Consider the following 55989-nt stretch of genomic DNA (forward strand, 5'->3'; position numbering starts at 1 on the left):
CCACCACTCAGGGAAGGTCACTGTCAGATCATGCAGACCGATGGCATCGCCCAGCAGCAGGGCCGGGATCAGAACCAGCGTCGCCATCACGCCCGACACGGCTTGCAGCGAGATGGGATCGGTGTCTTTCGCCAATTGACGGGTCACCAGCATGAAAAAGGCAAAAATCACCGCGACAGCCAGTGGCCAGAGCGCGTTCCAGCCAACGGCAACAAAGCTGGGCTGAACCACCATCAGGGTCCCCGCAAACCCGACACTACAGGCAATCAGGCGCCGCCTGCCGACCTCCTCCTGCAGAAAGAGCTTTCCCAGCAGCAGCATGATGAAAGGCATCACAAAGGCGATGGCAACGGCGTCTGCCAGTGGCAGGAATTTCAGAGCGGTGAACATCGCGCTGATCCCCAGGATATGCAGCAGCGTGCGCAAGGCCGCCAGCATCCAGAAGAGCCTGCGCATGCGCCAGGGCCGCCGGGTCAGCCAGACGATTGGTACCAGAATGATTGCCTGAATGACAAAACGGACCAATACCAGCTGACTGATCGGAAGACTGTCCGACAACAGTTTCGCGATCGCGTCACCCATCGGGGCAATCACGCAAAAGGCAAGCATCAACGTAATGCCGAGAACCGGGCGATCCTGTGTCATGGCGCGACGCTAACCGGTCACCCGACACGGGGAAAGACGAAACCGCTGCGGGTCTGCCTGGGCAACCTTCAATGACGAGGTCCGCTGGGGCAACATTAATGTTGGCGCGGGCAAAGCCGGGATGAGTTCGCCAAGTTCCGCACCGGGCGTGCTGCGCACATGGCCATGCCCGCGCTGGTCCTGCCGATGAGGGTGGTAACCCGACGTTTAACAAGCTTTCACCGCGCGCGGAAATGGGCGCCCGCTCAGCAGTTCGGCACGTTCACGGCCAGACCGCCCAGCGAAGTTTCCTTGTATTTCTCATGCATGTCCTGCCCGGTCTGACGCATGGTTTCGATCACCGCATCCAGCGGCACCAGATGCTTGCCATCTCCGCGCAGCGCCAGCGAGGCGGCGCTGACCGCCTTGATCGCGCCCAGCCCGTTGCGTTCGATGCAGGGCACCTGCACCAGCCCTTTGATTGGATCACAGGTCATGCCCAGATGATGCTCCAGCGCGATCTCGGCGGCGTTTTCAACCTGCTCGGGCGTGCCGCCCATCACCGCGCACAGACCGGCAGCAGCCATGGCCGAGGCGCTGCCCACCTCGGCCTGACACCCGGCTTCGGCGCCCGAGATCGAGGCGTTGTATTTCACCAGCCCGCCAATGGCGGCGGCGGTCAGCAAGAAATCCTCGACATGGCTCGGGGCCGCGCCGGGCACGTGGTCGAGGTAATAGCGCAGCACTGCGGGCAGCACGCCCGCCGCGCCATTGGTGGGCGCGGTGACGACCTGACCGCCTGCGGCGTTTTCCTCGTTCACCGCCATTGCATAGACGCTCATCCAGTCGTTGATCGTGTGCGGCGCGCTCAGGTTCATGCCGCGTTCGGCCTGCAGGGCGTCATGGATGCCCTTGGCCCGGCGGCGCACGCTGAGACCGCCGGGCAGAATGCCATCAGTGTGCAGCCCGCGTTCGATACAGGCATTCATTACCTCCCAGATCCGCGTGGTGCCGGTCTTCAACGACATTTCGCAACCGCGCGCGATCTCGTTGCCGCGCTTCATCGCGGCGATGCTTTTGCCCGATGCGCTTGCCATCTCCAGCATCTCGGCGGCGGATTTGAACGGGTAGGGGACGGGGGCGCCCTCTTCGGTGGCCTTGCCGCTGGCCAGTTCCTCTTCGGTCAACACGAACCCCCCACCGATCGAGTAATAGACCTGCCGCAGGATCACGTCGCCCTGTGCGTCCGTTGCCATCAGCACCATGCCATTGGCGTGGCCGGGGAGGGTCTGGTCATAGTCGAAGAGCAGATCCTGCTTCGGATCAAAGCGCAGCTTGGGCAGGCTGTCGGGCTGCACGGTCTTGTCTGCGTTGATCCGTGCCAGCTCCGCCTCGGCCTTGTCATGGTCATAGCTATCGGGGCTGAACCCGGCCAAGCCCAGGATGGTGGCGCGATCAGTGGCATGACCCACGCCGGTGAAGGCCAGCGAACCGTGCAGCGATCCGCGCACCCCGTGAAACTCGAACGGAGAGGCTCGCATCAGGTCCAGAAACCGCGCGGCTGCCACCATCGGTCCCATCGTGTGGGACGAGGACGGGCCGACGCCCACTTTGAACATGTCGAAGATCGAAAGAAACATTCAGGTCGCGCTCCCTTGCGGCGGCGTGGGATGGGTTGGTGAGGAGAAGGGCGTTGCCCCCAGCCCTTCGGCGCTGATTGCCGCGCGTGTGGCGTCACGCGTCTCAAGCCTGTTGAGGATGCGTTGTAGATATGGCGTGTCGGACAGTTCGAACCAGCCGCAGTCACTGCCAGCGGGATAGAGCGCCATCCAGCGCATCATGCAGGCGAGGTAATAGGTCAGAACCGAAGGCTGCTCGGTACAGAGCCAGCTTGGCGCTGCCGCCGCCTGATTGTCCAGCAACTGCAGATGACGGCGCAGGCGGGGCCGGATACCGGCGCGCAGCACCTCGGCCTGTGTGGGGTCGATATAGACATGTGGATAGAACAGGACGCGCATATCGGCATGCAGGGTGTTGGAGGCAAAGAAGAGCCATTTCAGGAATGGCCCCCGCTCAGGGTCATCCACCGCAGGTGCCATCTGACCATATGTGTCCGCGAGCCAGAGCAGGATCGCCGCAGTCTCAAAGATCGGCCCCTGCGGCGTCTCCAGCACCGGGATCAGCCCGTTGGGGTTGAGCTTGCGATAGCTGGCGCTGTCCTGTTCGCGGACTGACCGGTCGATCAGCACCGTTTCATAGGGCAAGCCCATCTCTTCCAGAACCAGCCGGATCACCAGCGAGGCGTTGTCGGGGGCGTAATGGAGGCGCAGTGGTTCGGTCATGATCGGTTTCTACGGGCTGTGGATGATTCCCCATACACCGTTTCCGACGTTTCCGATAGGAAACGCGCAAAGTTTTTCGGCCACGCGCTGACCTGCCATACTCCACCCCGGTCAAGACGGTATTTAAGCCCCGGTTTACCTTCTTTCCCCATCCTTGTGGCAGGCAGAATCAGAGAGGACGGACCATGCATTTGTTCAGGTATCTTACAACAGGTCTGATGCTCTGGATGGGCATGATCCGGGCCGCTGTGGCGCAGATCTGGAGAGCTTTGTCGAAGAAGAGCTGTTGAACCTGCTCGGCAGTGAGCCGGATCGCTTCTACACATTGGTCAGCGATACGATCATCGGATACGGGCAGGGCGGGCGTATCGACGGGGCAGGCATTGAGGGGATGATCGCCGTGCAGCTGGCGGCGCTGCGGGCGGGGCATTTCCGCCGCCTGAACCTTGCTGATCTCGACAATGATGGCATCATCACCCGCCCCGAGGTGGGGATGGTATTGCCGACACTTTCGGCGCGACTGCGCGCCCGGCTGGTCCGGCTGCACCGGGCCGCGGACGTTGACGCGGATGGAATGGTCACGACGGATGAGCTGCGCGGCTTTGCCGAGGCCGAGGCAGTACAGGCGATGGGCGCTGCGAAAATCGAGGAATTGCGCCGGATCATGCTGATCGATCTCGATCGCGATGGCTGGGCTACGCTGGACGAGTTGAACAGGTTGCAGCGGATCGTGGGCTAGCGCCGCCGAATCCCTCTCGCAAGCGGTGGGGGACTTGCCTATAAATCCCTTGGGATCACTCAGGGGATGCAACCATGTTCGGAGAATTGTCACCCATCGAAAGAGCCAAGTTTGTTGCCGCCAAGCGCGCCGCTGATCTGGTCGAGGACGGGATGCGTGTGGGTCTGGGCACTGGCTCGACCGCCGCATGGCTGGTGCGTTGCCTGGGCGAGAAGGTGCGCGATCAGGGCTTGAAATTTCGAGGTGTCCCTACCTCGACCCGCACAGCGGAACTTGCCCAAGAGGTCGGTATCGAGGTCACCTCGCTGGATCAGGCGCGCTGGCTGGATTTGACCATTGATGGGGCAGACGAATTTGATGGCGAGCAGAACCTGATCAAGGGCGGCGGCGGCGCGCTGCTGCAGGAGAAAATCGTGGCGACCGCCTCGGACCAGATGGTGGTGATCGCCGATGTCGGTAAAGAGGTCGAGGCGCTGGGCGCTTTTCCGCTTCCCGTCGAGGTGATCCCCTTTGGCTGGCAGACCACGCAAGGCCTGATCGAAGAGATGCTGGTCTCGATGGATGTTCTGGGCCGCAAGTCCAGCCTGCGGATGAATGGCAGCGCGCCGTTTGTGACCGATGAAGGCAATCACATCCTCGACCTGCATCTGGGCCGCATCGGCAACGCGCGCCAGATGGCGCTGGCCCTCAACCAGGTGCCCGGCATCGTTGAAAACGGTTTGTTCATCGACATCTGCGACATCGTTGTCGTCGGTTATGGCGATGGCCGGGTCGAGCTGCGTGATATCAACGAAGGCACGGTGGAACATGACCGGCTGGACCTTGAGGAAAACGAGAACCTGTTCAGCGATCTCGCGGATTGAAGCTTGGGCGAGCCGACCCCATTCATTGTGAGGGAACGTCGAATGACGCGCGTATGGCGTTTCATCCGGCGTGCTCTGTCAATGTTTCTGATCGTTTTGATCTTCGCCTTCTTTGCCTATGTTGATTATCAGGATGGAGGGTCTTTTTCAGTCATGAGCGTATTTTTCGTTCTCGTGAGCGTAGGAGCGATTCACCATCTTTATAGAACGTTTAAGCAACCTGATCTGTTTGCTTCAGTTAGCAATTCAGGCGTGGCGCTTACTCGACACTATGGTGGTACGCTTACTAACTCACCGGTCTTTCCCTGGAACAAGTTGAACGCTATTGAAATCCGGGAAGGGCATCGCAAATGGTGGCCTGGACGCCGATACCGGGTGCTGCGCCTCATAGTCGGGAACATATATTTTGAATTTCCTTTGAAACGGATGTCACCAATCTTATCTGACCAATTCGTTGAGGCATTGCGTCAGCACTGGCCCGACTTGGACCAACCTTGGCAAGAGCAGGCCAAAGCCCGGAACAGGCTGGACAGTGGCGCGGGATAAGATACACCCCTTGCGGGACCAAGGATGAGGCAGGACCATGAGCTTTGATTACGACCTCTTTGTCATCGGCGGCGGCTCGGGCGGCGTGCGGGCGGCGCGGGTGGCGGCGGGTGAGACCGGGGCCAAGGTGGCGCTGGCCGAAGAGGATCGCTATGGCGGCACCTGCGTGATCCGGGGCTGCGTGCCCAAAAAGCTGATGGTTTTTGCCAGCGAATACCCCGAGATGATCGACGAGGCCCGCGCCTATGGCTGGGATGTCAGCCAGGGCGGTTTCGACTGGGAGATGTTCCACGGCAAGCTGGCCGCTGAACTGGACCGGCTGGAAGGCATCTATCGCAACATCCTCAAGAACAACGGTGTCGAAAGTTTTGATCAACGGGCGCGACTGGTCGATCCGCATACAGTGGAACTGGCCGATGGCACCCGCAAGACCGCCAAACACATCCTGATCGCCACCGGCGGCCGTCCCGTGGTGCCGGACTTTCCCGGCTCGGAGCTGGCCATCACTTCGAATGAGGTGTTCCACCTGCCCAAACTGCCCGGCAAGATGCTGATTGTTGGCGGCGGCTATATCGCCTGCGAGTTCGCGGGCATCATGAACGGGCTGGGCGTTGATGTGACGCAGTATTACCGCGGCGCGCAGATCCTGCGTGGTTTCGATGACGAGGCGCGCGGGCTGGTCAGCGAAGAGATGTGTCAGAACGGGATCGGTCTGCATCTGGGCACCAACGTGCTGGAGATGCACAAGGAAGGCGATCAGATCCGGGTCAAGGCCACCAATGGCGACGAAAACCTCTTTGACGTGGTCATGTATGCCACCGGTCGCGCGCCCAACACCGATGATCTGGGGCTGGAAAGCTTGGGCGTCGAACTGGGCCGCAAGGGTCAGATCGTTGTGGATGAATACAGCCAGACCGGTGTGCCGTCGATCTATGCGATCGGCGATGTGACCGACCGGGTCAACCTGACCCCGGTGGCGATCCGCGAGGGGATGGCCTTTGTCGATACGGTGTTCCGGGGCAAACCCACACCGGTGGATCATGAGCTGATCCCGACGGCCATCTTCACCCAGCCGGAAATGGGCACAGTGGGCATGAGCGAGGAAGAGGCCGCCGAGCAGGAACCGGTCGATATCTACGCGACCTCGTTCAAGCCGATGCAGTCGGCCTTTGCGGGCCGCAGCGCCCGGGTGCTGATGAAGCTGATCGTGTCCAAGGCGACCCGCAAGGTGCTGGGATGCCATATTGTCGCGCCTGGCGCGGGCGAGATGATTCAGATGGCCGGTATCGCCGTGAAAATGGGTGCAACCAAGGAAGATTTCGACCGCACGGTTGCAGTGCACCCCGTTATGGCCGAAGAACTGGTGACAATGCGAACTCCTGTGCGCAGCGCTTGATTTGCACCGGCGCGCACACAGGTTAAGACTGACGCCGCAAGGATGCGGCACAACAGACGAGGATTGAACTCATATGGCGGGCAACAGCGGTGGCCCCTGGGGGGGCGGAGGCTCTTCCGGCGGCGGAGGAAACCGGGGAAACAATGGCAGCGGGCAGAAACCGCCCGAAGGCGATAGCCCGCAGATCCCCGAGATCGACGAGTTGATGAAGAAGGGCCAGGAGCAGCTGCGCGTCCTGATGGGCGGTCGCGGCGACAACCGGCGCGGCGGTGGCACCGGCGGAAACGGTGGCCCGGCTTTTTCGAAAGGCACGATCGGTATTGGCATCGTGGCCGCGATCATTGCTTGGGGGTTTGCCAGTCTCTACACTGTGAAGCCGGAAGAACAGTCAGTTGAACTGTTCCTGGGCGAGTTCTCGGGCATCGGCAATCCCGGCCTGAACTTCGCTCCTTGGCCGTTTGTGACGGCCGAGGTGATCCCGGTCACCAGCGAACGCACCGAAGCGATGGGTGGTGCCCGTGGCGGCAATGACGGCCTGATGCTGACCGGCGATGAGAACGTGGTCGATATCGACTACCAGGTCGTTTGGAACATCAGCGACCCGGCACAATACCTGTTCAACCTGCGCGACCCGCAGCAGACGATCCAGGCGGTGTCTGAATCTGCGATGCGCGAGATCATCGCGCAATCCGACCTGGCGCCGATCCTGAACCGCGACCGCGGTATCATTTCTGAACAGCTGCAGGATTTGATCCAGTTGACGCTCGACAGCTATGGCAGCGGCGTGAACATCATCCGCGTGAACTTTGACAAGGCCGACCCGCCGCCCTCTGTGATCGACGCCTTCCGCGACGTTCAGGCCGCCGCGCAAGAGCGTGACCGGCTGCAGAACGTGGCCGACGCCTATGCCAACAGGGTTCTGGCCGAGGCGCGTGGTGAAGCCGCCCAGCTTCTGGAAGAATCCGAAGGCTATCGCGCCCAGCAGATCAACGAAGCCCAGGGTGAGGCCAGCCGCTTCTCTGCGGTCCTCCAGGAATATCTCAAAGCGCCCGAAGTGACACGCAAGCGTCTGTATCTGGAGCGGATGGAGCAGGTCCTGGGCGATGTCGACAAGATCATCCTGGATGATCAGAGCACTGGTGGCGGGCAGGGGATTGTACCCTATCTGCCGCTCAATGAACTGCGTCGCAGCCAGACCGAGCAGGGGGCGAACTGATGCGTAAAACAACCTTTCTCATACCGATTCTGGTGATCGCAGCGGTTATCGGCCTCTCGTCTATGTTCATCGTGGACGAGCGTCAGAAGGCGCTGGTACTGCAATTTGGTCGCGTTGCTGCGGTGAAAGAAGAGCCGGGTCTGGCCTTCAAAATCCCGCTCATTCAGGAAGTCGTGCGCTATGATGACCGCATCCTGTCGATCGATGTGCAGCCGCTTGAGGTGACACCGCTCGATGATCGCCGTTTGGTGGTGGATGCCTTTTCGCGTTATCGGATCACCGATGTCGAACAATTCCGGCAAGCGGTTGGTGTGGGTGGCATTGCCACTGCCGAAAACCGTCTGGACAGCATCCTGCGCGCTGAAACGCGGGCCGTTCTGGGTTCGGTCAGCTCCAAGGACATCCTGAGTTCGGACCGTGCCGCACTGATGCTGCGAATCCGCAACGCGGCGATTGCCGAGGCGCGGGCGCTGGGTGTCGAGGTGATTGACGTGCGTCTGAAGGCCACCGACCTGCCGACCCAGAACCTTGAGGCCACCTTCGACCGGATGCGCGCCGAACGTGAGCGGGAAGCGACCGATGAACGCGCCCGTGGTAACGAGGCGGCGCAGCGCGTGCGCGCCCAGGCCGACCGGACCGTGGTCGAGCTGGTCTCGGACGCCAAGCGCGAAGCCGAGATCATCCGCGGTGAGGCGGATGCCGAACGCAACCTGATCTTTGCCGAAGCCTATGGTGCGGACCCGGAGTTTTTCGAGTTCTACCGATCGCTTACCGCCTATGGCCGCGCGATCCAGGGCGGCAACAGCTCGATGGTGCTCAGCCCGGATTCGGATTTCTTCAACTACCTGAAATCCCCCAACGGCGCCGGTCAGTGACCAGATTGCCGGAACAGAACGTCAAAGGGCCGACCCACGGGTTGGCCCTTTTTCTTTTGGATTGCGCTTACCGGCCGTTGACCGGCACAATTCAACCGTTTCTACCGGATGAGGTATGCGGATGACCATGATCCTGATGGCCCTCGGGCTGGTGCTGATCGTCGAGGGGCTGGTCTATGCTCTGGCCCCCTCACTTGTTGAGCGGATGCTGGAAATGCTGCGCACATTACCCGAAGCGGCGCGACGGCAAGTGGGTATCCTGTCGATGGTGCTGGGGCTGATCCTGGTCTGGGGCGCATATCAGCTCGGTTTCGGCTGAGTTCGTCGCATCAGATGAAAACCGCGCGATCATACGTTGCGGGTCGTCATAAACTGACTACATTACTGCCAATGCCACCGGTTTCGCGACCGGAGGGGGAAAGTGCGTGAGGACAAGGAGAGCGCCCGTGAAGGCCGAGGCCCGTACCGTATCACTCGACAAAAGCAGCATGATCACAAGGAGCCGCCTGATGTGGATGGCGCTTCTGAGCGTGCTGTTCGTGCTGGCGCAGACACTGATTGCGCAGGCCCGGCCCGAAAGCCTGGCGCCATTGGCCGAACGGATCAGCCCTTCGGTTGTCAACATCACCACCTCGACCCTGGTCGAGGGGCGTACCGGCCCGCAGGGGATCGTGCCCGAAGGCTCGCCCTTCGAGGATTTCTTTCGCGAGTTTCAGGACCGCAACAACGATGGTGAAAACGGCACGCCGCGGCCGCGCCGGTCTTCGGCGCTGGGCTCTGGCTTCGTGATCTCGGAAGATGGCTATATCGTCACCAATAACCACGTGATCGAAGGCGCTGACGAGATCGTGATCGAGTTCTTCCCCGGCAACGGCCAACCCGAAGAGTTGAAAGCAACCGTTGTGGGCACCGACCCAAAGACGGATATCGCGCTTCTCAAGGTCGAGGCCGAGAGCCCGCTGAAATTCGTGAAATTCGGGAACAGTGATACCGCCAAGGTGGGCGACTGGGTGATCGCCATGGGCAACCCGCTGGGGCAGGGCTTTTCTGTCTCCGCCGGGATCGTGTCGGCCCGCAACCGCGCGCTGAGCGGCAGCTATGACGACTACATCCAGACCGATGCGGCGATCAACCGGGGCAACTCGGGCGGGCCGCTATTCAACATGGATGGTGAGGTTGTGGGCGTGAACACCGCGATCCTCAGCCCCAATGGCGGCTCGATCGGTATCGGGTTCTCGATGGCCTCGAACGTGGTGACCAAGGTGGTCGACCAGTTGCGCGAATTTGGCGAAACCCGCCGCGGCTGGCTGGGCGTGCGCATTCAGGACGTGACCGATGACGTGGCCGAAGCGATGGGCCTGGACGAGGCCAAGGGGGCGCTGATCACCGATGTCCCGGACGGGCCCGCGAAGGATGCCGGGTTGCTGGCCGGGGACGTGATTCTCAGCTTTGACGGGGTTGTTGTGGATGATACGCGCGGTCTGGTTCGCCAGGTCGGCGAAACCACCGTCGGCAAGGCGGTGCGCGTCGTTGTCTACCGCGATGGCGGCACCCAGACCGTTCTGGTCACGCTGGGCCGACGCGAAGATGCCGAGCGCGAGGAAACCGAAGAGGAAACCACCGAGGATGGCGCGCCCAGCGTCAGCGAGAAGGATGTGCTGGGTCTGACGCTGCAGGTGCTCAATGACGATCTGCGCTCGGAACTCGGCCTCGATGAAGATGAGACCGGACTGGCGGTGACCAATGTCGATGAAACCTCGGAAGCGTTCGAAAAGGGTCTGCGCGCAGGTGATGTGATCACCGAGGCGGGCCAGCAGAAGGTGACTTCGCTCGCCGATCTGGATACCCGCATCGAAGAAGCCAAGGAAGCCGGGCGCAAGTCGCTGCTGCTGCTGGTTCGCCGCAATGGCGAGCCGCGCTTTGTGGCGCTGAACCTCGAAAGCTGATTCAACGGAAAGATCTACGAAACGGCAGGCATTGTCCGGCCGTTTTTCGTTGCATGAGGCGGGGCGCGGTCCGCGAGGCTGATCTCAAAAGAAGCGAGCCATGCGCGGGGGCGCATGGCTCTTGGGTTTGGTACTCGGACGTACCGAGCGACTGGGATCGTATCCGGTCCGCCGGGTAACCAAGGTCAAGGTCACACGGCATGGGTGCGGGGGTCTGTGAACTTTTTCCCACCCGGAGTCTTTATCGCGATTTTTTGAAAGTTTCAGATCTGCTCGGGATCGGCCAGATCTTCCATTGTGTCAGCATCGAGGATTTCCAGCCCGCCCCGCGTCGCTTCGATGATGCCCTGTTTTTTCCAGACCGAGATCGTCTTTGACACCGCTTCGCGGGTGGCACCCACATATTCGGCCAGCTCGCTCTGGCTCAGGCTGACAGAGCTGTTGTCTTCGCTTTGCAACTGGGCCAGATGCAGCAACTTACGCGCCAGCCGGGTCGGAACGGTCAAAAAGACCTGTTCGTGCAATTGCATGTTGATCCAGCGCATCCGTTGCCCGGCCAGCCTGGTCAGGTCAACCGCCAGTTCCGGGTCGCGCCGTACCTGGCGCATGACGTCGGCATTTTGCACCTTGAGGACACGGCAGGGTTGGGTTGCGGTGATCGTCGCGGTGCGCTCGCCGGGATCGAACAGAGCGATCTCGCCAAAGACCGAGCCTGGTCCCATAAGGTCCATCGACAGTTTGCGGCCGTTCTGAGAGAGGATCGAAACCTCCATCATGCCTTGTAGAATGACATAGAGCGCGTCGCCGGTATCGCCGTGCTGGAACAGCACATCGCCTGCACCAAGGCGCGCCTCGATGGCCTCTTCCTCCAGCATCGACTTGAGGCGATCGGATGCCTCGGCCAGAAAACCCGCCTCGGGCAATGAAACCATGCGCAGATCCTCCCTTGCCCACCGGTCTAAGGGGCAATCACGCAAAACTCAACTGTGCTGAGCGACAGAAACAGTCAGTCTTCGGATTTGCCACCGCCATCGGCGTCGGTTTCGATCAGGAACCGTTGCAAAAGAGAGAACTGCATCATCAGGAATGCCATCAACGCCAGCGGGAAGCCGAAGGTCTCGATCTTGACCCAGGCCTCTTCCGACATAGTGCGCCAGACATATTCGTTGGCGGCCGCCAGCACCGCAAAACAGCCGCAGAGGCGGCGGGTCAGGATCATCCAGCCTTCCTGCTCCATCGGCAGCATATCGTTCAGGATATAGGCCAGATAGGATTTGCCGCGCAGTAGCCCGACCCCCAGCAGCACGCAGAACGTGCCGTAGACCAGCGTGGTCTTCATCATGAAGAATCGCTTGTCGTTGAAATACGCCGTCAGCCCGCCGAAAAAGATCACGATGAAGGCGGTGAAGATCTGCAGGCGGCTCAGCTTGCCGGTGAGCATCCACAGGATGCCCATCGCGACCAGCAGGATCGGCACAAAGATCAGCGCCGAGATGATGAAGCCGGAATATTCTGTGCCGCCAATAACAAAGACGTCATCCTTGATGCGCAGATAGATAAAGAAAAAGGCCAGGGTCGGGCCCAGCTCCAGCACCTGTTTCAGGATCGGGTTGATGTCTTTGGTCTGCGTCATGTTGCGTCTTGCTCCGTTATCCGCCCATCTCAACTATCACGGCTCCCAGCGCGATCAAGCTCATCAGCGCGATGCGGCGCGGCCCGACAGTTTCTTTCAGTACCAGCCAGCCGATCAGGGCGGCAAACACGGTTGAGGTTTCGCGCAGCACCGCCGCCTCGCCCACCTTGTCGAGCCTTGTGGCCAGCATGACCGCCCCGAAGGACAGGGGCGCAGTGAGGCCGCCTGCCACCCCACGCAGCATTAGCGGGCCGGGCGCGGGCGGGTTGACCATATTGCGCCAACGCAGCCAGGCAATGACCGGCATCGCCATCCCGTCGATCATGAAGAACCACGCCAGAAAAGTGAACGGATCTGCGGTGGCCCGGATGCCATAGGCGTCATAGGTCGTATAGAGCGCCACGAAGAGGCCGGTGGCAAAGGCCAGAGCCAGAGCGGTCGGTAGTGTCTCGCGGTTGGTTTCGAGACGCAGCAGGTTATAGATCGCAAGGCCGAAGATCCCCGCCAGCAGCGCGGCAACGCCGAACCATTGCGTTGCGGTAAAGACCTCTCCGAACAGCAGATAGGCGCCGATTACCGTGAAGAGCGGCCCGGTCCCGCGCACCACCGGGTAGACGACCGTGTAAGAGCCTTTGGTATAGGCCTGCGCCTGCAGCAGCTTGTAGCCCATATGGATGACCCAGACAGTGGCGAAGATCGGCCACATATGCGCCTCGGGCCAGGGCACGACAAAAAACGCGAACGGAGCGGCCATCAGCATGTAGCAGGCATCAATTGCGCCGCGTGAGAGCCAGGGATCATGACGGCCCTTTTGCAACGCGCCAAAAACCGCATGCAGAAAGGCGGCCATCAGCGCCAGCCCCAGCGCCAGATCGTGGCCCGCTTCGGTGCCTTCGAGGGAGATCAGCCAGTCGCTCACTGTCAGGTCTTTGTCCGGGTTGTGAGGTTGGGGGGCACGCTCACACCCCCAGAGGTCTTCTTTGGCCTGATGAAGGGCCGGATCAATTCGGGCCGAGGCCGGTCAGCGCGGCGGCAAACTCTTCGGGGTCGAAGGGCGCAAGATCGTCGATCTGCTCGCCCACCCCGATGGCATGAATAGGCAGGCCGAACTTGTCAGCCAGCGCCACCAGCACGCCGCCCTTGGCGGTGCCGTCAAGCTTGGTCATGACCAGCCCCGAGACATCGGAGATCGCCCGGAAGGTTTCCACCTGTCGCAGCGCGTTCTGACCCGTCGTGGCATCCAGCACCAGCAGGGTGTTATGCGGCGCGCTTTCGTCCTTCTTGCGGATGACGCGGACGATCTTGGCCAGTTCCTCCATCAGGTCGGCGCGATTCTGCAGCCGCCCGGCGGTGTCGATCATCAAAAGGTCCGCGCCATCCTCCTGCGCGCGGGTCATCGCGTCAAAGGCGAGGCTGGCAGGGTCGGAGCCTTCGGGTGCGGTCAGCACCGGCACACCGGCGCGATCGCCCCAGACCTGCAATTGCTCGACAGCCGCGGCGCGGAACGTGTCACCCGCCGCGATCACCACCTTCTTGCCGGCGGCTTTGAACTGGCTGGCCAGCTTGCCGATCGTGGTGGTCTTGCCCGATCCGTTCACGCCCACCACCAGCACCACCTGCGGACGTTTGGGGTAAAGCGGCATCGGCCGCGCCACAGGTTCCATCACCCGGGCCACTTCCTGGGCCAGCAGTTGCTTGATCTCTTCGGTCGAGAGCTTCTTGCCGAACCGGCCCTCGGCCATGTTGGCGGTCACCCGCAGCGCGGTGTCGACCCCCATATCCGAGGCGATGAGCAGCTCTTCGAGCTGCTCCAGCATGTCATCATCCAGTGTGCGGCGAATGACGGGCGTGTTGTCAGCCTTTTTGAACAGACGGCCCAGCAGACCTTTGGATTCGGGGATTTCTGGTGGAGGAGGGGCAGGCGTTGGATCCGCCGGGATCGGGGCGGGAGGTTCGGCGGGCTGCGGTGTCGGCGCTGGCGTCGGAACTTCCGGAACCGGTTCCGGTTGGGGCTGCGGCTCGGGGATCACCGGATCGGGGTGCGGGGTTTCCTCGCCGCCATCCTCGACAATCGCATCCAGCCCCTCTTCGAGCTTGGAAGACGATTTGAACAGGCGGTCCTTGAGCTTTGAGAAAAACGCCATATGGCCGGGCCCTCGCTTTGGTTTTCCCTCACCTAATGCGGATCGCGCCGGGTTGCAAAGGGTCACGCGCGCCCGACAGAACGGGAAGCCGCGCAAATCGGTGCCGCACCATCCTGTGAGTGGCGGGCCCTCCTCTGATCTGCAAAGATCGGGGCATGATGCGTCTGTTTCTGATTCTCGCCTGTTTCGTCAGCCTCCCGGCCTTTGGCCAGACCACCATGTCCGGTGAGGAGTTCGACCGCTACACGCAGGGCAAGACCCTGTTTTACGGGCAGCAGGGGCAGGCCTATGGAGTCGAGCGCTATCTGCCCGACCGTCGGGTGATCTGGTCGTTTCTGGATGGCGATTGCAAGAAAGGCATCTGGTATGAGCGCGAGGACAGCCAGATCTGCTTTCTCTATGAAGACCGGCTGGACCCGCAATGCTGGAGCTTCAGCCAGGGCCCGCACGGCCTGATCGCCCGGTTCGAGAACAACCTGGAGGCCACCGAACTCTATGAAGCCGAGGATATCGGCGAAGAGATGCTGTGCTACGGGCCGGATGTGGGGGTCTGAGACTGGGCGGGATCAGACCACGCGTAATTCGTCATAAGAAATCATGACATGCTCGCGATATGCTGGTCGCTGCGTTAGCCTGTCGTAATACGCGCTGAGGGCGGGCAGGGTGCGGCGGTCTATCTCGATATTGTAGTAGCGGAACAGGATATGGCCGAATTGGATATCGGCTTGGGAGAGTGCTTGTCCCGCCAGAAACGGTTGCTTGGCAAGTTGGGCCTCTGCGATGGTCAGATACTGTTCCAGGGAATCGATCGCATTCCTGATGGCCTTGGCATCCCGTTGATCCGGCGCGGTTCGCACGACATGCCAGAAGATCGGAACGGTGAACCCCATAGCGATATTGAGCTTTGCCCATTCGGCCCATTTGTCGATTTCAGCGCGTCGACCCGGATCGGAAGGCCAGAATCCGTCATCGCCATATCGCGCGGCCAGATAGCGCAGGATCGCCCCGGTTTCCCAAATCGGCGCGGCCACGCCATCCTGCAGCACCGGGATGGTTCGGTTCGGGTTGAGTGCCGCAAAGGTATCCGTATCGAGACCTCCAAAGTGATGGCCGATATCGTGGCGCTGATAGGGCAGGTCCAGTTCACCCACGCACCACATCAGGGCCTGCACATTCGATGACGTTTTGCGGCCCCAGATGGTCAGCATTGGTTCAGAACAACGACCCCTGTGATGGCGGCGCTCCCTTGGGGTTTGTTTTGGATTTCGGTTTCGGGGCGGAGCCGCCCGTGTCGATCTGACCGTCTGCGAACTCGATCTGAAGGGCCGCATGTTTCTCGGCCTGCGCCTTGCGCGTCACCACGTTGCCCTCGGCCCGCACCACCGCATAGCCGCGCTCCAGCGTGGCCTTGTAGCTAAGCGTTTCGCGCAGCCGGTCCGTGGCGTTGAGCTGTTGGCGCAGGCGGTCGATGCGCAGGGATTGTGCTGCGTTCAAGCGCTCGCTCAGCCGTTGCAGATGGTCGGTGCGGGTGGTGATCTCACGCTGGAGGGGCCGTGTGCTGAGGCGTGAGGACAGGTTGGTCCAACGGTCCCGGCGGGTCTCGACAATGCCGCGCAGGGTGGCGGGGCGCAGATGGGCGGACATGTCTAGCAGTTTCACCCGGCGGTTTTGTACCCCCCGAATCAGCGCGTTGGGCAGGCGTTCGGTGCTTTGGTCCAGCCGCTGGCGCGGGCCGTCCAGCAGCGCGTCGGGGCGCGGCAGGGCGCGGGCCAGATCGGCCAGCCTTTGTGCGCGGCGCTGCACCGCATCGCTGGCGGCCCGGCTCAGGCGCGCGCCTTGCTCGCCAGTCCAGGCCAGCAGGTCCAGCCGCACCGGCACCGCCAGTTCGGCAGCGGCGGTCGGCGTTGGCGCGCGTTGATCCGAGACATAATCGATCAGGGTGGTGTCGGTCTCATGCCCCACCGCCGAGATCAGGGGGATCTCCGATTCTGCCGCCGCGCGCGCCACGCTTTCCTCGTTGAAGCCCCAGAGGTCTTCGATGGAGCCGCCACCACGGGCAACGATGATCAGGTCGGGCCGGGGCAGCGCGCCGCCCGGCGTGAGCGCATTGAAGCCTTCGATGGCACGGGTCACTTCGGGGGCGCAGGCATTGCCCTGCACCGCAACCGGCCAGATCAGCACCTTGCGCGGAAACCGGTTGCGCAGCCGGTGCAGGATGTCGCGGATCACCGCGCCCGAGGGCGAAGTGACCACGCCGATGATCTGCGGCAGATAAGGCAGGGGCCGCTTACGCTCGGGCGCGAACAGCCCCTCGGCCTCAAGCTGTTTTTTGCGCTTTTCCAGCAACGCCATCAGCGCGCCCTGACCCGCGACCGCCACCTCATCGACATTCATGTTGTATTTCGACTGCGCGCCAAAGGCGGTGAGGCGACCGGTGATCACCACCTCCAGCCCTTCCTCGGGCACCACGGATAGCCCGGCGATCTGGCCCTTCCAGGTGGTGCAGGCCAGCACGTTGCGGTCGTCTTTCACGTCATAGTAGAGGTGCCCGGACCGTGCCTTGAACACGCGGCCCACCTCGCCGCGCACGCGGATACGCCCGAACGTGCCCTCAAGCGTGCGTTTCACCTCGCCCGCGATTTCCGAAACGGTGAATTCGGGCATGTTCTGGCCGGGAAGCGGGTCGTCGAGAAGGTCGGACATTGTGCGTGCCTGTTGGTCTTGTGTCACTGCTCGGGCCAGCTTAGAACGCCGCGACAGCAGGGCCAAGCAGATCGGAGCGCATTTCATGAATATCCTCATCCTCGGTGGCGGCGGGCGCGAACACAGCCTGGCCTGGGCGGTGATGCAGAACCCTAAATGCGACAAGCTGATTGTGGCACCGGGCAATGCGGGCATCGCGCAGATCGCCGAATGTGCCGATCTTGACATCATGGATGGCGGCGCGGTGGCGCGGTTTTGCGAAGAAAACGCGGTGGAGTTCGTGATCGTTGGCCCCGAAGCGCCTTTGGCCGTGGGCGTGGCCGACCGGCTGCGCGAGGCCGGTGTGCTGGTCTTTGGCCCCTCGGCGGCGGCGGCGCGGCTGGAAGCCTCCAAGAGTTTCACCAAGGAAATCTGCGACGCGGCAGGTGCGCCCACGGCGGGCTATGCACGCTTCACCGAGGTCGAACCGGCCAAGGCCTATATCCGCGAACAAGGCGCGCCGATCGTGGTCAAGGCCGACGGTCTGGCGGCGGGCAAGGGGGTGATCGTGGCAATGGATGTCGATGCCGCGCTGGATGCAGTGGATGATATGCTGGGCGGTGCCTTTGGCAGCGCCGGGGCCGAAGTGGTGATCGAGGAATTCATGGAGGGCGAAGAAGCCTCGCTGTTCGTTTTGTGCGACGGCTCCGATATCCTGTCGGTCGGCACCGCGCAGGATCACAAACGCATCGGCGAGGGCGATACCGGGCCCAATACCGGCGGTATGGGCGCTTATTCCCCCGCACCGGTGCTAAGTCCCGAGGTCGAGGCGCGGGCGATGGATCAGATTGTCCGGCCCACTATGAGCGAGATGGCCAGGCGCGGCATGCCGTTTCAGGGCGTGCTCTATGTCGGGTTGATGATCGAGGACGGCCAGCCTCGGCTGGTGGAATACAATGTGCGGTTCGGCGACCCGGAATGTCAGGTGCTGATGATGCGTCTGGGCGCGCAGGCGATGGACCTGATGCATGCCGCTGCCGAGGGTCGTCTGGGCGAGATGCAGGTGAACTGGGCCGATGATCACGCAATGACGGTGGTGATGGCGGCGCAGGGCTATCCGGGCGACTACCGCAAAGGCACCGAGATCGGTGGGCTGGACGATTTGCCCGAAGACAGCAGCCATATCGTGTTCCATGCCGGGACAAAGGCTGAAGGTGGCGCCGTATTGGCCTCAGGAGGGCGCGTTCTCAACGTGACGGCACGGGGAGAGACCCTGAGCGAGGCACACCGCCGCGCCTATGAGATGGCGGATCGTGTGGACTGGCAGGACGGCTATTTCCGCCGCGATATCGGCTGGCGGGCGCTGTAGGCTAGGTTTGATCCAATTGCCGGGCTGCGCCCGTCTCTATTGGTTTGGGAGAGGGGCTTTGCCCCTCTTGGCCTGCGGCCAATTCACCCCGGGACATTTCCTGCCAGATGAAGGCGCGGATCAGCAGGTCAGGGCTGAGGTGAGGCTCTCGGGGCCCGCGAACCGGCTAAGGTCGGTTTTGATCCAGGTCTTGTTGTAGGACAGGGCAACAACCCGGAACCAGTCGCCGCTGGCCAGGATCAACTCGGGTCCGTTACCGCAATCGCGCAAACCGCCGGAGATGAAATCCTGACCGATGCGGTGATTGGTGAGGCCGGGAATTGCGGCAACTTCGCGGAATGTGCCGTCGCTGTAGCGCCAGATGCGGAGGGTTTTGGCCAGATGCGGGCGGTCGATATAGGCGATCTCGATATGGCCATCGTCATCCAGGTCAGCAGCGCCGACTGGGGCGAGCCAGCGAAACGGGGTGCCGATATGGGGCGTTGCGGCGATTTTCTGGACCGCGTCGCCATCGAGTCCATAAATGGCGAGTTGCGCGCCCCGTGTCGGGTCGGTTTCGATCACGACAACTTCGGGTGACCCATCGCCGGTGACGTCCCAAAGACGCGGTGCGAGGTCTTCGAAAACGCGGCCGCCCTCGGCAAAGCCAATCAGATATGGTTCGCTTGCCGCGCGTTCGATCCGCAAGCCCGAATACTCGATCTCGTCCCCGAGTACCCCATGCCTGTAGTGACGTGTCGGCCCGATATAGCGCGCCCCGACAATCTCGTCTGGCTGCAAGCTCTGGTCCTGGGCACGGACCTCTCCACTGGTCCCGACTGCCGCCAGCCACAGGCTCAGGGCCATCAGCGCGCCGCGCGACCAGCCTTGCCACCGGCGGAGCGGGCGTCGCGGCGCTTTGTTCGCCATCAGATCTGTTTTTCGGGCATCTGTACCACCAGCCCGTCCAGCGCGTCGGTAACCTTGATCTGGCAGGTCAGGCGCGAGCGGGCCGGGTCGGGCTCATAGGCGAAATCCAGCATGTCCTCTTCCATGTCGTCCTTTGCGGGCACTTTCTCGACCCAGGCCGGGTCGACATAGACATGACAGGTGGAACAGGCGCAGGCCCCGCCGCAATCGGCTTCGATGCCGGGAATGTTGTTATCGCGTGCGCCTTCCATCACGGTCAGCCCATTGGCGACCTCGACGACATGTTCGGTCCCGTTATGCTCGATATAGGTAATCTTGGCCATGGACGCTCCCCTCCTGCGGCGGTGTTTCGGCAGAGTCCTTAGACAAGCCGCTGCCAGCTTTCCAGCCTCAATTGCGATCCGGTGCCTATCGATGCGGTTTCTTTATGGATTTTCCATATTTGTTCTCTTTTCCCGCTGCTCCTCCACCCCTGCGCTTGACTGTGGTGCCGGCGACGGCCAGCTTCGGCTTGGAACAGGATGCCGGAGCCGGGATCGCGGAGCCAACTGAGGAGCGGTGCAAATGATGACAGATGAGGATCGGCACTTGCTGCGTATCGCCTATGACGAGGCTAAGGCCGGATTCGACGAAGGCGGCTGCCCGATCGGATCGGTGCTGGCGCGCGGTGGCGCTGTGGTGGCGCAAGGGCGCAACCAGCGTGTACAGCGCGGCGATCCCATCGCCCATGGCGAGATGGACGCGTTGCGCAAGGCGGGGCGGCAGAAAACATATCTCGACACCACGCTCTATACCTCGTTGTCGCCCTGCATGATGTGTTCGGGAACCATCGTTCAGTTCGGCATTCCGCGCGTGGTGATTGGCGAGGCCGTCAATTTTGGCGGCAACGAGGACTTTCTGCGCGAGCGCGGCGTCGAGGTGATCATCGCGGATGATCCCGACTGTATCGCGTTGATGAAACGCTTCATTGCCGAAAAGCCCGAGCTTTGGGCCGAAGACATTGCCGAGTAGGTGATCCGCGCGCTGGTTTTCTGCTTCAGAGCAGTCGCTGCATCATCGCAGTCAGCGAATAGGGGCTGTCATAGCCCACCGAGGCCGCGACCCGGGCCAGCGGCGTGCCCCGCGCCACCGCCTGCAAAGCCGCCTGGCAGCGCAATCGCTGGCGCCATTCGCCAAAGCTGAGGCCGGTCTGGTGCTTGAAAAGGCGGGTGAAGGATCGCCGACTCAAACCCGCCTCATTGGCCCAGCCATCAATTGTCAGCGCCTGCGAGGGGGAGGAAAAGAGCGCCTCACAGGCGCGCCGCAATCCGGGGTGGTCGGGAAAGGGCAGGGCCAGCGGTGCCGCCTGCGCCTCGGCCAGTTCCAGCAGGATCAATCGGCTCAGGTGATGGGCGTGCTCACTCACCGGCCAGGGATTGTCCAGATCGCAAAACCGCGCGATCAGCGCCGCCAACAGGTCCGAGACCGCCAGCACCTGGCAGAACCGGGCACTGCCCTCGGCAAAGCTGTCCGGCGCGATATAGAGCGATTGCAGATCGACCGCGCCGACCATGCGCACCTCATGCGGCAGGTCGGCGGGCACCAGCAGGCAATGGCGTTCGGGCACCGTCCATCGCGCCTCCTGCGTTTCGGCCATCATCAGACCGGAGACCGCATAGATAAGTTGCGTGCGCGGATGGCTGTGCCAGCGCGAGACATCGCCCGCCTGATACTGCCGCCGCATGCTCACCACCGATTGCGGCAGGTGTTGCAACGCATCGGCAGAGGTTGCTCTGAGAGGGGATGTCGAAAATTGGCCCATCTGGCGAATTTATGACCCCATCGGCCAAATGAGACAAGCTATGTCAGGATGAAAACAGGCGGAGCATCCCATGCAGACCATCACCGATATCAAAGATCTTGAGGCTCTTTATGGCGCAGCGGTGCCGCAGTCTTTGACCAAGGTCCGCACCCGTCTGACCCCGCTTTACCGCCAATGGATCGAAACCGCGCGTTTCGTGGTGCTGACCAGTGTGGGTCCCGAAGGTACCGATGCCAGCCCGAGGGGAGAGGATGGGCCGGTGGTGCGAATCGCTGATGACCGCACACTCCTTCTGCCGGACTGGATGGGTAATAACCGCATCGATACCCTGCGCAATATCGTGCGGGACGGGCGGGTCAGCCTGATGTTCATGGTGGCGGGTAGCAACAATGTCGTGCGGATCAATGGCACGGCGGTTCTGACGGCGGATGAGGCGATTCTGGACAGTTTCGCCAAATCCGGCAGGCGGCCCAGATCGGTGACAATCATCACCGTTGGCGAGATCTATTTCCAATGCGCGAAGGCCCTGCTGCGCTCAGGTCTCTGGACCCGCGAACATGACGGGCATCTGGTGCCAACAGCGGGTCAGTTCGTGAACGAGACTGATGAGAGCTTTGATGGCGCGGCCTATGATGCGGGCTATGCTGAATATGCAAAGGACCGCATGTGGTGACGCGCCTCAGCGTTTGAACAACACCGATTGGGCCTGCTTGCCCTGATGCCCGCCGCGCAGTTCGATTTTCAGGGATTGCCCAGCCTGCACGGCGGGACGATTGCCAACGGCATAAAGCCAGCGCGCAAAGTGGGGCTTGTCGTGCAGGGCCTGCTGCTGTCCCTCCCACAGGCTGGCCCAGGGCCAGATCGACATATCCGCGATGGAATAGAAATCGCCCGCCACAAACTCGGTCTTCGCCAATTGCCGGTCCAGCACGCCATAAAGCCGCCCGACCTCGGCGCGATACCGGTCCTTGGCATACGGCAGGTCCTGCGGTGGGTCCATCTTGGGCGCGTATTTCAGAAAGTGATGCGCCTGTCCGGCCATCGGGCCAACCCCGCCCATCTGCCACATCAGCCATTGCTCGACGGCGATCCGGTCCCGTTCGGTTTCGCCATAAAAGCGTCCCGTCTTGCGCGCGAGATACATCAGGATCGCACCGCTTTCGAACAGGGAAATCGGCGCGCCATCCGGCCCGTCGGGATCGGTGATCGCAGGCATCCGGTTATTGGGGGAGATGTCCAGAAACCCCGCCTTGAACTGATCGCCCTTGCCGATATCGATCAGATGCAGATCATAGGGCAGCCCCATCTCCTCCAGCGCGATGGAGACTTTCCAGCCGTTCGGAGTGGGCCAGTAATAGAAATCGATGGGCAGCATCCGCGATCCTCTGTCTTTGCAGGGCGATCATGACGCTTTCTGTGTGAACGGCAAGGAGAACTGCGGCTGCGGCAGGCTCAGCAATCGGGACCAGCGCGGTGCTGAGGTGGCGGGCAGGCCCATGCGCAACAGGGACAAGTCGAACCCCTCGGGCGCGCGCAGCAGGGCATTGTAGAACGCCAATGCGCCGGGCCGCTGATAGCTGGACCAGTGGCAGATGCGGCGCTCAGGCACGCCAACCGGCCCGGCAAAGCGCGAGAGATGCTCAAGCGTGCGGCGGCAATCCAGTTGCAACGTGACAGCATTGCGCAGGTTCAGCCCCTGTCCCAGGGCGCGATCACCGCTTGTTGGTGGCGCGATCAGGCATTCATACAGAAAGTCGAACAGATCGTTTTCGCGGCTGGTGACATTGATGAAGGATGCGGCTTGCCCCGCATCCGTCTCCAGTGCCGCATGCGCCCGTTGGCGATAGGCCGCACCGGTTAGCGAGATGATCCGCGACAGCGCGCCCGGTGGCAGGTGATGCAGCGCCTCAAGCGCCAGTTCGATCCCCATGGAATGGCCGATGAAATGCACCGGTCTGTGTGGGGCGATCTGGCGCAGGTGCCGGATAATTGCCGCCATGGCGCGCCCCGCCGCAATCGCGCGTCGCCGCGCCTGCCACAACCCACCACGCCCGTCCCAGCCAAAGGCGATCGCCAGCCCCTCATCAGGGTTGCCCTGCCCAAAACCCAGCTTCTCGGGCCAGGCTGTAGCAGCCGCGCCGCGCCTATCATGCGGCAGGGCCAGAACAGCCTCGTGGGGACAGTGTTGCGGGTTGGCAGGCTGGTATTTGCAGCCGTGGGTCATCACAATCACGGGACCGGCCCCGCCTTGCGCCTGTTGCAGCAGTCTTGTCGGGGCTTGCGGGCTGCCATGCAGCACGGGCCTGTCCCCAATCGCATTGATCCTGATCACCGGCATACGTCGCCTCACACAAGATGTTGTGGCTGCGTTCTGCTCGAAGCATATGACGCAGGCATGAACAAATGCTTGCAGCCCCGTGACGATCCCGGTTGCAGACTTGACGCCCATCCGGGCGGGGCGTAAAGCCAAGACCCAGACCACGTGGCGATTTGTTACCGGATTGCGGGCCACGCTAAACAACACCGCTAAAAGGTCAGGATGAAAGCCCCCCTTTCGCTTGACCGCGTTCGGGGGTTTTTTATTGGCGCCGCAGGATCGGCGCGGAAGAGGACAAGATGAGCAAGAACTGGAACAAGCGCACCCAGGCCGTTCATAGCGGTATTCGCCGCAGCCAATACAGCGAAGTGAGCGAGACGATTTTCCTGACCCAGGGCTTTGTCTATGACACTGCCGAACAGGCCGAGGCCCGGTTCATTCAGGCCGGCGATGACGAGTTCATCTATGCCCGCTACGGCAACCCCACCGTGCGCATGTTCGAAGAGCGGATCGCCGCACTGGAAGGGGCCGAGGACGGCTTTGCCACCGCTAGTGGCATGGCGGCCGTCAACGGCGCGCTGACCGCGATGTTACAGGCGGGCGACCATGTGGTGTCGGCGCGCGCGCTCTTTGGGTCCTGCCTCTATATTCTGGAGAATATCCTGTCCCGCTACGGGGTCGAGGTCACCTTTGTGGATGGCACTGATTTGAGCCAGTGGAAGGCGGCGCTGCGGCCTGACACCAAGGCGGTATTCTTTGAGTCCATGTCGAACCCCACGCTCGAAGTTGTTGACATCGCAGCAGTTTCCGAGCTGGCCCATGCGGTTGGCGCGACCGTGGTGGTTGACAATGTCTTCTCCACCCCGGTCTTTTCACGGGCGATCGAACAGGGTGCGGATGTGGTGATCTATTCGGCCACCAAACATATCGACGGGCAGGGGCGCGCGCTGGGCGGTATCATCCTGGGCACGCGCGATTTCATCCGGGGCACGGTCGAGCCCTATCTGAAACATACCGGCGGTGCGCTCAGCCCGTTCAATGCGTGGGTGATGCTCAAGGGGTTGGAAACCATGTCCCTGCGGGTGAATGCGCAGGCGGAAAGCGCCCTGAAGATCGCCGAAGCGCTTGAGGACCACCCCGCACTGGAACGTTTGCTTTATCCGGGGCTCAAAACTCATGCACAGAACGCGCTGGTTCAGACCCAGCTGGGTGGCAAGGGCGGTACCGTGCTGTCGCTGGACATTCGCGGCGGCAAGGATGGGGCCTTTGCGTTCCTCAACGCGATGACGATCCCGGTGATCTCGAACAATCTGGGCGATGCCAAATCCATCGCCACCCACCCGGCCACTACGACCCATCAACGCCTGTCGGACGAACAGCGCACTGCACTGGGTATCACGCCGGGTCTGGTCCGTCTGTCAGTGGGGCTGGAGGATACGGATGATCTGATCGGTGATCTTCAGGCGGCTCTGGCGGCGTCGCAGCCTTAAAGAGGGCAGGGCGCCAAGATACACGCCTTGCCAGCTTCGTTTGGACTGCATCGGGGCGCAAATCTGCGAATTCTGACGATTTTCTGCGATCCGGTTTGCTATCGCCATCGTATAGAAGCTAGATTGAAGGCTGTCGGCGGCGCACACCGCCCCAAGCCGCAGACGAGAGACAGGGGACAGACCCATGAATTTCCAACCGCGCAATCTGGACGATGTGCCGAACCGCAAGGCCGCCGAAGCGGCGTTGGACGTGTTGCGCGCCTGGGCCAAAAACGCCAGCGACGCCGAGATTGCGACGCTGGACCCTGCCGTCGCAAGACTGATCCCGGGGCTGAGCGACGTAAATTACCCGGCGCTCTCGCGGGATTATCCCGAGAATTTCGAGGTCGACGCGGCATACCGCGCGACGCTGCCTGATCTTCAAAACGGCCCCTCCAGCCTTATCCGTGGCGCCCAGCAACATATCCAGCATGTGGGGATTTCGAATTTCCGCCTGCCGGTGCGGTTCCATGCCAAGGGCGGAACCGATCTGACGCTGGAAACCTCGGTTACCGGAACCGTGAGCCTTGATGCCGAAAAGAAAGGCATCAACATGTCCCGGATCATGCGCTCCTTCTACAAACACGCCGAGCGGACCTTCAGTTTCGAGACCATCGAGGCGGCGCTGGACGATTATAAATCCGATCTGGACAGCTTTGATGCCCGCATCCAGATGCGGTTTTCCTATCCGTTAAAGGTGCAAAGCCTACGCTCGGGTCTGGAAGGCTATCAGTATTATGACTTTGCGCTTGAGCTGATCGAGGTTGCGGGCGAACGCAAGAAGATCATGCATCTGGACTATGTCTATTCGTCCACCTGCCCCTGCTCTCTGGAACTGTCCGAACATGCGCGCGTGATGCGTGGCCAGTTGGCGACCCCGCATTCACAGCGCTCGGTGGCGCGGATTTCGGTGGTTCTTGACCCCACCGCCCCCTGCCTGTGGTTCGAGGACCTGCTCACGCTCTGTCGGCAGGCGGTTCCCACCGAGACGCAGGTGATGGTCAAACGCGAGGATGAGCAGGCTTTTGCCGAGCTGAACGCGGCCAATCCGATCTTTGTCGAAGACGCGGTGCGGCTGTTTTGTGCCGAGTTGCAGGCGGATCACCGCATCGGTGACTTCCGGGTTGTGGCAAGCCATCAGGAAAGCCTGCACAGCCATGACGCAGTGTCCGTCCTCACCGAAGGCGATACCTTTGCCTCTGACAGTCTGGAGCCGCGCCTGTTTAACTCGCTGGTCCACACCGGATAACACGTCCGGTAACGCCCGTTTTCGGTCGACAATTCGCCTGTGACGCTGCGGCGCAGCAATTTTTGCTGCGCTTGCTCGGTTTTGCCTATATGTTCGAAGCCAGATCAGGTCCGGCGTCGGTGAACAGGATGTTCAACGGGCGGACCGGTACAGGCAGAGGACGACTATGCGTGTCACATATTCGGAGCCGGGCAGAGATGCTCATGGGCTTTGGAAGGCTCTCTTAACGCCCTCTATGTTTTCACTTTTCCCGACAGTCAAAGATAGGGGAGCCCTAAAATGAGCTTTATCAAGACACCATTGGAAATCCAGGCCGCAGCCATCCGCGTGGCCGGACAGCTTATCGCGAATCAGCTCCGGATCATCGAGGTCGTGAGCAAAACCGCGATGGAAGCGCCGTTCTGTCAGGTGCGCGCCCTTCAGTCGGCCGCAGCCGAGCCTGCCCCGGCACCGGTCGCCAAAGCCGCACCCAAAGCACCTGTTGCACCCGCGCCCGCCAAGCCTGCGCCCAAAGCCAAGGCCAAACCCGCTCCGGCAAAGGCCAAAACCGCGAAACCGGCCCCGAAGGCCGCAGCACCTGCTGCCAAAGCGGCCCCGGCCAAGCCTGCACCGGCCAAGCCCGCACCTGCCAAGGTTGCCCCGGCCAAACCCGCCCCGGCAGCCAAGGCAAAGGCGGCCCCTGTGAAGGCCGAAGCCGCGAAACCGGCCCCAAAAGCCACTGCACCAGCAGCCCCGGCCAAGCCCGCAGCCAAAGCGGCCGCCCCGGCAGCCAAAGCCCCTGCCAAGCCTGCTGCCGCCCCGACCAAGTCGGAAGCACCTGCGGCCAAGACGGCAACGCCCAAACCCGCCGCAAAACCGGCCCCGGCCAAAGCTGCGACCAAACCGGCAGCAGAGGCAAAGCCAGCCGCTGTGGCCGAAACGGCCAAGCCCGCCCCGGCCCGCAACGGCACCCGGTCGCCTTCCACGCCGCCGGCAATGCCCGCAGCCAAGGCCAAACCACAGGCCAAAGCGCAGCCCAAACCCAAGAGCTGACCCCGCGCCAGCGCTTGACAGCGAAGCCATGGCGCGCCAACGCTGCGCGTCATGTTAGACCTTCGCCCCGTCGGATATGTGATCGGCCTGCTGGTCGCTATTCTTGGCCTGACCATGCTGTTGCCGATGATGTCGGATTTCGCCGAAGGGCGGGGCGAATGGCACGTCTTTCTGCAAAGTGCCCTGATCACCACCCTGGTGGGCGCTTTGATGGCCATGAGCTGCGCCAATGGCGTGCGCGAGGGCCTGACCATCCAGCAGACCTTCCTTCTGACAACCGGCGTCTGGGTGGCCCTGCCGATCTTTGGCGCGATCCCCTTCATGTTCGGTGAGACCGAACTGCGCTTTGTCGATGCGCTGTTCGAGTCGATGTCGGGCCTGACCACCACCGGTTCGACCGTGATCTCGGGCCTCGACGAGTTGCCGCGCGGGCTGCTGCTGTGGCGCGGGCTGCTGCAATGGCTGGGCGGCATCGGCATCATCGTTGTTGCGATGGTCTTCCTGCCCGAGTTGCGGGTCGGTGGCATGCAGATCTTTCGCTCGGAAGGGTTTGATACCTTTGGGAAAATTCTGCCCCGCGCGACCGAGATTTCGTCCCGGATTTCCGTCGTCTACATCTCGCTGACCATGGCCTGCGCGCTGGCTTATGCCGCTTCGGGTATGGATGCGTTCGACGCCTCGGTCCATGCCATGACCACCGTGGCGACCGGCGGGTTTGCCAATTACGACGCCTCGTTCGGGGGTTTCCCGCCCGCGACCGAATATGTGGCGGTTCTGTTCATGATCCTCGCGGCGCTGCCCTTCGTGCGCTACGTGCAGATGATCGCGGGCACCGCCGAGCCGCTCTACCGCGACAGCCAGGTGCGCGCCTTTATCGGAACCGCGTTGGTGCTGGTGTCGGTCCTGACGCTGTGGAACCTGCTGCAGACCCCGGCAACCGGCGAGGGCGTCATCCGCAAGACCCTGTTCAACACCGTGTCGCTGATGACCGGAACCGGCTATGCCAGCACTGACTATATGAGCTGGGGCGGCTTTCCGGTCACCATGCTGTTCTTTATCGGTCTGATCGGCGGCTGTGCGGGATCAACCGCTTGCTCGATCAAGATCTTCCGCTACCAGCTGCTGTTTGCCTCGATCAAGGCGCAGTTGCAGCGCATTCGTCAGCCCAGCGGTGTCTTCACGCCACGCTATAGCGGGCGCGCCGTGGGGCAGGACGTGCTGAGTTCGGTGATGAGCTTTTTCGTCTTTTTCATCGTGACCATGGGCATCCTGTCCTGGGGGCTCGGCCTGACCGGCCTGAATTTCGTGACCTCGATTTCCGGGGCTGCCGCCGCGCTGGCCAATATCGGGCCGGGGCTGGGCGATCAGATCGGCCCGGCGGGCAATTTCGCCAATCTCAACGACACCGCCAAGTGGATGTTGACCTTAGGCATGCTGATCGGCCGACTTGAGCTGATGGCCGTCTATGTGATCCTGACCGTGCAATTCTGGAGAGCCTGATGAAGAAACCGCTGGGGGCGCAGATTTCCCACATGCTCAGCGACCGGGGCGTCGAGGTGATCTTTGGGATACCGGGGGTCCATAATCAGGAGATGTATCGCGGCATCGAAGAGGCTGGCATTCGCCACGTTCTCGCCCGTCACGAGCAGGGGGCGGGGTTCATGGCCGATGGTTATGCGCGTGCCTCGGGTAAGCCCGGCGTGGCTTATGTGATCACCGGTCCGGGGCTGTTGAATACGTTGACGCCGCTGGCGCAGGCGTATTCCGATTCCGTGCCGGTTCTGGCGATCTCGTCCTGTCTGGACGAAACCGCCTCCCGCAAGGGCCAACTGCACCAGATGCGCGATCAGGAAGGCGCCGCCGCAACCGTCTGCGACTGGTCCGAAACGGCCCATTCCGCAGCTTCAGCTTATGGTCTGATCGAACGCGCCTTCGAAGAATTCGAGCTGGCGCGGCCCAGACCCAAAGCCATTCAGGTGCCGATTGCTCAGCTCGAAGCATTGGCCGACCCGGCGCCTTTTCCCAACCAGCCCGCGCTGCGCCTCAAGGCGCAGGACCCTGATATTGCGCCGGTGCTCTCCTTGCTCAACCTGGCTCGGCGACCGCTGTTCATTCTGGGCGGCGGGGCGCGGTCGAACCTGTGGCGGCAGATCGTGACGCAGCTTGGGGCAGCCTGTTTCACCACATATGCCGGGCGCGGTCAGGTTGGCGCGGATTATCCGCTCAATTTCGGAGCGATGCTGGCGCGGCCCGGCAGTGCGGCGGTGATCGGCAGCGCCGATCTGGTGATCGCGGTGGGGACCGAACTGGCCGAGGTGGACCTCTGGCGCGAAGATCTCGGTCATAGCACAACGCTGGTGCGGGTCGATCTGGACCCGCAGGTGCTGTCTGACGGGCAGCGCGCGCTGGTCAAGCTGCAGGCCGATGGGACGAGCTTCGCAAAAGCGCTCTGGTCGGCCACCGAAGGGGCCAAGCCCGCCACCGGCTGGTCGGTGGAGGAGGTGGCCACAACCCGTGCCCGCTGGCGGGCTGAGGCGGATGCAGAGCGCCCCGGCATCTTGCCGGTGATCGACGCGCTGCGCGATGCGGTGCCCCCGGATGCGATGATCTATTCCGACATGACCCAATTCGCCTACCTCGCGAAAGAGGTCTGGGACATGCACTACCCCCATCACTGGCACCACCCGTCGGGGTTTGGAACGTTGGGATATGCGCTGCCCGCCGGAATCGGCGGTGCGGTTGCGCGTGATGGAAAACCCACCATGGTGATCGCGGGCGATTATGGCTTTCACTATACGATGCAGGAGCTTGGCGTGGCGGTCGAGTTGGGCCTGCCGTTGCCGATCGTCATCTGGGACAACGGCAAGCTGAAAGAGATCGAGGAAAGCATGCAGCGGGCGCAGATCGCGCCCAACGCGGTGATCGCCCGCAACCCCGATTTCTGCGCCTTGGCCAATGCTTTCGGGGCCGCCTCAGCCGCGCCAGCCTCGCTTGCCGAGATGCAGGAGGCCGTGCGCGCGGCCTTCACGGCAAATGGTCCGACACTGATCTATCTGACGCCCGATATCGTCTGAGCCTGCCGATGCGTGCGGGCTAAAGGAACTCAACCTTTCCAGTGGCAATGTCATAGATCGCGGCGGCGGATTTCAACCTGCCGCTTTGGGTGAGATCAGACAGGATCGGCGCGGTTGAGCGTGCCTTTTGGGCACCCAGGCGCGCGTTCTGCGCCGTGGCGGCGGCCAGCAGGTCGGGCGGGTTGTCGGCCATGACGTCCTCGACGGCGGGGCGGATTGCATTAACAAGACCCGACAGATGCCCGCCGGGCAGGGTGGCATCCTCCACCGCCGAGATGGTGGCACTGACCGCCCCGCAGGAGCTGTGCCCCAGAACCAGGATCGTCGAGATGCCAAGCACCGCCGCGCCATATTCCAGGCTCGCCAGCCCATAATCGCTGATGACGTTGCCCGCAGCGCGGATGACGAACAACTCGCCGGGTCCCTGATCAAAGATCAGTTCAGGGGCAACGCGGGAATCGGCACAGCTGACGATTGTTGCAAAAGGCTGCTGACCCAGCGCGCGCGCGCTGCGACCAACCGAGTGGTCGGTGTTGATCGGCGTATTCGCCACATAGCGCGCATTGCCCTCCATGAGCCGCTCCAGCGCCTCATCCGGTGACACCAACGGAGTGTCGGCGCGGGCGGGCCGCACAAACGGCGCGGCAAAGGCCGCTGCACCACCGGCGATCACGCCGCGCCGGTTCCATGCTGTCAATCGGTCTTTGTCAGCCATCTGTCTGTCCTGTGTTCCTGCCCATCTGCCGAGACTTTCCTACCCGACGGGGACGGCGTCAATGTGTCCGACGGTGCAACCCGGTGCATCCCGGCGCGTGGTGAAGCGAGAAAACGCGCCGAAGATCGGCGCGTTTGTCAGTTTCGTGAGGCGCGAGCGGCTAACCACCCATTGGGATCAGTCCCAGCAACTGACCAGAACGGTCATGCCATTTGCACGGCGGTTCAACTCATCGGGTGTGATATCCGACGCTTCGGGGGCGCTTTCCACCGTCAGACCGGATGCTTCGAGCACGTTCCGCAGTGCCTGCGCGTCAGCGGCAAAGCTCACATCGCGGGGCAATTGCTGGCCGTCTGCGGGATCGGGCAGCAACATGCCGACAACCGACCCGCCCGTGTCAAAGACCGGACCACCGGCATCGCCGTCCTGCGGGGCCAGGGCAAGGCGTGACAATTCGGTCTCGCCACGCAGTCCGGCCACATCTGACAGCGTCCCGAACGTCAGTGTTGGTGCGCCAAGAACCCCTTCGTAGGAATAGCCTGACAGGGTGACCTGCGATTGCAGCTTGGGTTCGCTCAGATGCAATTCCGCCACCGCCATCGGGGCCAGCGGCTGAGTCGGCCGCAGGATCGCGACGCCAAGCCCTGAATCCTGTGAGACGAGATCAGCACGGTAGGTGTTGTCGAGCGTGATCCGTGTGCAGCTCTGTACCGCCTCGGCCACGGTCAGAACCGCGCCCGACCTGTCCACATAAAAGCCCGAACGCGAGATGCGCGGTTTGCGGATCTCCAGCCCCGAGACCAGATCGACGCTTTGCAGCGCGCCAGCCCCCTCGGCCGGGTCAAGCACGCCATCGGTGCGGGCAAAGCTGGACTTTATGGCCTGCAAGACGCGGGCGCGGCGGCCCTCATCGCCATCGGGCCAGACCAGGGTAAAGCCCTTGATCTGCCCATCGCGCAGCGCCGCCTCGGTATAGGACACGATCCCGTTGCCGCGCCCCTCGATGGTGAAGCTGTCTTTGTTGCGCTGGCGCGGGCCGTCCAGAGGCACGATCTCCAGCGTCTGCATCACGTCATAGAGCCCGAACAGGTCGGCCCGCTCGCCTTTCTGGCTGATCAGCAGCACCCGCGCGCCAAGGTCGCTTTGGGCATCGTAATGGGCAAAGGGCGGGTCATAGCGGCTAAATGCAACCTCGCCCAGGGGCAGGTCGGCGGAAATCCCGGCCTTGGCGTCCAGACGACGTTCCATGCCGACGCTCAGCAGCGGCGCGTTATACTGATCCATCAGGACAATGCGCTGGCTGGTGGTCAGGATGCCGGTGGGCTCATAACCGTTGAAGCTTTGCCAATCGGCCATGGAGCGGCGGGTGCCCGGACCAAAGGCGCCGTCGATGGTCGCGTTATAGAACCCGGCAGCCTGCAAGGCAGTCTGCAATCCGCGCCGTTCCTCGCGGCTCAAGGCCCGCTCGCTGCGCCGCGCCTGCGCGGGGGTCTCGTCAGAGGCCACGGCGGGCGTTTGCGGGGCAGGCGCCGCCGCGGGCTGGGTCAGCGAAGGTGTTGTCAAAGCGGCGCTTGCGCCCTCCTGCGGCCAGAATTGCCGCCCCAGTGACCGGGTGAAGGTGATGAAGCTGTCGCTGGGGATCTGACGCTCGGCGCGGTAGACACGCAGCACCTGTTCGGCATCGGCACGGGTATAGGGGCCAAGCACGATTCCGTACCAGCCCCCGCCAAGCGCATAGCCCTGCACATCGGGCAGGCTGCTGGAGAAGAACTGCGCGCGCTGCTCGGCCACCGGTATATCGGGATGGGCCTCGATCTGGACCCAGACGCCCTCGGCGCCGGATTGTTGGGCCGAAACGGCGCGCAGGCCGAAGGTGACCGCAAGGAGGAATGCGACGAAAAACCGTGTCATTGGGGAACTCTTGCCTTAACTCATGTCTGTTTTGCGCAACATACGCGCGAACCCACCCCAAACACCATGCCTGCAATGATGCGACGCTGCGGGTGTGATCTTCGCACGACAGGCGTGCGGGATGCGCCCGCGACTGCGTTCAGAAGGGCCGTTGACGGTCCCGGGCTGCTTGCATAGGAAAGCCCTGATCCCATCCCCGTGTTCGTGAAGGCAGGCACATGAGTGACACATCCAGCGCCCCGCGCTCTTTTCAGGAGATTATCCTGCGGCTTCAGACCTATTGGGCCTCGAAAGGTTGCGCCATTTTGCAGCCCTACGACATGGAGGTCGGTGCCGGCACGTTCCACCCGGCCACCACGCTGCGTGCGCTTGGGTCGAACCCTTGGGCCGCAGCCTATGTGCAGCCCTCGCGCCGCCCGACTGACGGGCGCTATGGCGAAAACCCCAACCGCTTGCAGCATTACTACCAGTATCAGGTACTGATCAAACCCAGCCCGCCCGATCTGCAGGCGCTCTATCTGGGTTCGCTCGAAGCGATCGGTATCGACATGGACCTGCATGATATCCGCTTTGTCGAGGATGACTGGGAAAGCCCCACTCTGGGCGCCTGGGGGCTGGGCTGGGAGGTCTGGTGTGACGGGATGGAGGTCAGCCAGTTCACCTATTTCCAGCAGGTCGGCGGCCATGACTGCATCCCGGTCTCGGGCGAGCTGACCTATGGTCTGGAGCGTCTGGCGATGTATGTTCTGAGCATCGATCATGTGATGGACATGCCGTTCAACGATCCGCAATCCCCCAGCCCGCTCAGCTATGGCGACATCTTCAAGCAGACCGAAGAGGAATACGCGCGCTGGAACTTTGACGTGGCCAATACCGAGGTCCTGCTGCGTCATTTCGAAGAGGCCGAGGCCGAATGCGCCACCATTCTGGCGCAGGAACATGACGACCCCAAGACCGGCAAGCGTATCGTGATGGCGCACCCGGCTTATGACCAGTGCATCAAGGCGAGCCACATCTTCAACCTGCTGGATGCGCGCGGCGTGATCTCGGTCACCGAACGTCAGGCCTATATCGGGCGGGTGCGGGCACTGGCCAAACAATGCGCCGACGCGTTTGTTCAGACCACAGCCGGAGGGCACGTGGTCTGATGCCGCCGCTTCTGGCGAGCCTGGAACCCGTTGCCCCGCAGGGTGACAAAGGTTGCGCGAACTGAGGGACCGGAGATGAAGGGAAAACTGCTCGCCATCGTCATTCTTGCCAGCGCCGCGATTGCGGGCGGGGTGATGTATTACATGCAGATCTATGGCTTTTATTACGATGTCGACGCACAGCCGGGTCAGGATGTTGCGCTGCTACCGCTTGAGGCTGAGGCGTCGGAGCCCATTGCCTATAGCGGTTTTCAGGCCATTGATGCCGATAGCTCTCCGATCCGCTATCGCGCCTGTTTCAACACCGAGCTGAGCCTCGACGAACTGAGCGCGACCTATCGCCCGGCAGAGGGGGTTGAACCCCTGACCGCCCCGGACTGGTTCGATTGCTACGACGCTCTAGCGCTGGGCGAGGCGCTCGCGTCGGGGACCGCACGGGCCTATCTGGGCACCAAGAACATCCATTTCGGTGTGGACCGGGTCGTTGCGGTTACCGATGACGGGCGGGGTTATGTATGGCACGCGCTCAACGATTGCGGCAAGAAAGCCTATGACGGCACGGTGATCGGCGAGGCATGCCCGCCGCGCGGGGAGCGCGGGCAATGAACCTCTTTGTCCCCGATATGATCTCCGCCACCCTTGGGCTGGCGGTTTTCCTGTTGGGGGCCGAGCTCAACACACGGGTCGGGGTGCTGCGCCGGTTCAACATTCCCGAAGCGGTCAGCGGCGGTCTGGTCGCGGCGATGCTGTCGCTGGCGGTCTATCTGGTCGCCGGGATCGAGTTCGAATTCGAGATGGAGACCCGCGACTATCTGCTGGTGGTGTTCTTTGCCGCCATCGGGTTGAACGCCCGCTTCTCGGACCTGATCAGAGGCGGTAAACCTCTGGTCCTGCTTCTGATTCTGACACTCGCAACCATCCTGGCACAAAACATCATTGGCGCGCTTGGGGCCGTCACTTTTGGCTTTCCGGCGCAATCGGGCGTGCTGTTTGGCTCTGCCGCGCTGATTGGCGGGCATGGCACGGCCATTGCCTGGGCACCCGATGTGGGCGCGGTGACCGGGCTGGAGGGTGCGACAGAGCTGGGCGTTGCCGTGGCGACGCTGGGTCTCGTGCTGGCGGCGCTGGTGGGTGGTCCGGTGGCGAAATACCTGGTTGAACTTCACAAGCTCACCCCCGACCGCCCGGATGAGGAACTGACCGTGGGCGTGCCGCAACAGGAAACTGGCGATGCGGCGATCACGCCCATCGGCTTGATGCGGGTGGTGCTTTATCTGCATCTGGCGATCATCCTCGGCTATGCCGCAAATATCGCAATCGCCGAGGCGGGGCTGAAACTGCCGCTCTTCGTGCCCTGCCTGATCGTTGCCATCCTGATCGCCAACCTGCGCAGCTGGCTCAGACCGGGTGCGGTTGCCGTCAGCCGGACGCCCGCGCTGGCGCTGGTCTCGGAATTTGCACTGGGGGCGTTTCTGGCCATGTCGCTGATGAGCCTGCAACTTTGGACCATTGCTGATCTGGGCATGACCATCCTCGTGGTTCTCACCGCGCAGACGCTCTTTACGGTGCTCTTCGTGATCTATGTGCTGTTCCCGGTGATGGGCTCGGGTTATCGCGGCGCGGTTCTGGCGGCAGGCTTCGGTGGCTTTGCGCTTGGCGCGACGCCAACTGCCATCGCCAACATGACCGCCGTGACCAAGCGATATGGCCCGTCGCCTATTGCCTTTATCGTGCTCCCCCTTGTATCCGCGTTCTTTGTGGACATCGCCAACGCCATCGTCATCCAGACGATCGTGAATTTCTGAGGACCCCATGCCCGACCTGCTGATCGAACTGTTTTCCGAGGAAATCCCCGCGCGCATGCAGACCCGCGCCGGAGAAGATCTGAAAAAGCGCATCACCGACGGTCTGGTCGAGAGCGGTCTGACCTATGCCGGGGCGGCGGCCTTCACCACGCCGCGCCGCCTGACGCTGACGGTGCAGGGGCTGCTGGCGGAAAGCCCTACGGTGCGCGAGGAACGCAAGGGTCCGAAAGTGGTTGCGCCCGACAAAGCCATCGAGGGCTTCCTGCGCGGCGCGGGCCTGACCCGCGATCAGTTGGAAGAGCGCGAGACGCCCAAAGGCGCGGTCTATTTCGCCAGCATCGAGAAGCCGGGCCGCCCGGCAGCCGACATCATCGCCGAAGTGCTTGAGGCCACGATCCGCAACTTCCCCTGGCCCAAATCGATGCGCTGGGGCAGCGGGTCCTTGCGCTGGGTGCGGCCTTTGCATTCGATCCTGTGCATCCTCAGTGACGAAGCAGGTGCGCAGGTGGTGCCGATGGAGATTGACGGGATCAACGCGGGCGACAGCACCGAGGGCCATCGCTTCATGGCGCAGGGCGATCTCGCGGGCCGGTTTTCTGTCTCATCTTTCGAGGATTACGAGGCAAAGCTCAAGCGCGCCCATGTTGTGTTGTCGCCCGCTGAGCGCGCCGACCATATCTGGGCCGATGCGCAGAACATGGCCTTCGCCGCAGGTCTTGAAGTGGTGGACGACAAGGGACTGCTGGGTGAGGTTGCCGGGCTGGTGGAATGGCCCGTGGTGCTGATGGGAGAGATCGGTGCAGAGTTCCTCGACCTGCCGCCCGAAGTCCTGCAGACCTCAATGAAGGAACACCAGAAGTTTTTCTCGGTGAAGAACCCCAAGACGGGCCGGATCGAACGGTTCATCACTGTGGCCAACCGCGAGACGACGGATAATGGCGCGACCATTCTGGCGGGCAATCAGAAGGTGCTCTCGGCCCGTCTGGCCGATGCGAAATTCTTCTGGGAGAACGACCTGCGCGTCGCCAAATCGGACATGAGCGCCTGGACCGATGCGCTGAAAAACGTGACCTTCCATAACAAGCTGGGCACACAGGCCGAACGGATCGACCGCATCGCCGCACTTGCCCGCGAACTGGCCCCGATCACCGGCGCCAACCCGGATCATGCCGAGAAGGCCGCGCGTCTGGCCAAGGCGGACCTAAGCTCCGAGATGGTCTATGAATTCCCGGAACTTCAGGGGCTTATGGGCCGCTATTACATCGAAGCGGCAGGCGAAGACGCCGCTGTAGCTGCTGTGGCACAGGAACATTACTCGCCGCTCGGCCCCTCCGACGACGTCCCCACCGCGCCGCTTTCCGTGACCGTGGCGCTGGCCGATAAGCTGGACACGCTGACCGGGTTCTGGGCGATTGATGAGAAACCTACTGGATCAAAAGACCCGTTTGCGCTTCGTCGCGCGGCACTAGGGGTTATCAGGCTCATACTCGGATCGAATTTTGCACTGTCCCTACAGCAACTCGCGCTCGATGCAGCATTTCTTCACCTATTGAAATTTAGGGAAGCCGAACTGACTAAGGCAGACATTCACAATTTATACTCGGTCGCTGATTCAGTTACCTCAAAGCGAAACTTGAAGCTGGAGGGTAAACTCGGTGGGTTTACTGTGCTGGCCGAAACCACGAGAATGACAGAAGGTCTCGTTAGTTTCTTCCACGACCGCCTGAAAGTCTTCCTCCGCGACGAGGGCATTCGTCATGACATCATCGACGCCTGTATCGCGATGGAGGGCAATGACGACCTGACCCTGCTGGTCAAACGCGCCCGCGCGCTGAATGAGGTGCTGGCCACTGAAGATGGCGAAAACCTCGTGCAGGGGTTCAAGCGGGCCAACAACATTCTGACCCAAGCGGAAGAGAAGGACGGGGTCGAATACTCCTATGGCGCGGACCCCAAATTCGCTGAAACCGACAGCGAAAAGGCGCTCTTTGCCGCGCTCGACGCTGGGCAGGCGAAAATCGCCCCCGCGCTGAAGGCCGAGGATTTTCCCGCGGCGATGGCGGCGATGGCGGAGTTGCGCGGGCCCGTTGATGCCTTTTTCGAAGACGTGCAGGTCAATACCGACAATGATGTGCTGCGCCGCAACCGTCTGAACCTGCTCAGCCAGATCCGCGCGATCTGCTCCAGCGTGGCCGATCTGACCCGGATCGAGGGATGACAAACCGGGATGCGTAGAAACGCGCATCCCCAACCTCTCCCTTGCGTCGATCCCAATCCTACTTATGCTGCGGCGAAACAAAAAAGGTGCCGCAGTGCAGAATAACCCGCATACCACCCTGATCACGCCCGAAGCGCCCGTGGCCGCCAATACCCATGGCGGGCGGGCGAAGTGTTTGCAGCGGCTGGTGCGGCTGGACATGCCGGTGCCGCGCACGGTGGCCCTGTCCTTTGAGACGGTGCAGGCGATCGCGGATGGCCATGTACCTGATATCGCCCGCATTCTCGAACAGTTCGATCCCACGGTGCTGCTCTGCGTGCGCCCGTCCTCAGAGGACCCCGATTGGGGCGGTCCGGGGGCGGTTCTGAACGTGGGCATGAACGATGCGCGCTATGTGGACTTGTGCGACACGATGGGGGCCGACGCGGCAGCGGCGATTTATCTGCGCTTCGTGCAGACCTATGCCGTGCATGTGGCGCGGCTGGACCCGGATGTGTTCGACGACCTGATCGAGGACGGCCAGCGGGGTCTGAGCGAAACGCTGCGCGCCTATGAAGAGGAAACCGACGAACCCTTCCCGCAGGATCCTGGCGAGCAACTGGCGGCGGTGCTGAAATCCATGGCCCGCGCCTGGGACGGCACCACCGCGCGGCTTTTGCGCCAGGCCAAGGGTGCCCCCGCCGATGCCGGTCTGGGCCTTGTCGTGCAGGAGATGATCCCCGGTCTGGGGCGTGGCGAATGTGGCTCGGGCGTGATGCAGCTGGTCGACCCCACCACCGGCCAGGCGCAGATCACCGGGCGTTATCTGAGCCAGAGCCAGGGCCGTGATGCGCTGGGGGCGGGCACCGGCGCGCTGTATCTGGCGCGTGATGAGCGCGGACCCTCGCTGGAAGATGTCGCGCCCGAGGCCTATACCGAGCTGCAGCAGCATGCAAAACTGATGCGCCACAAGCTGCGCGAAGAGATGCAGGTCGAGTTCGTCATTGAAAACGGCCATGCGCATATTCTTGATGGCGTGCGGGTGCCGCGCAGCTCGCGCGCGGCAGTGCAGATCGCGGTGCGGCTGGCTGAGGACGGTATCATCCCACCGCAAGAGGCGCTGATGCGGGTTGATCCACATGCGTTGAACGAACTTCTGCACCGGCAGGTGCACCCGGATGCCGAACGCGATGTGCTGACCACCGGCATCGCCGCCAGCCCCGGTGCTGCAACCGGCCAGATCGTGTTCACCGCCGCCGAGGCGCAGGCCAGTGCCGCGCGGGGCGAGCCCTGTATCCTCGTGCGCCGTGAAACCTCGCCCGAGGATGTGCGCGGCATGCATGCCGCCGCCGCCGTTCTGACCGAAAAGGGCGGTATGACCAGCCATGCCGCCGTGATCGGGCGGGGCTTGGGTCTGCCCTGTATCGTCGGTGCTTCGGGGCTGCGTTTCGTCACCAAGAAGCGGCAATTGATGGCGCAGGACGGGCGCGTTTTTGAGACCGGTGATGTGCTGACCATCGACGGCACCTCGGGGCAGGTGCTGGCCGGGCAGCCGCAGATGCTTGAGGCGGCGCTGGATGACAGTTTCCAGACCCTGATGACCTGGGCCGAGGCGGAATGTGATATCGGCATCCGCGCCAATGCCGATACGCCTGCGGACGCGCAAACCGCGCAAAACTTCAATGTGCAAGGCATCGGCCTGTGCCGGACAGAGCATATGTTCTTTGAGCCGGGCCGCCTGACGGTGATGCGTGAGATGATCTTTGCCCAGACCCCCAAGGGCCGTGCCGCGGTGATGGAGCGGTTGCTGCCGATCCAACGCAAGGATTTCGTGCAGCTCTTCCGCATCATGGGCGGCAAGCCGGTCTGCATCCGTCTGTTCGACCCGCCACTGCATGAGTTTCTGCCCACCAATCGAACAGGCCAGCGCGAACTGGCCGAGGCGCTGGACCTGCCGGTTTCGGATGTGGAGCGTCGGGTGGCCGCCATGAGTGAATATAACCCCATGCTGGGCCTGCGCGGTGTGCGGCTGGGCGTCACCGTGCCTGAAATCTATGACATGCAGGCGCGCGCCATTTTCGAGGCGACGCTGGAGGCCAGCCAAGAGGGCGAACCAGTGGTGCCCGAGGTGATGATCCCGCTGGTCTCGGCCCGCCGCGAGGTCGAGTTGGTCAAGACGCGGATCGATGCGGTCGCGGCATCTGTCGCCTCGGAGCAGGGCCGGGATTTCGACTACCGGCTTGGCGTGATGGTTGAAACCCCGCGCGCCTGCCTGCGTGCCGACGAGATCGCGCCCCATTGCGCCTTCCTCAGCTTCGGCACCAATGACCTGACCCAGATGACCTATGGTCTGTCGCGTGACGATGCGGGCCGGTTCATGTCGGCCTATGTCAATCAGGGCGTCTTCTCCGAAGATCCGTTCCATGTGCTGGATACGGACGGGGTGGGCGAGCTGCTGCAACTCGGGGTGCAGAGGGGCCGCGAATCGCAACCGGGAATCACCTTGTCCGTCTGCGGCGAGCATGGTGGAAACCCCGAATCGATCGCCTTTTGCCGCGCGGCGGGCTTCGACTATGTCTCCTGTTCGCCCTTCCGGGTGCCGGTGGCGCGATTGGCCGCAGCGCAATTGGCTATCTCTCATCAGGTGGGGGCTGACCCCTAAGATCCACACAAGATGTAGACTGACGTAGGGTCGGAAGATTCTTGCCATCGGCAAGAATCCACTGCTTTTGCGCTTGCATTTTTGGACGAACTGGACCTACGGCAAACTCTGGGCTAGAGGGCAGCCTGCGTTTGCTTTTCGGGGGGATCGGTAAGCGCGCGAACAAACCTGGTGGGGTTTTAGAAATGAACCGATTTATTAAGACGGCCGCTTTGGCGGTGGCTGTGCTGCTGCCTACTGTTTCTGCGTCCGATACGGGGCTGTCCTCGTTGATTGAACATGAACAAGCTTCGCTCGGCGCGATGCCCGGGGCCGAATTTCGCAAGTACCTGACCTATGTGCAGCCCAAGGCGCGCCCGGTCGAGGTGAGCTATTCGCGTGCCTGGGTGGACGAGCGTCCTGAGCCTGAGGGTGACGAACATTGGCAGTGCCTGGCCGAGGCGCTCTATTTCGAGGCACGTGGCGAGACGGTGAAGGGCCAGTTCGCCGTGGCAGAGGTCATCCTGAACCGCGTCAAAAGCAGCCGCTTTCCCGACACGGTTTGCGGTGTGATCAAGCAGGGCACAGGCCGCAAATACCAGTGCCAGTTCACCTATACATGTGACGGGCATAAGGAAGTCATTGCGGAAAAGCAGGCTTATCAGCGCGTTTCCAAGATTGCGCGCGCCGCGATTGATGGCGTGTCGGGCGATCTGACCGATGGTGCGACGCACTACCACACAACTTCGGTCAACCCGAAATGGGCGCGCGTCTACAAGCGGACGGCAAAGATCGGTGTGCATCTTTTCTATCGCCACAACTATCGCACGGCGAGTAACTAAAATATCGTGAAATCAGCAGGCTATCCCGGCCTGCTGATGTCGTTTCGAATGTGAGCAACCCGAACCCGCAAGCGATGGGCCGCAGATTCCGCTGCCAGGCGGTTTTCGTTTGCTGGCGTCATGCGGCATGGGCTGCTATAGCCCGGCGAATTGGCGATTGCCGTTAGCCGAAGGGCCCGCTCATGAGTTCTGAAATTCGTCTTGCCTTCGCGCATCCTTCGGAGCGCTCCGAAGCCACGGCCGAGAACGCGCCGCTCGACCGGATTTCCCTGCGCGACCATATTGTCGAGGTCGAGATCGGGGCGTTTCAGGCCGAACGCGGCAACACGCAACGCATCTGCTTCAATGTCGTGGTCGAGGTGACGCCGCTGACCGGGCCGATCGACGACGATGTCGATCGCATCCTGTCTTATGATCGTGTCACCGAAGCCATCGCGCATGAACTGGCCGAAGAACGGCTGAACCTGCTGGAAACGCTGGCTGAACGGGTCGCCGAACGTATCCTGCTGGAACCACAGGCGGTGCGTGCTTTCGTGCGGATCGAAAAGCTCGACCGCGGCTCTGGTGCGCTTGGGGTTGAGATCGTGCGGGCGCGTGACGCCGTACATCACGAACCGCTTGAAGAGGACCGCCCGCATCCGCGTCTGGTTTATCTCTCCAATGCCGCCATTGCCTCGCCGTATCTGCCGGGCTGGATCGATCAGTTGGAGGCGCGTACGCGCCCGCTGATCCTGTGCGTCGGGGCCTCTGATCTGGCGGCGCCGCAGACCGGCCATGCCATGACCCAGCGCCGGATCGATTTGCTGGCGATTGAGCAGAACGCCTGGGTGCTGGCGGCGCGCGATCCGCGCTGCGTCGTGGTTTCGACCCGGACCGAGCTGGACTGGGCGATGAAGAATGGTCAGATTTGTGTCTGGGCCCCCTCCAAAGTGGTTCTGGATGCGGTGGATGGCCCCTCGGCCCATCCCTCGGACGCGGTTGCGCTGGCCGCCTGGTTTGCCGCGACCTTCGAGGCGGGTGAAATGCTGGTGATCGGGGCGGACCTGCCGACCGAGACTGGCATCCTGCTGCGCCATCAATCGGTGGAGCGGGCAGAGCTGTGACCGACTATCACCGGCCGATTGTCCAGCACGGACAGGCCCGCCCGGCGGAGGCGCTGCCGCTGGCAGGCGGCCCGCTCTGGTTTACCCATGTCGAGATCCTGTCGCGCGATTCTGCCGCTCGCGTCTCGCATGTCGGGGACCTGCCAGTTGCGGCACGGGCGCGATTGAGCGATGCGCGCGCGTCCATTGCCGGGCTGGCGATGGATGAGCCCCATATCATGGGCATTCTCAACGCCACCCCGGACAGCTTTTCTGATGGCGGTCGTCATGCCACCGTCGAAGCGGCACGTGCGGCGGCGCGCCGAATGGTGGCCCACGGCGCCAGCATTCTGGATGTGGGCGGCGAGTCGACACGGCCCGGCGCCGATTTCGTGCCGATCGAGGTCGAGGTCGAACGGACTGCGCCGATCATCTCCGCCATCGCAGCCGAAAGCGACACGCTGATTTCCATCGACACCCGCAAGTCGCAGGTTGCGGCGGCGGCGCTGGATGCAGGGGCGGGTCTGGTGAATGACGTGTCGGGCTTTACTTTCGATGCCGATCTCGCGCCACTGAGCGCCGCGCGCGGCGTTCCGGTTTGCGTGATGCATGCGCAGGGTGATCCCGAAACCATGCAGGACGATCCGCATTATAACGATGTCCTGCTGGATGTGTTCGACTTCCTGAAAGACCGAATCGACCATCTGGAAACCGCAGGCATACCGCGCGGGCAGATCGTCGCAGATCCCGGCATCGGTTTTGGCAAGACGCTTGAGCATAATCTGGCGCTGCTGCGCAATATCGGCCTGTTTCACGATTTGGGCGTGCCGATCCTGCTGGGCGCGTCACGCAAACGATTCATCGGCACCATCGCGCAGGAGCCGCGCGCCGATGCGCGCGCGCCGGGCTCGATCGCGGTTGCGCTGGCGGCGCTGGCGCAGGGGGTGCAGATCATTCGCGCCCATGACGTGGCCGAGACCGCTCAGGCCTTGCGCCTCTGGTCTGCGGTCCGCTAATTTGCGGCAGGCAAGCAAGAACAATCGGTGAGGGGCAGGATGCGGAAGCTGTTTGGAACAGATGGGGTGCGGGGCAGGGCCAACACCCATCCTATGACCGCCGATCTGGCGCTGCGCCTTGGCGCTGCCGTAGGGCGGTACTTTCGGCGTGACGCCAAGGGCGTGCACCGGGTGGTGATCGGTAAGGACACGCGGCTATCGGGCTACATGTTCGAAAACGCGCTGACCGCCGGGCTGACCTCGACCGGCATGAACGTGCTGCTGCTGGGGCCGGTGCCCACGCCCGCTGTGGGCTTGATGACCCGCTCGATGCGCGCCGATCTGGGGGTGATGATCTCGGCAAGTCACAACCCGGCCGAGGACAATGGCATCAAGTTCTTTGGCCCGGACGGGTTCAAACTGTCCGATCAGGCCGAGGAAGAGATCGAAGCGCTGCTTGAGGCCGGGGTGCAGCCGGCGCAGGCGCATAATATCGGACGCGCGCGCCGGGTCGATGATGCACGCTTTCGCTATGGCGAGCGGGTGAAATCCTCGCTGCCCCGCGCGCTGCGTCTGGACGGGCTCAAGGTGGTGATCGATTGCGCCAACGGAGCTGCGCATCGGGCCGCGCCCGAGATCCTCTGGGAACTGGGGGCCGAGGTGATCCCGGTTGGCGTGGCGCCTGATGGCCTGAACATCAACCTCGGCTGCGGTTCCACCCATCCCGAAACCGCCGCCGAGACGGTTGTGGCCCATGGTGCGGATGTTGGCATTACGCTGGACGGGGACGCGGATCGGGTGATTCTGGTGGATGAGGCCGGAACCGTCGCTGATGGCGATCAGCTGATGGCGCTGCTGGCCGAGCGCTGGAATGCCGATGGCATGCTGTCGGGCGGGGCGCTGGTAGCGACCGTGATGTCCAATCTGGGACTGGAGCGGCATCTGGCGGCGCAGGGCATCGGGCTGGAACGCACCGCCGTGGGCGATCGCTATGTGGTGGAACGCATGCGCGAAGGGGGCTTCAACCTGGGCGGCGAGCAATCCGGCCATATCGTGATGAGCGATTTTGCCACCACCGGTGACGGGCTGATGGCAGGGCTGCATTTCCTGGCCGAAATGGTGCGCAGCGGTAAAAAAGCATCCGAGCTCGCGCGCCGGTTCGAGCCGGTGCCGCAACTGCTGCGCAATGTGCGCTTTGCCGAGGGCCAGACCCCGCTGGAATTGGCGACAGTCAAAACCGCGATCAGCGACGCCGAGGCAGCACTGACCGGCAAGGGCCGCCTGCTGATCCGCAAATCGGGCACCGAACCCCTGATCCGGGTGATGGCCGAATGCGAGGACGAGGCGCTGCTGGAAGCCAGCGTCGGATCGGTTGTGGATGCGGTTGAACTGGCGGTTGGGTCCGCCGCTCCGGTGGCTTAACGCCCTGCGAAGAACAGCCGTTTCAGCGCGCCATACTGGCTGAGTCCCATACCGCCAAGAATCAGGATCATCGCCAGCAGCAGGCTGTGGGGCAGGGGTTCGTGCAGAAAGACGGCCCCCAGAATCACCGACCAAAGGGGCACCTGATAATTCGTCAGCCCCATGAAGACAGGCCCCGCGCTGCGGATCACCAAAACGCGCAGCAGGTTTGCCCCCGCCGTTGGCACAAGGCCCAGTAACGCCAGATAGAACAGGGTTTCGGAGGAGGGCAGCGGCGGTGGACCCTCGACCAGCAAGGCGGCGGGCAAGACGATGCAGGTGCCGATGCTCAGTTGCAGGGCGGCCAGCGCGTAAGGATCGATCGCGGGCAGTTTGCGCATCATCACTGAACTGATCGCATAGCAGCAGGCCGCCGACAGGCAGGCGAGGCGGCCCCAGCCCTCCAGCCGCGAACCGGTGGTATCAAAAGCCTGCCCGCCGATCAGCACGACGACACCGGCAAAGCCGATGAGAAAGCCCAACACCCTGCGCGGCGTCATGCGTTCTCCGGGCACGAAGACATGCGCCAGCGGCAGCACAAGCAGCACCACCGCAGCCATCGACACCCCGGCAAATCCGCTGGTCACATATTGCTGCCCCCAACTGAGCAGCATGAAGGGCAGCGCCGTGCTGAGCAGACCGGTCACCGCAAGCGCTGCCCAAGCGGTCTCGCTGCCCAACCAGATCCGCCCGCCCCTCGCGCGCCAGATCGCAAGGGTTAGCAGCGCGGCAAAGCCGATCCGCGCCGTGGCCAGCCAGAACGGGGTGATCCCGCGCAAGGCCAGTTCGATCACCATGAAGGTCGCGCCCCAGACCAACCCCAGCGTGGCGATCATAAGCCAGCTTCTGGCCGTGATGTCGGGGGAGTGCGTCATTGGGATTCCTTATGCCGTGCAGGTGGTTTTGACGCGGTAAGCTCAGGCGATCAATACCTCACGCTTCGATACGGAACGAAGCATGAGCGTCGCTACATAAACGAAGGGCGGACCAAAAGGCCCGCCCGTCTGAAAGTCAGCAGATAGGGCTGAGATCAGTTCTTTTCCTGATCCACCAGCTTGCCAGCAGAAATCCACGGCATCATGCCGCGCAGCTTCTCGCCAACAACTTCGATCTGGTGCTCGTCGTTCAGGCGGCGGGTGCCTTTGAAGAAGGGTTGACCCACGGCGTTTTCCTGCATGAAGTCACGCACGAACTTACCGGTCTGGATGTCGCGCAGAATGCCTTTCATCGCAGCCTTGGTCTCGTCATAAGGCAGCACCCGCGGACCCGAGACATATTCGCCATATTCGGCAGTGTTGGAGATCGAGTAGTTCATGTTGGCGATGCCGCCTTCATAGATCAGGTCAACGATCAGCTTGGTTTCGTGCAGGCACTCGAAATAGGCCATTTCCGGCGCGTAACCGGCCTCGACCAGGGTTTCAAAGCCCATGCGGATCAGTTCGACAATACCGCCGCACAGAACCGCCTGTTCGCCGAACAGGTCGGTTTCGCATTCCTCGCGGAAGTTGGTCTCGATGATGCCCGAGCGACCGCCACCAATGGCCGAGCAATAGGACAGGCCGATTTCCAGCGCTTTGCCGGTTGCGTCCTTGTCGACCGCCACCAAGCAGGGCACGCCGCCGCCTTTGACATATTCGCCGCGCACGGTGTGGCCGGGGCCTTTGGGGGCCATCATGATGACATCGATGCCTTCTTTGGGCTCGATCAGGCCGAAATGCACGTTCAGACCATGGGCGAACGCGATGGCGGCACCGGGCTTGATGTTGTCATGCACGTATTTCTTGTAGGTTTCGGCCTGCAATTCGTCGGGCATGGTGAACATGATGACGTCACACCAGGCCGCGGCCTCGGCGATGCCCATGACCTGCAGACCTTCGGCTTCGGCTTTCTTGGCCGAGGCAGACCCTTCGCGCAGGGCAACAACAAGGTTCTTGGCGCCGCTGTCGCGCAGGTTCAGCGCATGGGCATGGCCCTGGCTGCCATAGCCCAGAATGGCCACGTTCAGGTCCTTGATCAGGTTAATGTCGCAATCGCGATCGTAGTAGACGCGCATGTCGCGTTCCTCCAGGAGTTTGTCTGGGGGCGTTCTAAGCCACATTGCCGCGCAATTTGAGAGCGCTTTGCCACGATTTCTTGCGATGAGGGAGATTTTCATTCTCAAAAACAGATGATAGTGAATAATTCATGCTTGATGATATCGACCGACGTATTCTTCGCCACCTGCAGGCCGATCCCAGCCTGTCGACCTCTGAACTGGCAGAGCGGTGTCGGATCACCTCGGGTGTCTGCTGGCGAAGGATCGAGAAGATGGAGGCGAGCGGCATCATTCAGGGGCAGGAGGCGGTCATTGACTGGGCGGCGCTGGGATATGCGGTCGAGGTCTCGCTGCGGGTGACGCTGGACAAGACCCAGGCGCGGGCCTTTGACGAATTCACCGCACAGGCGCGCAAGGTGCCCGAAGTGATCGAAATCCAGACCTTTCTGGGCCGGGTCGATGTGAGGCTCTCTGTCATCGCGCGGGACATGTCGCATTATCAGCAGATCTATCGCGACCGCATTCTGACCCTGCCGCATATCGCCGATATCGAAGCGCTGATGCATATCGCGCGGGTGAAGCGGGACGAGGCGCTGCCGGTATGATCGAGTTGGACGATATCGACCGCAAGCTGCTGCACGCGCTGGCGCAGGATGCCACCCAAAGTGCGGGGGCATTGGGGCGGCGCTTTGGTCTGTCCCAACCCGCCGCATGGCGCCGTATCAAGCGGCTGCAGGACAGTGGCGCGATCAAGGGCCGCCGGTTGCGGCTGAATGCCGAGGCGCTCGGGTTCGGCGTGACGGTCTTTCTGGGGGTCAAGCTGGCGCGCAAGGGGCAGGTCAGCCTAGAGGATTTCGAACGCGCGGTCAGCGCGATCCCAGAAGTGCAGACCGTCGAGCATGTTCTGGGGCTGTATGACTATCGCCTGCGGGTCGTTGCGCGCGACCTGTCCGATTTCGAGCGGGTGTTGCGTCGCCGGATCATGACGCTGCCCGGGGCAGGTGATGTCGAGGCAAATGTGCTGTTGAGCGAAGAACGCTTGCCCGGCCCGATCGGCGTCAGTAACGCGCCCGCACCTGAAACCCCGGATGGTGAGTCATCCGCACGAAGGTGACCGGAATGCCCTGTTTCCAGGTGGTCCGCTCGATCTGCATGACCGAAGTGCCCGCAGAGGTGGCAAGGAACTCGGCTATTCGCGCGTCGGCCGGCACCGAGGACAGGATCATCTCGGCATCGGTGAAGGGCACATTGGCGAGCAGCCATTCATTCGGGCCGGACTGCGACAGATCGGCGTGTTCGATCTCGGGCACCACATCGAGGTTGACCCAGCGTTCCTCGAACTGGAAGGGGCGGTTATTGGCGTAATGCATGCAGAGCACATGCAGGACGCGGCGGTCTGGCCCCAAGCCCAGCCGCGAGCTGAGCCAGGCCGGTGCGGGATCGATCGAGCGGTTGACCAGCGTATAGCGGTAGTCCGCGTTCTGTTCCTCGACCATTTTGCGCACCAGCGCGATTTCGAACTTCGCCAGCTTGACGGGTGCGGTTGTCACCCGCGTCCCACTCTTGCGTCGGCGTTCGACAAAGCCTCCATCGGCGAGTTCTCGGAGGGCTCGGTTTACCGTGGCGCGGGCGCAGCCGAATTCTTCGGCCAATTCCGACTCGGTGGGAAGCAATGTGCCCTGCGGCCAAATACCTTTTTCGATCCTGCTCTGTACCAACTGGCGAACCGCTTGGAAGCTGGTTCTTTTACGTTCCTGCAACTGGCTACGACCTTATCTTTCTTTGCGTGTGCTAATCTGTTCGCAAACATCTTATGGTGTAAAGTGAAATTGACACTAATTGGCGTCATGCCCTTGGGGAAGCCCCTTTTTATTGGTTGATTCTGACGTTTTTGTCAGATTTTTTCTATTCTCACGATGATAAGGGAAATGTGGGATTGGCCGGTTGCTCATCATTTTTGTCGGTTTCCCTAGCGTCAATCAGCCGATAACTACAAGGCTGAAAAAATCAGAAGGATAGCTGCCGTGCCTGCATTGCTTGATAGCGTCGATCCCAATGGGCTCGAGGAATTCTCCGTCGTTTTCACGGACCGTTCGCTCAACCATATGTCCGCCGATTTTCAGCAGGTGATGCGCGACATCTCGGATCTGCTGAAATCGGTCTATAACGCCGATGGCGTGGCGGTGATCCCCGGGGGCGGCACCTATGGGATGGAGGCGGTGGCGCGGCAGTTTGCACGCGGGGCCAATGTGCTGGTGGTGCGCAATGGCTGGTTCTCCTATCGCTGGAGCCAGATCATCGAGACCGGCGGGCTGACCGCCAGCGCCACGGTTATGAAGGCGCGTCAGACCGGAAATGCCAGCCCGTCGCCCTTTGCGCCCGCCCCGATTGACGAGGTTGTCGCCGCGATCCGCGAGCAGAAGCCCGATGTGGTCTTTGCCCCGCATGTAGAAACCTCAGCCGGCGTGATCCTGCCGGATGACTATGTGACCGCGCTGGCCGCTGCTGCTCATGAGGTGGGCGCGCTGATGGTGCTGGACTGCATCGCCTCGGGCTGCATCTGGATCGACATGAAGGCCACCGGCGTTGATGTGCTGATCTCGGCCCCGCAAAAGGGCTGGAGCGCGTCGCCTTGCGCCGGGCTGGTGATGCTGTCGGAGCGGGCCGAGCAGCGCCTGCAGGAGACCACATCCGACAGTTTCGCGGTGGATTTGAAGAAATGGCGCGAGATCATGGCGGCCTATGAGAATGGCGGCCACGCCTATCACGCCACCATGCCCACCGATGCGCTGAAGGCCTTCCGCGATACGATGGTCGAGACCCGCGACTATGGCTTCGATAAACTGCGCGAGGCGCAATGGGCGCTGGGCAATGGCGTGCGCGCGATGCTCAAGGACAAGGGCGTAACCTCGGTTGCCGCCGATGGGTTTGGCGCGCCGGGGGTGGTGGTCAGCTATACCGGTGATCCCGACATCAAGAGTGGTAAGAAATTTGCCGCCGAAGGCATGCAGATCGCCGCTGGCGTGCCGCTGCAATGTGACGAGCCTGAAGGGTTCAGCACGTTCCGGCTGGGTCTGTTCGGCCTCGACAAACTCTATGATGTGGACGCTACCATCGCCCGGTTGAAACGGGTGCTGGACAAGGTGCTTTAGCGCACGCCCAGCCCCATCTGCATCAGCGTCCGACGCACCGCAGGCAAGGCATAAAGCGCGTCCAGACCCATGGCGCGGGCATCGCGCAGCGGCTGCGCCTCGACCATCGAGGCGCGGTTCAGCAGGTCGATCCCGGTGACCCGCAACTCCACATCGCGGAAGCGGGCCTTGTGATAGGCCTCAAGCATGGCGGCGCTGCCCAGATCGTCGCGATGCGCCTCGGCCAGGTCCAGCAGACTGCGCAAATCGTTCAGTGACATGTTCAGCCCCTGCGCGCCGATGGGCGGCACCACATGGGCGGCCTCGGCCATCAGGGCGATCCGCTCGCCGGACAGGCGCGCCGCCGACTGGCTGATGATCGGCCAGATGGTGCGGCGCGAGGCTAGCTTCAGGTCCCCGAGCAATCCGCAGGACCGTTTGCTCATCGCCGCCTCGAACGCCTCGTCAGGCATCGCGAGCAGGTCTTGCGCGACCGGTCCCCGCTCCATCCAGACAATCGCGGAGGAGGGTGATCCTTGCCAGTCCGGCAGCGGCACCATGGTGAACGGCCCGCCAGAGCGGTGAATCTCGGTCGAGACATTGTCATGTGGCTTCGGATGGGTGACGGCAAAGGCCAGCGCCTTCTGCCCATAGCGGGTGGTTTTAACGTCGATCCCTGCCGCCTCGCGCATGGGCGAGTTGCGCCCGTCCGCAGCGATCACCAGCTTGCAGCGAACACGGCTGCCATCGCTCAGGCCCACCCGCGCCTCGCTGGTGCGGGTGAACAGCGTGGTGGTGCCGGTGCCGGGGCGGAAATCGACGTTCGGCAACTCGTTCAGCCGCGCGATCATCTCGCGGCGCAGCAGCCAGTTCGGCAGGTTCCAACCAAAGGGCTGGTCGGAAATGTCGGCGGCGTCGAAATCACGAATGATGCGGGGCTCGGACACTTCACCACCCGCATCGACGATCCGCATGATCTGCAACGGAGCGGCATGCCCCGACAGCCGCGCCCAGAGACCGCAATGCTCCAGCAGCGCCTGCGCCGGTTGCAGGAATGCGGTGGTGCGCATATCTGAACCTGCCGCATCGCGCTCTGTCACCGGCGGTGTGGGGTCGACGCAGATCACGTCGAACCCGGCAGTTCCAAAGGCCACCGCCGCCGTCAGCCCGGCGATGCCACCGCCCGAAATCAGGATGTCACAGGTCTGGGTCATGTCGCTGGCCTCCATTCTCGCGGACTGTAATCCGAGCGATGGGAAGAGGCCAAGCGACATCCTGTCTCGCGGGTCAGCCCAGCGTGATCAGGATCAGGACGACCCAGATGATGGGGACCATGGCCAACGCCGGCAGATAGAAACCGGGCAGACCAAACAGCGGGATCGCGCAGCCCCAGGCGCTGACACCCGCGATGATCGCGTACCAGATGTTCTCGGGATCGCCATAGGCGACCTCTTTGGCGATCCACCCCAGAACCGGGATGGCAAAGAACAGGCGCTGCCAGAAGGGCAGCCGGGCGGGTACAGCGGCGTTGCTCATAAGGAACCTTTCGGATGTAGCTTTGTCTGGCGTGAGATAGGGCTTCGCCCGGCCGCCGCCCCTGCGCAGAGTGTCGCAGCGGGCCCGATTCAGACCAGTTGGGCCAGAAATGCCGTCAGGCTATTTGTATGATGATGGATGTGGTCCGCATCCATCGGTTCTGGCGCCACGTGAACCGTACGCATCCCCATGTCGAACGGCGCGGCCAGATTGCGCGGATCGTCCTCGAACATGGCGGCCCGGTCCGGCCTCACCCCGTCCTGCTTGAAGATCGAGTCGAACGCGGCGCGCTCGGGTTTGGGGCGATACTCCGCATGCTCAACCCCGTAGATGGCGTCAAACAGCCCGCTCAGCCCGCGTGCGGCCAGCACACGCTCGGCATAAGGCGCAGAACCATTGGTATAGACGATGCGGCGGCCCGGCAGCGCGGCGATATGCGCGGCAAGCTCGGCATCGGGTTCCATATGGCCCGTGTCGATCTGATGGACGGCGTGCAGGTAAGGATCGGGGTCCAGATCATGCTCGCGCATCAGCCCTGCCAGCGTGGTGCCATAGGTGTGCCAGTAATGGTTGCGCAACCGGTCGGCCTCGGCCTGAGAGACGGACAGCGCCTCCATCACATATTGCGTCATCAGCACTTCGATCTGATCGAAGAGCTTCATGTGCGGCGGGTAGAGGGTGTTGTCCAGATCGAACACCCAATGCGCCACATGTGAGAAGTTTTGCCTGACCATGGAGCCGGGTCTAGGCCAGTCCGCGCAGGTTTTCAACGCTTTGGCTTGATTGGCGGGGGCAGGGGGCGCTAGACAGGTCCGAACAAGGAAAGCCGCTTGCATGAACCGCACCCAGTCCAATCAGAAAGACGCCTATCACCTCGTGCTCGAAGCAATCGATGTCGGGGTGTTCAAACCCGGTGACCGGCTGGTGGAAAGCGATCTGGCAGAACGGTTCGGCGTGTCGCGCACACCGATCCGCGAAGCGCTGCAACGGCTTGAGACCCAGTCGCTGCTGGAACGCGACGGCCGGTCGCTGATCGTTGCCTCGCTGGATCACAACCAGATGGCCGAGCTTTACGTGGTGCGCAGCGAGTTGGAGGGGCTGGCCGCCAGTTTGGCCGCGCGTCATGCCACCGAAGAGGAAATCAAGGTACTGCGTGAAATGGTCGAGGCGGATGACGCGCTGGTTGATGATCCGCCCGCGCTCAGCCGCGCCAATCGGCGGTTTCACGAGCAGATTCACTTGGCCTCGCATAACCGCTATCTGGTGCAGCAGCTGGATCTGGTGCATCGCACCATGGCGCTGATGGCAACCACCTCGCTGGCCGCACAGGGCCGGGGCGAGATCGCGCAGGCCGAGCACAAGGCCATCGTCGATGCCATCGCGGCGCGCAACGAAGAGGCGGCGGGCCGGGCGCTCAAGGATCATATTTCGGTTGCCTTCGTGACCCGTCTGAAACAGGACGCGGATGAGCGCGAGCGTGTCTAGATCGTGCCGTCTCCGGTCGCTTGGCCGTGCTGGGTCTTGTCCCAGAAATAGGGTTTGACCGCCAATTCATAGAGCGCTTTGTAGGCCGCGATCACCCCCGCCGGGTAATAGAGCGGCATACTCAGTACCCAGGGCAGCAGAAAGCGGCGGTCCGGGGTCCAGATGGCTTTGGCTGCGATCATGGCCCCGATCCCTTCGACCGCCAGCAGCAGCGCTGCGGTGGCGGTCAAGACCCTCGTGTCGATCAGCCCTGCCCAGGGACCCGGCGCGCCCAGAACCCCCAGCCAGAGCGACCAGAGCACCGGGGCCAGCAGGAACTGCCCGAGCGTGCCCAGGAAAAAGGCCTGCACCCCCAGAAACCGCCAGCTGCCCAGATCGCGCCAAAGCTGGCGCGGCGCGCGCATATGCACCAGATAAGTGATCATGAACCCTTTGAGCCAGCGCGAGCGCTGCTTGACCCAGGGCCAGAGCCGGTGGTTTGCCTCTTCATGGGTGACGGTGTGAATAAAGGCGGTGCGATATCCGGCCCGGCACAGCCGCACGCCCAGATCGGCGTCTTCGGTGACGTTATGGGCGTCCCAACCGCCGAGCTCTTCCAGAATGGTTTTGCGCATGAACAGCGTTGTGCCGCCCAGCGGTACCACCAGCCCCAGCCGGGCGATGCCGGGCATCACGGCACGAAACCAACTGCTGTACTCGATCGTGAAGCACCGCGCGCGCCAGTTCGTGCGCGGGTTGTAATAGTCCAGAATGCCCTGCAGGCAGGCAACATCCTGCCCCGCCCGGTCAAACTGCTGCACCACCTTTTCGATCTGATCGGGCTCTGGCGCATCCTCGGCATCCCAAACGCCGACAATCTCGCCGACGCAGAAATCCAGCGCGTAGTTCAACGCGCGGGGTTTGGTGGTCAGGCCGTCGGTTTCGGGCACTTCCAGTACCCGCATCCAATGCGGCAGGGTCAGGCCACGTAGCGTCTCGCGCGTCACCTCGTCCTTGGCCTCAAGCACCAGGATCACATCCAGCAGCGCCTTGGGATAGGTCAGACGACCGAGCCGCTTGATCAGCGCAGTCGCGATCTCTCGCTCTTTGTACAGCGGCACGATGACCGAGACCTTGGGCAGTTTGGTCTGGATGGGCGGCTCATCAGCCGCCATGGGCGGCGCCAGGGCATGGGCCAGAAACCCGATGCCGCGCAGTGAAAAGAACAGCAGCAATGTCAGGCAGGCAAGGATGAAGGCGGTGATGGCCAATACCGCAGGAGCAAAAACGCCAAGCGCTGCAATTGCGGCCAGCACACCGCCGCCCCAGAGCCCATAGGATCTGGCGTAACCGCGGCAGCTGAACACTTGCGCAACCCGCGTTTCAGCCCGATGCGCCAGAGTGGCGGCAAAGTGATCTGCAAACACCGCGTCGATCTCTGCCGCGCGGCTCAGGACCGGCAGCGGCACCAGGTCGGACTCGGAAAAGGCCGCCTCGACCTCGGCAAAGCGATCGGGACGCGCGGTTGCCACTTGCAGAAAGGCCCCGGCTTTTTTGTAGGGCACGCACCCCACGCGCTGCCAGAACGCGCGCGGCTGCAGGTCCCAAAGCGCCGGTTCGGGCTGGTTCCGGGCCAGTTCGACCTGTTCGAGGTTGCTCTGCTTCACCAAGGCGGTTTGCACCTGATCCTCGCTGGCCCAGCCTTCGGCGACGATGATCTCGCCGATCGGGGCGTTCAGGCGTAGCTGAAGCTCAAGCGCGGCGTGCAACTGCGCGTGAGTGATCGCGCCATTCCTGACCAGAATGCGCCCCAGTGGCTCATGTGGCGCAGCGACCGGAACTGCCGCGCTCCGCCGCTGGAAAATCAGTTGCAAATCGCTCATCGCGCGCCTCGGCAAACCCCCGGATGGCAGGGTCTCTTACCAAGGTTAACGTGCGGTTAACTACGTCCGAAGCGCGTCAGCTTGCTGACTTACGCGCAGACATGGCGCTGGCAAAGCGTTCAAAGAGGTAGAAACTGTCCTGTGGTCCGGGCGAGGCCTCGGGGTGGTGTTGCACCGAATAGACCGGCCTGTCAGCCACGCGAATCCCGCAATTGGAACCGTCAAAGAGCGAGCGGTGGGTTTCCACCACGCCGTCGGGCAGCGTCTGCGCATCCACCGCGAACCCGTGATTCATCGAGGTGATCTCGACCTTTCCGGTTTCCATGTCCTTCACCGGATGGTTGGCGCCGTGATGGCCGTGATTCATCTTGACCGTCTCCCCGCCAAGCGCCAGTGCCAGCATCTGGTGGCCAAGGCAGATGCCGAAGACTGGCAGATCGGTGCCGTCGAGGATCTCGCGGATCATCGGTACCGCGTATTCGCCGGTGGCCGCCGGGTCGCCGGGGCCGTTGGACAGGAACACGCCGTCGGGTTTGTGCGCCAGAACCTCGGCGGAGGTGGCCGTGGCGGGCAGGACCGTGACATCGCAGCCTGCCGAGGCAAGGCAACGCAGAATGTTGCGTTTCGCGCCATAGTCGATGGCGACCACCTTGTGCTGAGGGGCCTCCTGCCGGGCATAGCCCTCGGGCCAGGCCCACCGCATCTCGTCCCAGCGATAGGATTGTGCGCAGGTGACTTCTTTGGCCAGATCCATGCCTTCGAGTCCCGCAAAGGCGCGGGCGGCGGCGACAAGCGCGGCGATGTCGAAATTGCCCTCGGGGTCATGGGCCAGCGCCACATGCGGTGCGCCTTGCTGA

Annotated in this window: 54 protein-coding genes and 1 riboswitch (2 of these 55 only partly in view); of the genes, 30 read left to right on the plus strand and 24 right to left on the minus strand. The window is 62.5% G+C overall.

Features of this window, described 5'->3' with window-relative positions; genetic code table 11:
• From AB1E34_RS03955 to AB1E34_RS03965, 3 genes are all read right to left on the minus strand, one after another.
• A protein-coding gene (locus AB1E34_RS03955) for a DMT family transporter (RefSeq protein ID WP_372571031.1) crosses the window boundary here: on the minus strand, positions 1 to 645 show its 5' portion. 270 nt of this gene lie to the left of the window's left edge; only the first 645 of its 915 coding nucleotides appear in the window; the start codon lies at positions 643 to 645; the stop codon falls past the left edge of the window.
• Between the two features lie 245 nt (positions 646 to 890).
• Positions 891 to 2264 carry an L-serine ammonia-lyase gene (locus tag AB1E34_RS03960; protein WP_372571032.1) on the minus strand — a complete coding sequence of 458 codons (1374 nt, stop codon included), beginning with the start codon at positions 2262 to 2264 and terminating at the stop codon, positions 891 to 893.
• Positions 2265 to 2966 carry a glutathione S-transferase family protein gene (locus AB1E34_RS03965; RefSeq protein WP_372571033.1) on the minus strand — a complete coding sequence of 234 codons (702 nt, stop codon included), beginning with the start codon at positions 2964 to 2966 and terminating at the stop codon, positions 2265 to 2267.
• 154 nt (positions 2967 to 3120) lie between these two features.
• Between AB1E34_RS03965 and AB1E34_RS03970 the strand changes: the two genes are divergently transcribed.
• The 8 genes from AB1E34_RS03970 to AB1E34_RS04005 all read left to right on the plus strand — a co-directional run bounded on the left by AB1E34_RS03970 (position 3121) and on the right by AB1E34_RS04005 (position 10547).
• Positions 3121 to 3705, plus strand: coding sequence for an EF-hand domain-containing protein (locus tag AB1E34_RS03970; RefSeq protein WP_372571034.1), 585 nt, complete (start codon positions 3121 to 3123; stop codon positions 3703 to 3705).
• Positions 3706 to 3779: 74 nt separating this feature from the next.
• Positions 3780 to 4568 carry a ribose-5-phosphate isomerase RpiA gene (gene rpiA / locus AB1E34_RS03975; protein ID WP_372571035.1) on the plus strand — a complete coding sequence of 263 codons (789 nt, stop codon included), beginning with the start codon at positions 3780 to 3782 and terminating at the stop codon, positions 4566 to 4568.
• Between the two features lie 81 nt (positions 4569 to 4649).
• Positions 4650 to 5114 carry a hypothetical protein gene (locus AB1E34_RS03980; RefSeq protein WP_372571036.1) on the plus strand — a complete coding sequence of 155 codons (465 nt, stop codon included), beginning with the start codon at positions 4650 to 4652 and terminating at the stop codon, positions 5112 to 5114.
• Between the two features lie 37 nt (positions 5115 to 5151).
• Positions 5152 to 6510, plus strand: coding sequence for a glutathione-disulfide reductase (gor, locus tag AB1E34_RS03985; protein ID WP_372571037.1), 1359 nt, complete (start codon positions 5152 to 5154; stop codon positions 6508 to 6510).
• A 73-nt stretch (positions 6511 to 6583) separates the two neighbouring features.
• A complete protein-coding gene (gene hflK, locus AB1E34_RS03990; protein ID WP_372571038.1) occupies positions 6584 to 7726 on the plus strand; it encodes an FtsH protease activity modulator HflK in 1143 nt (380 codons plus the stop codon).
• Positions 7726 to 8601 carry a protease modulator HflC gene (hflC, locus tag AB1E34_RS03995; RefSeq protein WP_372571039.1) on the plus strand — a complete coding sequence of 292 codons (876 nt, stop codon included), beginning with the start codon at positions 7726 to 7728 and terminating at the stop codon, positions 8599 to 8601. The genes hflK and hflC overlap by 1 nt, the downstream gene beginning before the upstream one ends.
• 121 nt (positions 8602 to 8722) lie before the next feature.
• A complete protein-coding gene (locus AB1E34_RS04000; protein WP_372571040.1) occupies positions 8723 to 8920 on the plus strand; it encodes a DUF2065 domain-containing protein in 198 nt (65 codons plus the stop codon).
• Positions 8921 to 9089: 169 nt separating this feature from the next.
• Positions 9090 to 10547: a Do family serine endopeptidase gene (locus tag AB1E34_RS04005; RefSeq protein ID WP_372571104.1), complete on the plus strand. Its 1458-nt coding sequence runs from the start codon at positions 9090 to 9092 to the stop codon at positions 10545 to 10547.
• Positions 10548 to 10810: 263 nt separating this feature from the next.
• On the opposite strand, the gene AB1E34_RS04010 is transcribed toward AB1E34_RS04005, so the two are convergent.
• The 4 genes from AB1E34_RS04010 to ftsY form a co-directional block, all read right to left on the minus strand.
• Positions 10811 to 11479 (minus strand): Crp/Fnr family transcriptional regulator, encoded by a 669-nt coding sequence (locus tag AB1E34_RS04010; RefSeq protein WP_372571041.1) that lies wholly within the window; start codon positions 11477 to 11479, stop codon positions 10811 to 10813.
• Positions 11480 to 11553: 74 nt separating this feature from the next.
• A complete protein-coding gene (locus tag AB1E34_RS04015) occupies positions 11554 to 12180 on the minus strand; it encodes an inner membrane-spanning protein YciB (protein ID WP_372571042.1) in 627 nt (208 codons plus the stop codon).
• A gap of 16 nt (positions 12181 to 12196) precedes the next feature.
• Entirely contained in the window at positions 12197 to 13099 is a 903-nt protein-coding gene (locus AB1E34_RS04020; RefSeq protein WP_372571043.1) for an EamA family transporter, read from the minus strand.
• A gap of 82 nt (positions 13100 to 13181) precedes the next feature.
• Entirely contained in the window at positions 13182 to 14324 is a 1143-nt protein-coding gene (gene ftsY / locus AB1E34_RS04025) for a signal recognition particle-docking protein FtsY (RefSeq protein WP_372571044.1), read from the minus strand.
• A gap of 158 nt (positions 14325 to 14482) precedes the next feature.
• Here ftsY and AB1E34_RS04030 point away from each other — a divergent pair, with 158 nt between their 5' ends.
• Positions 14483 to 14878 (plus strand): hypothetical protein, encoded by a 396-nt coding sequence (locus AB1E34_RS04030; protein ID WP_372571105.1) that lies wholly within the window; start codon positions 14483 to 14485, stop codon positions 14876 to 14878.
• A 12-nt stretch (positions 14879 to 14890) separates the two neighbouring features.
• On the opposite strand, the gene AB1E34_RS04035 is transcribed toward AB1E34_RS04030, so the two are convergent.
• Positions 14891 to 15532 carry a glutathione S-transferase family protein gene (locus AB1E34_RS04035; RefSeq protein ID WP_372571045.1) on the minus strand — a complete coding sequence of 214 codons (642 nt, stop codon included), beginning with the start codon at positions 15530 to 15532 and terminating at the stop codon, positions 14891 to 14893.
• A gap of 4 nt (positions 15533 to 15536) precedes the next feature.
• Entirely contained in the window at positions 15537 to 17027 is a 1491-nt protein-coding gene (gene xseA / locus AB1E34_RS04040; RefSeq protein ID WP_372571046.1) for an exodeoxyribonuclease VII large subunit, read from the minus strand.
• A gap of 85 nt (positions 17028 to 17112) precedes the next feature.
• Here xseA and purD point away from each other — a divergent pair, with 85 nt between their 5' ends.
• Positions 17113 to 18375, plus strand: a complete 1263-nt coding sequence (gene purD, locus AB1E34_RS04045) for a phosphoribosylamine--glycine ligase (protein WP_372571047.1) — start codon at positions 17113 to 17115, stop codon at positions 18373 to 18375.
• 120 nt (positions 18376 to 18495) lie between these two features.
• Here the strand turns inward: purD and AB1E34_RS04050 are convergent, their stop codons facing one another.
• A complete protein-coding gene (locus AB1E34_RS04050; RefSeq protein WP_372571048.1) occupies positions 18496 to 19284 on the minus strand; it encodes an FG-GAP repeat domain-containing protein in 789 nt (262 codons plus the stop codon).
• The gene (locus AB1E34_RS04055) at positions 19284 to 19607 is read right to left on the minus strand and encodes a 2Fe-2S iron-sulfur cluster-binding protein (RefSeq protein WP_306195333.1); all 324 of its coding nucleotides are present in this window, start codon (positions 19605 to 19607) and stop codon (positions 19284 to 19286) included. Before AB1E34_RS04055 ends, AB1E34_RS04050 begins: the two co-directional genes overlap by 1 nt.
• Positions 19608 to 19848: 241 nt before the next feature.
• Between AB1E34_RS04055 and AB1E34_RS04060 the strand changes: the two genes are divergently transcribed.
• A complete protein-coding gene (locus AB1E34_RS04060; RefSeq protein WP_372571049.1) occupies positions 19849 to 20295 on the plus strand; it encodes a nucleoside deaminase in 447 nt (148 codons plus the stop codon).
• Between the two features lie 25 nt (positions 20296 to 20320).
• On the opposite strand, the gene AB1E34_RS04065 is transcribed toward AB1E34_RS04060, so the two are convergent.
• Complete coding sequence (locus tag AB1E34_RS04065) at positions 20321 to 21085, minus strand: AraC family transcriptional regulator (protein ID WP_372571050.1); 765 nt, start codon at positions 21083 to 21085, stop codon at positions 20321 to 20323.
• Between the two features lie 70 nt (positions 21086 to 21155).
• On the opposite strand from AB1E34_RS04065, the gene AB1E34_RS04070 reads away from it, so the two are divergent.
• Complete coding sequence (locus AB1E34_RS04070; protein WP_372571051.1) at positions 21156 to 21758, plus strand: pyridoxamine 5'-phosphate oxidase family protein; 603 nt, start codon at positions 21156 to 21158, stop codon at positions 21756 to 21758.
• A gap of 6 nt (positions 21759 to 21764) precedes the next feature.
• On the opposite strand, the gene AB1E34_RS04075 is transcribed toward AB1E34_RS04070, so the two are convergent.
• Positions 21765 to 22460 (minus strand): glutathione S-transferase N-terminal domain-containing protein, encoded by a 696-nt coding sequence (locus AB1E34_RS04075; protein WP_372571052.1) that lies wholly within the window; start codon positions 22458 to 22460, stop codon positions 21765 to 21767.
• 27 nt (positions 22461 to 22487) lie between these two features.
• Positions 22488 to 23423: an alpha/beta hydrolase family protein gene (locus tag AB1E34_RS04080; RefSeq protein WP_372571053.1), complete on the minus strand. Its 936-nt coding sequence runs from the start codon at positions 23421 to 23423 to the stop codon at positions 22488 to 22490.
• A 134-nt stretch (positions 23424 to 23557) separates the two neighbouring features.
• Positions 23558 to 23635: riboswitch (SAM riboswitch) on the plus strand.
• Between the two features lie 66 nt (positions 23636 to 23701).
• Between AB1E34_RS04080 and metZ the strand changes: the two genes are divergently transcribed.
• From metZ to AB1E34_RS04105, 5 genes are all read left to right on the plus strand, one after another.
• Positions 23702 to 24892, plus strand: a complete 1191-nt coding sequence (gene metZ / locus AB1E34_RS04085; RefSeq protein WP_372571054.1) for an O-succinylhomoserine sulfhydrylase — start codon at positions 23702 to 23704, stop codon at positions 24890 to 24892.
• Between the two features lie 184 nt (positions 24893 to 25076).
• The gene (gene folE2, locus AB1E34_RS04090) at positions 25077 to 26180 is read left to right on the plus strand and encodes a GTP cyclohydrolase FolE2 (RefSeq protein ID WP_372571055.1); all 1104 of its coding nucleotides are present in this window, start codon (positions 25077 to 25079) and stop codon (positions 26178 to 26180) included.
• A 279-nt stretch (positions 26181 to 26459) separates the two neighbouring features.
• Complete coding sequence (locus AB1E34_RS04095) at positions 26460 to 27212, plus strand: hypothetical protein (RefSeq protein ID WP_372571056.1); 753 nt, start codon at positions 26460 to 26462, stop codon at positions 27210 to 27212.
• A 51-nt stretch (positions 27213 to 27263) separates the two neighbouring features.
• Positions 27264 to 28712: a TrkH family potassium uptake protein gene (locus AB1E34_RS04100; protein ID WP_372571057.1), complete on the plus strand. Its 1449-nt coding sequence runs from the start codon at positions 27264 to 27266 to the stop codon at positions 28710 to 28712.
• On the plus strand, positions 28712 to 30286 hold the full coding sequence (locus AB1E34_RS04105; protein WP_372571058.1) for a thiamine pyrophosphate-binding protein: 1575 nt from the start codon (positions 28712 to 28714) through the stop codon (positions 30284 to 30286). The genes AB1E34_RS04100 and AB1E34_RS04105 overlap by 1 nt, the downstream gene beginning before the upstream one ends.
• Positions 30287 to 30305: 19 nt before the next feature.
• Here the strand turns inward: AB1E34_RS04105 and AB1E34_RS04110 are convergent, their stop codons facing one another.
• A complete protein-coding gene (locus AB1E34_RS04110) occupies positions 30306 to 31001 on the minus strand; it encodes a carbonic anhydrase (RefSeq protein WP_372571059.1) in 696 nt (231 codons plus the stop codon).
• A gap of 177 nt (positions 31002 to 31178) precedes the next feature.
• Positions 31179 to 32912, minus strand: a complete 1734-nt coding sequence (locus AB1E34_RS04115) for a serine protease (protein WP_372571060.1) — start codon at positions 32910 to 32912, stop codon at positions 31179 to 31181.
• A gap of 218 nt (positions 32913 to 33130) precedes the next feature.
• On the opposite strand from AB1E34_RS04115, the gene AB1E34_RS04120 reads away from it, so the two are divergent.
• The 9 genes from AB1E34_RS04120 (at position 33131) to glmM (ending at position 45044) form a co-directional block, all read left to right on the plus strand.
• Complete coding sequence (locus AB1E34_RS04120) at positions 33131 to 34060, plus strand: glycine--tRNA ligase subunit alpha (RefSeq protein WP_372571061.1); 930 nt, start codon at positions 33131 to 33133, stop codon at positions 34058 to 34060.
• 75 nt (positions 34061 to 34135) lie between these two features.
• A complete protein-coding gene (locus AB1E34_RS04125; RefSeq protein WP_372571062.1) occupies positions 34136 to 34666 on the plus strand; it encodes a DUF6446 family protein in 531 nt (176 codons plus the stop codon).
• Positions 34663 to 35865, plus strand: coding sequence for a sodium/glutamate symporter (gltS, locus tag AB1E34_RS04130; protein WP_372571063.1), 1203 nt, complete (start codon positions 34663 to 34665; stop codon positions 35863 to 35865). Before AB1E34_RS04125 ends, gltS begins: the two co-directional genes overlap by 4 nt.
• Positions 35866 to 35920: 55 nt before the next feature.
• Positions 35921 to 38083 carry a glycine--tRNA ligase subunit beta gene (glyS, locus tag AB1E34_RS04135; protein WP_372571106.1) on the plus strand — a complete coding sequence of 721 codons (2163 nt, stop codon included), beginning with the start codon at positions 35921 to 35923 and terminating at the stop codon, positions 38081 to 38083.
• 64 nt (positions 38084 to 38147) lie between these two features.
• Positions 38148 to 40724 (plus strand): putative PEP-binding protein, encoded by a 2577-nt coding sequence (locus AB1E34_RS04140; protein ID WP_372571064.1) that lies wholly within the window; start codon positions 38148 to 38150, stop codon positions 40722 to 40724.
• A 185-nt stretch (positions 40725 to 40909) separates the two neighbouring features.
• Complete coding sequence (locus AB1E34_RS04145; protein WP_372571065.1) at positions 40910 to 41545, plus strand: cell wall hydrolase; 636 nt, start codon at positions 40910 to 40912, stop codon at positions 41543 to 41545.
• Positions 41546 to 41727: 182 nt separating this feature from the next.
• Positions 41728 to 42648: a dihydroneopterin aldolase gene (locus AB1E34_RS04150; protein ID WP_372571066.1), complete on the plus strand. Its 921-nt coding sequence runs from the start codon at positions 41728 to 41730 to the stop codon at positions 42646 to 42648.
• Positions 42645 to 43643, plus strand: coding sequence for a dihydropteroate synthase (gene folP / locus AB1E34_RS04155; RefSeq protein ID WP_372571067.1), 999 nt, complete (start codon positions 42645 to 42647; stop codon positions 43641 to 43643). Before AB1E34_RS04150 ends, folP begins: the two co-directional genes overlap by 4 nt.
• A gap of 39 nt (positions 43644 to 43682) precedes the next feature.
• Positions 43683 to 45044 (plus strand): phosphoglucosamine mutase, encoded by a 1362-nt coding sequence (gene glmM / locus AB1E34_RS04160; protein ID WP_372571068.1) that lies wholly within the window; start codon positions 43683 to 43685, stop codon positions 45042 to 45044.
• Here glmM and AB1E34_RS04165 read toward each other — a convergent pair.
• Positions 45041 to 45958, minus strand: a complete 918-nt coding sequence (locus AB1E34_RS04165; protein WP_372571069.1) for a DMT family transporter — start codon at positions 45956 to 45958, stop codon at positions 45041 to 45043. The genes glmM and AB1E34_RS04165 overlap by 4 nt on opposite strands.
• Positions 45959 to 46113: 155 nt before the next feature.
• Entirely contained in the window at positions 46114 to 47136 is a 1023-nt protein-coding gene (ilvC, locus tag AB1E34_RS04170; protein WP_372571070.1) for a ketol-acid reductoisomerase, read from the minus strand.
• Positions 47137 to 47267: 131 nt separating this feature from the next.
• Between ilvC and AB1E34_RS04175 the strand changes: the two genes are divergently transcribed.
• Together AB1E34_RS04175 and AB1E34_RS04180 are read left to right on the plus strand one after the other, a co-directional pair.
• Positions 47268 to 47723 carry an Lrp/AsnC family transcriptional regulator gene (locus AB1E34_RS04175; RefSeq protein ID WP_306195286.1) on the plus strand — a complete coding sequence of 152 codons (456 nt, stop codon included), beginning with the start codon at positions 47268 to 47270 and terminating at the stop codon, positions 47721 to 47723.
• Entirely contained in the window at positions 47720 to 48232 is a 513-nt protein-coding gene (locus tag AB1E34_RS04180; protein WP_372571071.1) for an Lrp/AsnC family transcriptional regulator, read from the plus strand. The genes AB1E34_RS04175 and AB1E34_RS04180 overlap by 4 nt, the downstream gene beginning before the upstream one ends.
• Here AB1E34_RS04180 and hutC read toward each other — a convergent pair.
• On the minus strand, positions 48177 to 48878 hold the full coding sequence (gene hutC, locus AB1E34_RS04185) for a histidine utilization transcriptional repressor HutC (protein ID WP_510769684.1): 702 nt from the start codon (positions 48876 to 48878) through the stop codon (positions 48177 to 48179). The two genes, AB1E34_RS04180 and hutC, sit on opposite strands and share 56 nt — an antisense overlap.
• A gap of 264 nt (positions 48879 to 49142) precedes the next feature.
• On the opposite strand from hutC, the gene AB1E34_RS04190 reads away from it, so the two are divergent.
• A complete protein-coding gene (locus AB1E34_RS04190; protein WP_372571073.1) occupies positions 49143 to 50270 on the plus strand; it encodes an aminotransferase class V-fold PLP-dependent enzyme in 1128 nt (375 codons plus the stop codon).
• On the opposite strand, the gene AB1E34_RS04195 is transcribed toward AB1E34_RS04190, so the two are convergent.
• From AB1E34_RS04195 to AB1E34_RS04205, 3 genes are all read right to left on the minus strand, one after another.
• Complete coding sequence (locus tag AB1E34_RS04195; protein ID WP_372571074.1) at positions 50267 to 51463, minus strand: UbiH/UbiF family hydroxylase; 1197 nt, start codon at positions 51461 to 51463, stop codon at positions 50267 to 50269. The two genes, AB1E34_RS04190 and AB1E34_RS04195, sit on opposite strands and share 4 nt — an antisense overlap.
• A 73-nt stretch (positions 51464 to 51536) precedes the next feature.
• The gene (locus AB1E34_RS04200) at positions 51537 to 51785 is read right to left on the minus strand and encodes a hypothetical protein (RefSeq protein WP_372571075.1); all 249 of its coding nucleotides are present in this window, start codon (positions 51783 to 51785) and stop codon (positions 51537 to 51539) included.
• 89 nt (positions 51786 to 51874) lie between these two features.
• Positions 51875 to 52519, minus strand: coding sequence for a pyrimidine 5'-nucleotidase (locus AB1E34_RS04205; protein WP_372571076.1), 645 nt, complete (start codon positions 52517 to 52519; stop codon positions 51875 to 51877).
• A gap of 100 nt (positions 52520 to 52619) precedes the next feature.
• Here AB1E34_RS04205 and AB1E34_RS04210 point away from each other — a divergent pair, with 100 nt between their 5' ends.
• Positions 52620 to 53270: a GntR family transcriptional regulator gene (locus AB1E34_RS04210; RefSeq protein WP_306195273.1), complete on the plus strand. Its 651-nt coding sequence runs from the start codon at positions 52620 to 52622 to the stop codon at positions 53268 to 53270.
• Here AB1E34_RS04210 and AB1E34_RS04215 read toward each other — a convergent pair.
• On the minus strand, positions 53267 to 55132 hold the full coding sequence (locus tag AB1E34_RS04215) for a glycosyltransferase (protein ID WP_372571077.1): 1866 nt from the start codon (positions 55130 to 55132) through the stop codon (positions 53267 to 53269). The genes AB1E34_RS04210 and AB1E34_RS04215 overlap by 4 nt on opposite strands.
• Before the next feature lie 76 nt (positions 55133 to 55208).
• Positions 55209 to 55989, minus strand: partial view of a glutamine-hydrolyzing carbamoyl-phosphate synthase small subunit gene (carA, locus tag AB1E34_RS04220; protein WP_372571078.1) — the 3' portion only. The gene runs 386 nt beyond the window's last position; only the last 781 of its 1167 coding nucleotides appear in the window; its start codon lies beyond the right edge, outside the window — the gene reads right to left on this strand; the stop codon is at positions 55209 to 55211.

It is taken from the genome of Ruegeria jejuensis (assembly GCF_041537905.1).
Classification (GTDB): Bacteria; Pseudomonadota; Alphaproteobacteria; order Rhodobacterales; family Rhodobacteraceae; genus Ruegeria_C.

Bases quoted from the DNA above. Each gene is read 5' to 3' on its own strand.
- ilvC (WP_372571070.1), bottom strand. From the start codon at position 47,136: ATGCGCGTCTACTACGATCGCGATTGCGACATTAACCTGATCAAGGAC.
- AB1E34_RS04005 (WP_372571104.1), top strand. From the start codon at position 9,090: ATGATCACAAGGAGCCGCCTGATGTGGATGGCGCTTCTGAGCGTGCTG.
- AB1E34_RS04140 (WP_372571064.1), top strand. From the start codon at position 38,148: ATGCTGCGGCGAAACAAAAAAGGTGCCGCAGTGCAGAATAACCCGCAT.
- AB1E34_RS04215 (WP_372571077.1), bottom strand. From the start codon at position 55,132: ATGAGCGATTTGCAACTGATTTTCCAGCGGCGGAGCGCGGCAGTTCCG.
- AB1E34_RS04050 (WP_372571048.1), bottom strand. From the start codon at position 19,284: ATGGCGAACAAAGCGCCGCGACGCCCGCTCCGCCGGTGGCAAGGCTGG.
- AB1E34_RS04010 (WP_372571041.1), bottom strand. From the start codon at position 11,479: ATGGTTTCATTGCCCGAGGCGGGTTTTCTGGCCGAGGCATCCGATCGC.
- AB1E34_RS04055 (WP_306195333.1), bottom strand. From the start codon at position 19,607: ATGGCCAAGATTACCTATATCGAGCATAACGGGACCGAACATGTCGTC.
- AB1E34_RS04105 (WP_372571058.1), top strand. From the start codon at position 28,712: ATGAAGAAACCGCTGGGGGCGCAGATTTCCCACATGCTCAGCGACCGG.
- AB1E34_RS04210 (WP_306195273.1), top strand. From the start codon at position 52,620: ATGAACCGCACCCAGTCCAATCAGAAAGACGCCTATCACCTCGTGCTC.
- AB1E34_RS03980 (WP_372571036.1), top strand. From the start codon at position 4,650: ATGTTTCTGATCGTTTTGATCTTCGCCTTCTTTGCCTATGTTGATTAT.
- glyS (WP_372571106.1), top strand. From the start codon at position 35,921: ATGCAGACCCGCGCCGGAGAAGATCTGAAAAAGCGCATCACCGACGGT.
- AB1E34_RS04080 (WP_372571053.1), bottom strand. From the start codon at position 23,423: ATGCCGGTGATCAGGATCAATGCGATTGGGGACAGGCCCGTGCTGCAT.
- AB1E34_RS04075 (WP_372571052.1), bottom strand. From the start codon at position 22,460: ATGCTGCCCATCGATTTCTATTACTGGCCCACTCCGAACGGCTGGAAA.
- hflK (WP_372571038.1), top strand. From the start codon at position 6,584: ATGGCGGGCAACAGCGGTGGCCCCTGGGGGGGCGGAGGCTCTTCCGGC.
- rpiA (WP_372571035.1), top strand. From the start codon at position 3,780: ATGTTCGGAGAATTGTCACCCATCGAAAGAGCCAAGTTTGTTGCCGCC.
- AB1E34_RS04205 (WP_372571076.1), bottom strand. From the start codon at position 52,519: ATGGTCAGGCAAAACTTCTCACATGTGGCGCATTGGGTGTTCGATCTG.
- purD (WP_372571047.1), top strand. From the start codon at position 17,113: ATGAATATCCTCATCCTCGGTGGCGGCGGGCGCGAACACAGCCTGGCC.
- AB1E34_RS04095 (WP_372571056.1), top strand. From the start codon at position 26,460: ATGAGCTTTATCAAGACACCATTGGAAATCCAGGCCGCAGCCATCCGC.
- AB1E34_RS04115 (WP_372571060.1), bottom strand. From the start codon at position 32,912: ATGACACGGTTTTTCGTCGCATTCCTCCTTGCGGTCACCTTCGGCCTG.
- AB1E34_RS04015 (WP_372571042.1), bottom strand. From the start codon at position 12,180: ATGACGCAGACCAAAGACATCAACCCGATCCTGAAACAGGTGCTGGAG.
- AB1E34_RS04000 (WP_372571040.1), top strand. From the start codon at position 8,723: ATGACCATGATCCTGATGGCCCTCGGGCTGGTGCTGATCGTCGAGGGG.
- AB1E34_RS04070 (WP_372571051.1), top strand. From the start codon at position 21,156: ATGCAGACCATCACCGATATCAAAGATCTTGAGGCTCTTTATGGCGCA.
- AB1E34_RS04100 (WP_372571057.1), top strand. From the start codon at position 27,264: ATGTTAGACCTTCGCCCCGTCGGATATGTGATCGGCCTGCTGGTCGCT.
- AB1E34_RS04060 (WP_372571049.1), top strand. From the start codon at position 19,849: ATGATGACAGATGAGGATCGGCACTTGCTGCGTATCGCCTATGACGAG.
- AB1E34_RS04030 (WP_372571105.1), top strand. From the start codon at position 14,483: ATGCGTCTGTTTCTGATTCTCGCCTGTTTCGTCAGCCTCCCGGCCTTT.
- AB1E34_RS04145 (WP_372571065.1), top strand. From the start codon at position 40,910: ATGAACCGATTTATTAAGACGGCCGCTTTGGCGGTGGCTGTGCTGCTG.
- folE2 (WP_372571055.1), top strand. From the start codon at position 25,077: ATGAATTTCCAACCGCGCAATCTGGACGATGTGCCGAACCGCAAGGCC.
- AB1E34_RS04065 (WP_372571050.1), bottom strand. From the start codon at position 21,085: ATGGGCCAATTTTCGACATCCCCTCTCAGAGCAACCTCTGCCGATGCG.
- AB1E34_RS04200 (WP_372571075.1), bottom strand. From the start codon at position 51,785: ATGAGCAACGCCGCTGTACCCGCCCGGCTGCCCTTCTGGCAGCGCCTG.
- AB1E34_RS03960 (WP_372571032.1), bottom strand. From the start codon at position 2,264: ATGTTTCTTTCGATCTTCGACATGTTCAAAGTGGGCGTCGGCCCGTCC.
- AB1E34_RS04175 (WP_306195286.1), top strand. From the start codon at position 47,268: ATGCTTGATGATATCGACCGACGTATTCTTCGCCACCTGCAGGCCGAT.
- glmM (WP_372571068.1), top strand. From the start codon at position 43,683: ATGCGGAAGCTGTTTGGAACAGATGGGGTGCGGGGCAGGGCCAACACC.
- AB1E34_RS04125 (WP_372571062.1), top strand. From the start codon at position 34,136: ATGAAGGGAAAACTGCTCGCCATCGTCATTCTTGCCAGCGCCGCGATT.
- AB1E34_RS04035 (WP_372571045.1), bottom strand. From the start codon at position 15,532: ATGCTGACCATCTGGGGCCGCAAAACGTCATCGAATGTGCAGGCCCTG.
- ftsY (WP_372571044.1), bottom strand. From the start codon at position 14,324: ATGGCGTTTTTCTCAAAGCTCAAGGACCGCCTGTTCAAATCGTCTTCC.
- AB1E34_RS04110 (WP_372571059.1), bottom strand. From the start codon at position 31,001: ATGGCTGACAAAGACCGATTGACAGCATGGAACCGGCGCGGCGTGATC.
- AB1E34_RS04120 (WP_372571061.1), top strand. From the start codon at position 33,131: ATGAGTGACACATCCAGCGCCCCGCGCTCTTTTCAGGAGATTATCCTG.
- AB1E34_RS03965 (WP_372571033.1), bottom strand. From the start codon at position 2,966: ATGACCGAACCACTGCGCCTCCATTACGCCCCCGACAACGCCTCGCTG.
- AB1E34_RS04150 (WP_372571066.1), top strand. From the start codon at position 41,728: ATGAGTTCTGAAATTCGTCTTGCCTTCGCGCATCCTTCGGAGCGCTCC.
- metZ (WP_372571054.1), top strand. From the start codon at position 23,702: ATGAGCAAGAACTGGAACAAGCGCACCCAGGCCGTTCATAGCGGTATT.
- AB1E34_RS04180 (WP_372571071.1), top strand. From the start codon at position 47,720: ATGATCGAGTTGGACGATATCGACCGCAAGCTGCTGCACGCGCTGGCG.
- AB1E34_RS04165 (WP_372571069.1), bottom strand. From the start codon at position 45,958: ATGACGCACTCCCCCGACATCACGGCCAGAAGCTGGCTTATGATCGCC.
- gor (WP_372571037.1), top strand. From the start codon at position 5,152: ATGAGCTTTGATTACGACCTCTTTGTCATCGGCGGCGGCTCGGGCGGC.
- AB1E34_RS04195 (WP_372571074.1), bottom strand. From the start codon at position 51,463: ATGACCCAGACCTGTGACATCCTGATTTCGGGCGGTGGCATCGCCGGG.
- gltS (WP_372571063.1), top strand. From the start codon at position 34,663: ATGAACCTCTTTGTCCCCGATATGATCTCCGCCACCCTTGGGCTGGCG.
- xseA (WP_372571046.1), bottom strand. From the start codon at position 17,027: ATGTCCGACCTTCTCGACGACCCGCTTCCCGGCCAGAACATGCCCGAA.
- hflC (WP_372571039.1), top strand. From the start codon at position 7,726: ATGCGTAAAACAACCTTTCTCATACCGATTCTGGTGATCGCAGCGGTT.